Source organism: Pectobacterium sp. F1-1, from assembly GCF_025643735.1.
In the GTDB taxonomy this organism is placed as follows: Bacteria; Pseudomonadota; Gammaproteobacteria; order Enterobacterales; family Enterobacteriaceae; genus Pectobacterium; species Pectobacterium colocasium.
On the sequence record NZ_CP104733.1, the window covers coordinates 1,960,829 to 2,018,499 of the forward strand.

Annotated in this window: 48 protein-coding genes, 1 pseudogene and 1 other annotated feature (2 of these 50 running past the window's edge); of the genes and pseudogenes, 32 read left to right on the forward strand and 17 right to left on the reverse strand. The window is 51.3% G+C overall.

Going from position 1 to position 57,671, the window contains the following annotated elements; translation table 11 throughout:
- From NAL19_RS08635 to NAL19_RS08645, 3 genes are all read left to right on the forward strand, one after another.
- Window positions 1–1,301 carry the 3' portion of a replication-associated recombination protein A gene (locus tag NAL19_RS08635; protein WP_263059684.1) on the forward strand. Its footprint begins 43 nt before the window's first position, so 1,301 of the gene's 1,344 nt are visible here — the last part of the coding sequence; the start codon falls outside the window, past its left edge; its stop codon occupies window positions 1,299–1,301.
- A gap of 103 nt (window positions 1,302–1,404) precedes the next feature.
- Complete coding sequence (gene serS, locus NAL19_RS08640; protein ID WP_263059433.1) at window positions 1,405–2,700, forward strand: serine--tRNA ligase; 1,296 nt, start codon at window positions 1,405–1,407, stop codon at window positions 2,698–2,700.
- 319 nt (window positions 2,701–3,019) lie between these two features.
- Complete coding sequence (locus tag NAL19_RS08645) at window positions 3,020–4,174, forward strand: MFS transporter (protein WP_263059685.1); 1,155 nt, start codon at window positions 3,020–3,022, stop codon at window positions 4,172–4,174.
- Here NAL19_RS08645 and NAL19_RS08650 read toward each other — a convergent pair.
- Window positions 4,160–5,101 carry a LysR family transcriptional regulator gene (locus NAL19_RS08650; RefSeq protein ID WP_263059434.1) on the reverse strand — a complete coding sequence of 314 codons (942 nt, stop codon included), beginning with the start codon at window positions 5,099–5,101 and terminating at the stop codon, window positions 4,160–4,162. The genes NAL19_RS08645 and NAL19_RS08650 overlap by 15 nt on opposite strands.
- A gap of 273 nt (window positions 5,102–5,374) precedes the next feature.
- On the opposite strand from NAL19_RS08650, the gene NAL19_RS08655 reads away from it, so the two are divergent.
- Genes NAL19_RS08655 through NAL19_RS08665 form a run of 3 tightly spaced genes read left to right on the forward strand, consistent with a single transcriptional unit; the run spans window position 5,375 to window position 9,421 of the window.
- Window positions 5,375–6,691 carry a cytosine permease gene (locus tag NAL19_RS08655; protein ID WP_263059435.1) on the forward strand — a complete coding sequence of 439 codons (1,317 nt, stop codon included), beginning with the start codon at window positions 5,375–5,377 and terminating at the stop codon, window positions 6,689–6,691.
- Window positions 6,692–6,732: 41 nt separating this feature from the next.
- Window positions 6,733–7,842, forward strand: coding sequence for a DUF917 domain-containing protein (locus tag NAL19_RS08660; protein WP_263059436.1), 1,110 nt, complete (start codon window positions 6,733–6,735; stop codon window positions 7,840–7,842).
- A gap of 10 nt (window positions 7,843–7,852) precedes the next feature.
- Entirely contained in the window at window positions 7,853–9,421 is a 1,569-nt protein-coding gene (locus tag NAL19_RS08665; protein WP_263059437.1) for a hydantoinase/oxoprolinase family protein, read from the forward strand.
- Window positions 9,422–9,509: 88 nt separating this feature from the next.
- On the opposite strand, the gene pflA is transcribed toward NAL19_RS08665, so the two are convergent.
- From pflA to ycaO, 4 genes are all read right to left on the reverse strand, one after another.
- Complete coding sequence (pflA, locus tag NAL19_RS08670) at window positions 9,510–10,250, reverse strand: pyruvate formate lyase 1-activating protein (protein ID WP_015839981.1); 741 nt, start codon at window positions 10,248–10,250, stop codon at window positions 9,510–9,512.
- A gap of 269 nt (window positions 10,251–10,519) precedes the next feature.
- Window positions 10,520–12,802, reverse strand: coding sequence for a formate C-acetyltransferase (gene pflB / locus NAL19_RS08675; RefSeq protein ID WP_263059438.1), 2,283 nt, complete (start codon window positions 12,800–12,802; stop codon window positions 10,520–10,522).
- 57 nt (window positions 12,803–12,859) lie between these two features.
- Window positions 12,860–13,720 (reverse strand): formate transporter FocA, encoded by an 861-nt coding sequence (focA, locus tag NAL19_RS08680; RefSeq protein ID WP_225087844.1) that lies wholly within the window; start codon window positions 13,718–13,720, stop codon window positions 12,860–12,862.
- Between the two features lie 450 nt (window positions 13,721–14,170).
- Window positions 14,171–15,934 (reverse strand): 30S ribosomal protein S12 methylthiotransferase accessory factor YcaO, encoded by a 1,764-nt coding sequence (gene ycaO, locus NAL19_RS08685; protein WP_263059439.1) that lies wholly within the window; start codon window positions 15,932–15,934, stop codon window positions 14,171–14,173.
- 328 nt (window positions 15,935–16,262) lie between these two features.
- On the opposite strand from ycaO, the gene serC reads away from it, so the two are divergent.
- The 6 genes from serC (at window position 16,263) to NAL19_RS08715 (ending at window position 24,074) form a co-directional block, all read left to right on the forward strand.
- Entirely contained in the window at window positions 16,263–17,348 is a 1,086-nt protein-coding gene (gene serC, locus NAL19_RS08690) for a 3-phosphoserine/phosphohydroxythreonine transaminase (RefSeq protein WP_263059440.1), read from the forward strand.
- A gap of 206 nt (window positions 17,349–17,554) precedes the next feature.
- Complete coding sequence (aroA, locus tag NAL19_RS08695; protein ID WP_263059441.1) at window positions 17,555–18,844, forward strand: 3-phosphoshikimate 1-carboxyvinyltransferase; 1,290 nt, start codon at window positions 17,555–17,557, stop codon at window positions 18,842–18,844.
- Between the two features lie 222 nt (window positions 18,845–19,066).
- Window positions 19,067–19,744: a (d)CMP kinase gene (gene cmk / locus NAL19_RS08700; protein ID WP_225087848.1), complete on the forward strand. Its 678-nt coding sequence runs from the start codon at window positions 19,067–19,069 to the stop codon at window positions 19,742–19,744.
- 115 nt (window positions 19,745–19,859) lie between these two features.
- Window positions 19,860–21,533 carry a 30S ribosomal protein S1 gene (rpsA, locus tag NAL19_RS08705; RefSeq protein WP_180741250.1) on the forward strand — a complete coding sequence of 558 codons (1,674 nt, stop codon included), beginning with the start codon at window positions 19,860–19,862 and terminating at the stop codon, window positions 21,531–21,533.
- A 91-nt stretch (window positions 21,534–21,624) separates the two neighbouring features.
- Window positions 21,625–21,909: an integration host factor subunit beta gene (ihfB, locus tag NAL19_RS08710; RefSeq protein ID WP_005967571.1), complete on the forward strand. Its 285-nt coding sequence runs from the start codon at window positions 21,625–21,627 to the stop codon at window positions 21,907–21,909.
- Window positions 21,910–22,217: 308 nt separating this feature from the next.
- Window positions 22,218–24,074: an amidohydrolase gene (locus NAL19_RS08715; protein WP_263059442.1), complete on the forward strand. Its 1,857-nt coding sequence runs from the start codon at window positions 22,218–22,220 to the stop codon at window positions 24,072–24,074.
- Between the two features lie 66 nt (window positions 24,075–24,140).
- Here NAL19_RS08715 and hisIE read toward each other — a convergent pair whose 3' ends face one another.
- The 9 genes from hisIE to hisL all read right to left on the reverse strand — a co-directional run bounded on the left by hisIE (window position 24,141) and on the right by hisL (window position 31,511).
- Window positions 24,141–24,773, reverse strand: coding sequence for a bifunctional phosphoribosyl-AMP cyclohydrolase/phosphoribosyl-ATP diphosphatase HisIE (hisIE, locus tag NAL19_RS08720; protein ID WP_225087850.1), 633 nt, complete (start codon window positions 24,771–24,773; stop codon window positions 24,141–24,143).
- Window positions 24,767–25,543 (reverse strand): imidazole glycerol phosphate synthase subunit HisF, encoded by a 777-nt coding sequence (hisF, locus tag NAL19_RS08725; protein WP_010277156.1) that lies wholly within the window; start codon window positions 25,541–25,543, stop codon window positions 24,767–24,769. Before hisF ends, hisIE begins: the two co-directional genes overlap by 7 nt.
- The gene (gene hisA, locus NAL19_RS08730) at window positions 25,525–26,262 is read right to left on the reverse strand and encodes a 1-(5-phosphoribosyl)-5-[(5-phosphoribosylamino)methylideneamino]imidazole-4-carboxamide isomerase (RefSeq protein ID WP_263059443.1); all 738 of its coding nucleotides are present in this window, start codon (window positions 26,260–26,262) and stop codon (window positions 25,525–25,527) included. Before hisA ends, hisF begins: the two co-directional genes overlap by 19 nt.
- Before the next feature lie 6 nt (window positions 26,263–26,268).
- Window positions 26,269–26,859 carry an imidazole glycerol phosphate synthase subunit HisH gene (gene hisH / locus NAL19_RS08735; RefSeq protein WP_010301044.1) on the reverse strand — a complete coding sequence of 197 codons (591 nt, stop codon included), beginning with the start codon at window positions 26,857–26,859 and terminating at the stop codon, window positions 26,269–26,271.
- A complete protein-coding gene (hisB, locus tag NAL19_RS08740; protein WP_263059444.1) occupies window positions 26,859–27,926 on the reverse strand; it encodes a bifunctional histidinol-phosphatase/imidazoleglycerol-phosphate dehydratase HisB in 1,068 nt (355 codons plus the stop codon). Before hisB ends, hisH begins: the two co-directional genes overlap by 1 nt.
- Window positions 27,927–27,941: 15 nt before the next feature.
- Entirely contained in the window at window positions 27,942–29,015 is a 1,074-nt protein-coding gene (hisC, locus tag NAL19_RS08745) for a histidinol-phosphate transaminase (protein WP_263059445.1), read from the reverse strand.
- A complete protein-coding gene (hisD, locus tag NAL19_RS08750; protein ID WP_263059446.1) occupies window positions 29,012–30,340 on the reverse strand; it encodes a histidinol dehydrogenase in 1,329 nt (442 codons plus the stop codon). Before hisD ends, hisC begins: the two co-directional genes overlap by 4 nt.
- Window positions 30,341–30,345: 5 nt before the next feature.
- Window positions 30,346–31,245 (reverse strand): ATP phosphoribosyltransferase, encoded by a 900-nt coding sequence (gene hisG / locus NAL19_RS08755; RefSeq protein WP_263059447.1) that lies wholly within the window; start codon window positions 31,243–31,245, stop codon window positions 30,346–30,348.
- A 121-nt stretch (window positions 31,246–31,366) separates the two neighbouring features.
- Window positions 31,367–31,488, reverse strand: a sequence feature (His leader region).
- A complete protein-coding gene (hisL, locus tag NAL19_RS08760) occupies window positions 31,464–31,511 on the reverse strand; it encodes a his operon leader peptide (protein WP_106389040.1) in 48 nt (15 codons plus the stop codon). (Overlaps the previous feature by 25 nt.)
- Window positions 31,512–31,806: 295 nt before the next feature.
- Between hisL and NAL19_RS08765 the strand changes: the two genes are divergently transcribed.
- Window positions 31,807–32,652, forward strand: a complete 846-nt coding sequence (locus tag NAL19_RS08765; protein WP_225087856.1) for an SDR family oxidoreductase — start codon at window positions 31,807–31,809, stop codon at window positions 32,650–32,652.
- A 114-nt stretch (window positions 32,653–32,766) separates the two neighbouring features.
- Here the strand turns inward: NAL19_RS08765 and NAL19_RS08770 are convergent.
- Window positions 32,767–33,648 (reverse strand): annotated as a pseudogene (locus tag NAL19_RS08770) (methyl-accepting chemotaxis protein); the annotation flags it as partial.
- A 297-nt stretch (window positions 33,649–33,945) separates the two neighbouring features.
- On the opposite strand from NAL19_RS08770, the gene NAL19_RS08775 reads away from it, so the two are divergent.
- The 3 genes from NAL19_RS08775 to NAL19_RS08785 all read left to right on the forward strand — a co-directional run bounded on the left by NAL19_RS08775 (window position 33,946) and on the right by NAL19_RS08785 (window position 36,700).
- Window positions 33,946–34,701 carry a flagellar brake protein gene (locus NAL19_RS08775; RefSeq protein WP_263059686.1) on the forward strand — a complete coding sequence of 252 codons (756 nt, stop codon included), beginning with the start codon at window positions 33,946–33,948 and terminating at the stop codon, window positions 34,699–34,701.
- Window positions 34,702–35,133: 432 nt separating this feature from the next.
- Complete coding sequence (locus tag NAL19_RS08780) at window positions 35,134–35,340, forward strand: hypothetical protein (protein WP_263059448.1); 207 nt, start codon at window positions 35,134–35,136, stop codon at window positions 35,338–35,340.
- The gene (locus tag NAL19_RS08785) at window positions 35,330–36,700 is read left to right on the forward strand and encodes an APC family permease (RefSeq protein ID WP_263059449.1); all 1,371 of its coding nucleotides are present in this window, start codon (window positions 35,330–35,332) and stop codon (window positions 36,698–36,700) included. The genes NAL19_RS08780 and NAL19_RS08785 overlap by 11 nt, the downstream gene beginning before the upstream one ends.
- A gap of 247 nt (window positions 36,701–36,947) precedes the next feature.
- On the opposite strand, the gene sbcB is transcribed toward NAL19_RS08785, so the two are convergent.
- The gene (gene sbcB / locus NAL19_RS08790) at window positions 36,948–38,375 is read right to left on the reverse strand and encodes an exodeoxyribonuclease I (protein WP_263059450.1); all 1,428 of its coding nucleotides are present in this window, start codon (window positions 38,373–38,375) and stop codon (window positions 36,948–36,950) included.
- 289 nt (window positions 38,376–38,664) lie between these two features.
- Here sbcB and NAL19_RS08795 point away from each other — a divergent pair, with 289 nt between their 5' ends.
- The 12 genes from NAL19_RS08795 (at window position 38,665) to NAL19_RS08850 (ending at window position 51,981) form a co-directional block, all read left to right on the forward strand.
- Window positions 38,665–39,615 carry a siderophore ABC transporter substrate-binding protein gene (locus tag NAL19_RS08795; RefSeq protein ID WP_180741229.1) on the forward strand — a complete coding sequence of 317 codons (951 nt, stop codon included), beginning with the start codon at window positions 38,665–38,667 and terminating at the stop codon, window positions 39,613–39,615.
- Between the two features lie 21 nt (window positions 39,616–39,636).
- The gene (locus NAL19_RS08800; RefSeq protein ID WP_263059687.1) at window positions 39,637–40,596 is read left to right on the forward strand and encodes an ABC transporter permease; all 960 of its coding nucleotides are present in this window, start codon (window positions 39,637–39,639) and stop codon (window positions 40,594–40,596) included.
- Complete coding sequence (locus NAL19_RS08805; protein WP_411561423.1) at window positions 40,586–41,593, forward strand: iron chelate uptake ABC transporter family permease subunit; 1,008 nt, start codon at window positions 40,586–40,588, stop codon at window positions 41,591–41,593. Before NAL19_RS08800 ends, NAL19_RS08805 begins: the two co-directional genes overlap by 11 nt.
- On the forward strand, window positions 41,590–42,348 hold the full coding sequence (locus tag NAL19_RS08810; protein WP_039300599.1) for an ABC transporter ATP-binding protein: 759 nt from the start codon (window positions 41,590–41,592) through the stop codon (window positions 42,346–42,348). The genes NAL19_RS08805 and NAL19_RS08810 overlap by 4 nt, the downstream gene beginning before the upstream one ends.
- Window positions 42,349–42,481: 133 nt before the next feature.
- Entirely contained in the window at window positions 42,482–42,799 is a 318-nt protein-coding gene (tmaR, locus tag NAL19_RS08815) for a PTS system regulator TmaR (RefSeq protein WP_039276381.1), read from the forward strand.
- Between the two features lie 374 nt (window positions 42,800–43,173).
- Window positions 43,174–45,447, forward strand: coding sequence for a ComEC family protein (locus NAL19_RS08820; RefSeq protein ID WP_263059689.1), 2,274 nt, complete (start codon window positions 43,174–43,176; stop codon window positions 45,445–45,447).
- Between the two features lie 37 nt (window positions 45,448–45,484).
- Window positions 45,485–47,233 carry a lipid A ABC transporter ATP-binding protein/permease MsbA gene (gene msbA / locus NAL19_RS08825; protein WP_263059690.1) on the forward strand — a complete coding sequence of 583 codons (1,749 nt, stop codon included), beginning with the start codon at window positions 45,485–45,487 and terminating at the stop codon, window positions 47,231–47,233.
- Window positions 47,230–48,231 carry a tetraacyldisaccharide 4'-kinase gene (gene lpxK / locus NAL19_RS08830; protein WP_263059451.1) on the forward strand — a complete coding sequence of 334 codons (1,002 nt, stop codon included), beginning with the start codon at window positions 47,230–47,232 and terminating at the stop codon, window positions 48,229–48,231. Before msbA ends, lpxK begins: the two co-directional genes overlap by 4 nt.
- A gap of 108 nt (window positions 48,232–48,339) precedes the next feature.
- On the forward strand, window positions 48,340–48,522 hold the full coding sequence (locus NAL19_RS08835; protein ID WP_005967647.1) for a Trm112 family protein: 183 nt from the start codon (window positions 48,340–48,342) through the stop codon (window positions 48,520–48,522).
- Window positions 48,519–49,271 (forward strand): 3-deoxy-manno-octulosonate cytidylyltransferase, encoded by a 753-nt coding sequence (kdsB, locus tag NAL19_RS08840; protein WP_263059452.1) that lies wholly within the window; start codon window positions 48,519–48,521, stop codon window positions 49,269–49,271. The genes NAL19_RS08835 and kdsB overlap by 4 nt, the downstream gene beginning before the upstream one ends.
- A gap of 302 nt (window positions 49,272–49,573) precedes the next feature.
- On the forward strand, window positions 49,574–50,887 hold the full coding sequence (gene pelN / locus NAL19_RS08845) for a pectate lyase PelN (RefSeq protein WP_263059453.1): 1,314 nt from the start codon (window positions 49,574–49,576) through the stop codon (window positions 50,885–50,887).
- Window positions 50,888–51,087: 200 nt separating this feature from the next.
- A complete protein-coding gene (locus tag NAL19_RS08850; protein WP_263059454.1) occupies window positions 51,088–51,981 on the forward strand; it encodes a YcbJ family phosphotransferase in 894 nt (297 codons plus the stop codon).
- On the opposite strand, the gene elyC is transcribed toward NAL19_RS08850, so the two are convergent.
- Window positions 51,933–52,781, reverse strand: coding sequence for an envelope biogenesis factor ElyC (gene elyC / locus NAL19_RS08855; RefSeq protein WP_225087865.1), 849 nt, complete (start codon window positions 52,779–52,781; stop codon window positions 51,933–51,935). The two genes, NAL19_RS08850 and elyC, sit on opposite strands and share 49 nt — an antisense overlap.
- A 165-nt stretch (window positions 52,782–52,946) precedes the next feature.
- On the opposite strand from elyC, the gene cmoM reads away from it, so the two are divergent.
- The 4 genes in view from cmoM to mukB are tightly spaced (at most 51 nt apart) and all read left to right on the forward strand, a layout consistent with a single transcriptional unit that may run on beyond the window.
- On the forward strand, window positions 52,947–53,732 hold the full coding sequence (gene cmoM, locus NAL19_RS08860; RefSeq protein WP_225087866.1) for a tRNA uridine 5-oxyacetic acid(34) methyltransferase CmoM: 786 nt from the start codon (window positions 52,947–52,949) through the stop codon (window positions 53,730–53,732).
- Window positions 53,729–55,054: a chromosome partition protein MukF gene (gene mukF / locus NAL19_RS08865; protein ID WP_225087867.1), complete on the forward strand. Its 1,326-nt coding sequence runs from the start codon at window positions 53,729–53,731 to the stop codon at window positions 55,052–55,054. Before cmoM ends, mukF begins: the two co-directional genes overlap by 4 nt.
- A complete protein-coding gene (gene mukE, locus NAL19_RS08870) occupies window positions 55,035–55,757 on the forward strand; it encodes a chromosome partition protein MukE (RefSeq protein WP_205542236.1) in 723 nt (240 codons plus the stop codon). The genes mukF and mukE overlap by 20 nt, the downstream gene beginning before the upstream one ends.
- A 51-nt stretch (window positions 55,758–55,808) precedes the next feature.
- Window positions 55,809–57,671, forward strand: the start of a protein-coding gene (mukB, locus tag NAL19_RS08875; protein WP_263059455.1) for a chromosome partition protein MukB. Its footprint extends 2,577 nt past the window's final position; the window shows 1,863 of its 4,440 coding nt (coding positions 1–1,863); it begins with the start codon at window positions 55,809–55,811; its stop codon lies beyond the right edge, outside the window.

Genomic DNA, 57,671 nt, shown 5'->3' on the forward strand with positions numbered 1-57,671 from the left:
CCCTGGCCGCGCGTATGCGGCCAGCAACGTTGGCGCAGTATATTGGTCAACAGCACTTATTAGGCGTTGGTAAGCCTTTGCCACGAGCCATCGAGGCAGGGCAACTGCACTCGATGATTCTTTGGGGGCCGCCAGGTACGGGAAAAACCACGCTGGCAGAATTGATTGGGCATTATGGGCAGGCGGATGTAGAACGCATTTCTGCCGTGACGTCCGGCATCAAAGAAATTCGCGAAGCGATTGAGCGTGCCCGACAAAACCGCAATGCGGGGCGCCGCACTATTTTGTTTGTCGATGAAGTCCATCGTTTCAACAAAAGTCAGCAGGATGCGTTTCTGCCACATATCGAAGATGGAACGATCACCTTCATTGGTGCGACAACCGAAAACCCCTCTTTCGAACTCAATTCCGCGTTGTTATCTCGTGCCCGTGTCTATTTGCTAAAAGCGCTGACGGCGGAAGATATCGAGCAGGTCTTGCAGCAGGCCATGAGCGACAGCGAGCGAGGATACGGCGGACAGAATATTGTTCTGCCTGCCGAAACCGCGCGAATGCTGGCCGAATTGGTCAACGGCGATGCCCGACGTGCGCTGAATAGCCTGGAAATGATGGCGGATATGGCAGAAATCGACGCGCAGGGTATGCGTGTTCTGACACCGGCACTCCTCAACGAAATCGCTGGCGAGCGTAGTGCCCGCTTTGATAACAAGGGCGATCGCTATTACGACCTGATTTCGGCGCTGCATAAATCGGTAAGAGGCTCTGCGCCGGATGCGGCGCTTTATTGGTACGCCAGAATCATCACTGCCGGTGGCGATCCGCTGTATGTTGCCCGACGACTGTTGGCGATTGCATCGGAAGATGTCGGCAATGCGGATCCGCGTGCGATGCAGGTGGCTATCTCCGCCTGGGATTGCTTCACTCGTGTCGGCCCCGCAGAAGGGGAGCGTGCTATTGCTCAGGCGATTGTTTATCTGGCCTGTGCGCCGAAAAGTAACGCCGTGTATAGCGCATTTAAAGCGGCGATGCAGGATGCACGCGAGAAACCAGACTATGACGTTCCCGAGCATTTGCGCAATGCGCCTACCCGGTTGATGAAAGAAATGGGGCTCGGGGCAGAGTATCGGTACGCACACAATGAACCCAATGCCTATGCTGCTGGCGAAAGCTATTTTCCTCCGGAAATGGCCGATACGCACTATTACGCGCCGACCTCACGCGGCCTTGAGGGCAAAATTGGTGAAAAGCTCGCCTGGCTTGCCACTCAGGATCAAAATAGCCCGACAAAACGCTACCGTTGAACTAAGCGTTGCGGTAAGGTTATTGCGGTATTTTCTGAAACCGGCCGCGTAGCGCGCCGTGTAAGCAACCATTTCATTTGATAATCATAAGCACAGGATTAGCATGCTCGATCCCAATTTACTGCGCAATGAGCTAGACGCAGTCGCCGAAAAGTTACTGGCTCGCAGAGGCTTTAAGCTGGATGTTGAGACCCTGCGTAAGCAGGAAGAACGTCGTAAAGTATTGCAGGTAGAAACTGAAAACCTGCAGGCAGAGCGTAACTCCCGATCGAAAGAGATTGGTGCAGCGAAAGCACGCGGTGAAGATATCGAGCCTTTGCGTCGTGAAGTTAACACATTAGGCGAAAAACTGGATGCCGCGAAAGCCGAGCTGGATCAGTTGCAGAATGAAATTCGCGATCTGGCGTTAACGATCCCGAACCTGCCGGACGACTCGGTGCCGCTTGGAAAGGACGACACGCAGAATCAGGAAGTGACTCGCTGGGGTGAACCGCGTAAATATGATTTCCCCGTGCGCGATCATGTTGAACTCGGAGAGATGGCTGCCGGGCTGGATTTTGCCGCGGCGGTGAAATTGACCGGTGCGCGTTTTGTCGTGATGAAAGGGCAAATTGCTCGTCTGCACCGTGCACTTACCCAGTTCATGCTGGATTTGCATACGCAACAGCATGGCTATCAGGAAGCCTATGTGCCTTATCTGGTCAATCATGCCACGTTATACGGTACTGGTCAGTTGCCTAAATTTGGCGAAGATCTGTTCCATACTAGGCCGTTGAGCGAAGAAGCGGAAAGCAGCAACTATGCACTGATTCCGACGGCTGAAGTTCCGTTGACCAATCTGGTGCGTGACGAGATTCTTGATGAAGAATCCTTGCCGTTGAAGATGACTGCCCACACGCCTTGCTTCCGTTCTGAAGCAGGTTCGTATGGTCGAGATACGCGTGGGTTGATTCGTATGCATCAGTTTGACAAGGTCGAACTGGTACAAATCGTCCGCCCTGAAGATTCTATGCAGGCGCTGGAAGAATTAACGACCCACGCCGAAACGGTACTGCAACTGTTGAAATTACCGTATCGTAAGGTCTTGCTGTGCACCGGTGATATGGGCTTTGGCTCCACCAAAACGTATGATCTCGAAGTCTGGCTGCCGGCGCAAGATACGTACCGTGAAATCTCCTCTTGCTCAAACATGTGGGATTTCCAGGCGCGTCGTATGCAGGCTCGCTGCCGTAGCAAGTCCGACAAGAAGACCCGTCTGGTTCACACGTTGAACGGTTCTGGTCTGGCAGTCGGTCGTACACTGGTAGCGGTTCTGGAAAACTACCAGCAGGCTGATGGCCGTATTGAAATTCCTGAAGTGCTGCGTCCATACATGGGCGGGCTGGAATTTATTGGCTAATTTCTGCTATCTGAAAAAAGCGCCCGTTTAAAGGCGCTTTTTTTACGCCTCCTGTTCGGTAATATTTTTTCATCGTAAAAATAGCTTCTCTACCTTAAACAACCTGTGTGACTGAATTTTAAAGCTAAAAATAATTTAAAATCAGGGGAATAGGTTGCTTCTGTTTTCAAGTGTAACGGCATCCCTGTATGTGTTGATGAATTCTTTCAATCCATCATTTGAGAAAGGACTTTTAGCACTTTTTGCCCGGATTGACTTTTATATACGCAGTGGCATGATGCGCTCACTCTTCTCCGGTTGTTTGGTTATCCACTTCGCTATGTCTGCTTATTCCCGCCCAGTGCTGCTATTGCTCTGCGGACTCTTACTGCTAACAGTTTGTATCGCGGTATTAAATACTCTGGTACCACTTTGGCTGAGTTATCAATCTCTTCCCGTCTGGCAGGTTGGCCTCGTTGGCTCATCCTATTTCGGCGGCAATCTGGTTGGAACGCTATTAGCCGGTAAATTAATCAAACTTTATGGGTTTAACCGCAGCTATTATTTGGCCGCTCTGGTATTTGGCATCGCGATTGCTGGTCTCGGTATTTCTGCCGATATTGGCAGTTGGCTATTTTGGCGCTTTCTTGCCGGGGTCGGTTGTGCGTTAATCTGGGTCGTGGTTGAAAGCGCGTTGTTATGCAGTGGAACGCCGACGCAACGTGGGCAACTGCTGGCTGCTTATATGATTGCCTATTACCTCGGTAGCGTGATTGGACAACTCCTGATTGGCGTATTGCCGACAGCATTGTTAAGCGTCCTGCCGTGGATGGTCGCACTGGTTATTTTAGCGATATTCCCCTTGCTGTTTACTCGCCTTCCCACACCGCCAGAACAGCAAGAAAAACCGGTCAGTATGTTGAAAATGCTGACGTATCGCAGTGCACGTTTAGGCGTACACGGCTGTATTATTTCCGGTGCAATTTTAGGCTCGCTGTATGGTTTGATGCCGCTGTATCTCTCTCATCAGGGAATGAATGACGCGCAGGTTGGATACTGGATGGCACTGCTGATCAGCTCAGGGATTATCGGTCAATGGCCGATTGGACGTATGGCAGATCGGTATGGACGCCTGTTGGTTCTCCGCGTATTAGTCTTTGTTGTGATTATTGGCTGTATTGCCATGTTAAGCATTAGTCACTATGCCATGGCGCCGTCATTGTTCCTGTTGGGATGTGCAGGTTTTACGCTGTATCCCGTTGCCATGTCGTGGGCATGTGAAAAAGTACGTCCTGATGAACTGGTGGCGATGAATCAGGCCTTGCTCCTCAGCTATACGCTTGGCAGTCTTTGCGGGCCAAGCGTTGCTGCGGTATTGATGCAGAGCTACTCCGATCGCTTGCTGTTTGTCTTGATCGCGGTTATTGCCATGATTTATCTGACGATGTTGCTCAGAAAAGTCGATCACCATCCAACACCATTAGCTGCTGCTTGAGCTAGCGGTATCGAGGCTGGCCAACGAGCTTTGTCCTGCTTCGACCATGTTATTCCACAGCGCTTCGGCTACCGGGCTAAGGCGCTGTTTTGCGTTTCGCACCAGATAAAATATGCTGGTTATCTTTAAACGATCTGGTGCAATTGCGGTGAGTTTGCCTTTTTCAACCCAAGGTGCGGCATAGTGATCGGGGAGAAAACCAATATGTGTGCCTGCCAGCAATAGCAACAGACTTCCTTCAAGATGCCAGGCGGTCTGGTGATAACCCTGTTTTGATACCGAACCTAGCTGTTTAGATATTTCATTGACGGCATGTCCGCCAATTAATAGCCGGCGAGGATTTAATTCACCATTGAGCCATTCATGTTCGATCATTTCAGCATTTTCTGCTAGAGAATAAAAATAGCTGTGTTCGACAAAGACGGGCTGATAAAAAATGTCCGCAGGAATGTCATCGGGTAGGGCGCTGAGAACAATATCAAGGTGTCCATTTTTTAGCCTCTCCATCAGAGGAAGGTATTCCATAATTTCGATTTCGACATTAACTTCCGGGCTTTGGTCATAAAGATGGGATATCGCTTGTGATACAACGTTGTTGGGGTGTGTTGCGATATTATCCAGACAGCCTAGTTTTACCTTACCTATAAGTTGATGTTTGATACGGGCCAGTCTGTTTGCGAAGTCATCGAGTGTGGAAATGACAGATTTAGCTTCTTGATAGACCACCTCACCTTCGGTTGTTAAGGCAAAGCCGCTACGACCACGTTCGCACAGCACCAGTCCGAGCGTATCCTCAAGACGAGAGAGGTAGTGGCTTAGTACGGGTTGGCTTAAGCCCGTTGCATCTTGTGCGTTAGTAATTCCTTGTTTTTCAACAATTTTACAAAAGAGTTTTAACCAGCGAATCTCCAGTTTGTCTAAGCGCATAGCATTTCCTTCGCATACATTACATATCTGAATGTTAACATCAAAATATATCTGTATTAATCGATATGAAACCCATTTATCTTGTCATCACGCCACATCGTTGATGTGGTTGCCACAAAATGTGTGGTTTTATGCGTCACATCAGGGTCTCTCATAAGCACAATGGTGTTGTTAGCTTGCTGACGACACCATTGTTCTATACGCCGTCAGGCAACCTCTATAAAATATCACAACGATACAATAATTATTTGCTGCTTATTTAATGGAGGGAATATGTCTCAAGGGAAAGCTGTACCTGAAAAAGAACAACAGGAGCGGCAGATCTATGATTACGAATACGAAAAGGTTCCTGTAGAAGCCAGAAAAAGCTGGTATGTCATTGCCTTGATATGGCTGGCTATCGGGATCGATATTTCTGGCCTATTTCTCGGCTCTTTTCTAAGTAGTGGATTACCTTTTTCTCAAGCTGTTATCGCCACGCTTATTGGATCTGCGTTACTGGGTGTCCTTGCTGCATTGTGTGCGAACGTTGGTTATGGCTGCGGGCTGTCAACAACGTTACTCAGTATTTCTGTTTTTGGGCGGCTAGGTGGGAAAGTGATCGGCGTGTTTTCCGCTGTTTCACTTGTTGGATGGTTTGCCTTTCAACTCGATTTCTTTGGTGTGATGCTGCAAAAAGCATTGCTACATTATCAGCTTGAACCTGGACGCTTTTTTATTCTGCTTTTTGGTATGGCTCTCATGGCATCGACGGCCATTTGGGGTGTTCGTGCGTTAGGTAAACTCAGCGTATTAAGTGTCCCGCTAATGCTTATACTCATTATCTCAGGAATCTATCTGGCTGCTAATGGCCATGCTTCACCTGCTGAAGTGGTTATTAAAAAACCGATAAGTTTAGGGAGTGCTATTTCTTACGTGGTTTCTATCTGGATAGTAGCGGCAAGTATCGTGTCACCGGACATTGCTCGTTATTCCAGAACACGTAAAGATGCCATATTAGGCTCAGGCTTGGGATTCTTACTAGGAAATAGCGCAACGATTCTTGTTGCGCTCATATTGACCCATATGGTTGGCAGTGACGATTTGGTTGAAATATTTTTTAGCATCGGACTTGGTGTGTCAGCGATTGTGATTTTGATTTTTGCTCAATGGACAACGAATAGCTCTAATTTAATTTCAGCCTCATTAGGACTCTCGGTTGTTGTCAGAGCAATATCCCGGCCAATACTCGTTGTGTTGATGGCATTTGCTGGTCTTTTTTTGGCCTATAACGGCATGATTAATAACTTCACCCAGTTTTTGTCGTTACTAGGTGTCCTAATTTCCCCTATTGCAGGGGTTTACCTTGCTGAATATTACTTTTTTGACTCTTCGCGTTTAACGCAGGATGCATCACAACCGCCATTACTGAATATTTGTGCCTCTATCGCGTGGTTATCCGGCAGTTTTGTAAGCTTATTAACCGCTACAGATTTCTTTGATTTGTTTACGATCACATCGGTTTCTACGCTGGATGGCATAATAATCAGTTTGGTGATGTATATCGCAATGCGGAAAATGTTCCCTCAGTTGGCAGAGTCTGTCCATTGATTCTCTAAATCCTAGGTTGTTCGGTGGTTATTGGGTAAGTAATGGTCCGATATATTGATTTTGAAATGATAGACGACATCGCGCTAGGTGCTTCAATCCTTGGTACTGGCGGTGGCGGGGATCCTTATTTAGGATCGCTAATTGCGAAAAATGCTTTGCGTCATGGGAAGCCTGTCACATTGTGCAACCTGGATGATGTCAATGACAATGCGCTCTTTATCCCGTGTAGTACGATGGGAGCGCCGACTGTTTCTGTCGAAAAAATCATTTCACCGCGGCAAATTCTATTGGCATTTGAAACCATGGAGAATTACCTCACTGAGTCAGCCTCTGGAACTTTTTCTATCGAAGTCGGCGGTATTAACTCGTTAATACCGCTAGTTGTTGCGGCTGCGAAAGGGTTGCCTGTTATTGATTGTGATGCAATGGGCAGAGCGTTCCCCGAAGCGCAGATGGTGACCTTTTTTCTCGATGATTTAACCTCTGCTCCAAATACATTGGCGGATGAGAAGGGCAACGCTGTCATTCTTAATCCTATCGATGGTATATGGTCGGAGCGGCTAGCACGCTCAATTGTGGAGCAAATGGGCGCCGCATGCGCCATGTGCGATTATCCGTTGCGCGGTAGCGAACTTAAGCGCAGCGCCATTAAGGGGACGCTTACTCTGGCGCAGGATATTGGAAGAATGCTGCGTCAGGCTCATCAGTCGGGCAGTCACCCGGTACAGTCTCTGCTTACGGTACTCAATGGTTATATCGTTGCATCGGGCAAAATTGTTGATGTGGTACGGCGCACAACGGGTGGTTTCGCTCGGGGCAAAGTGGTGTTGGATGGCATGGGGAACGACAAGGGTGAGTCGTTTACGGTGCTTTTCCAGAATGAGCTATTGCTTGCTTATCGCTCCTCACAGGTGACAGATCCTACGCAGGATAATCTGCTGGCTGTTGTGCCTGATTTAATCTCCATCGTAGACAGTGAAACCGGACGTCCGATTATTACGGAACATTTACGTTATGGGCAGCGAGTTGATGTCATTGCCTATCCGTGTAATGAAAAGTGGCGAACGCCAAAAGGGATTGACGTTGCGGGGCCGGAGTATTTCGGTTATCCGGTGCAGTATGTGCCGATAGAACAGCTTGCAAATCGCTGAGGCTTTCCCGATGTTACATAAAAATAATTACCGACTCGGGATTGATGTCGGCGGCACCAACACGGATGCAGCAATTTTAGATGCAGATCTGCGCTGTATTGCGACGGCCAAATTTCCTACCAGCCTGGATATTTATAGCGGCATCGAACGAGTTATTGCAGACGTTCTGACACAGTCAGGTATTGAGCCGCAACATATTCGCTATGCGATGTTGGGCACAACGCAATGTACCAATGCGATTGTTGAGCGGAAAGGGCTGGATCGCGTTGGATTATTACGCCTGAGCCTGCCAAGCAGCGATAGCGTCCCGCCGCTATTTGGTTGGGATGACGAGTGGCAAAGAACGTTAGGTCAGCATTTCTACCAAATTCATGGCGGCTATGAATTTGATGGCCGCGAGATTCATCCCGTAGTGCGAGATGAAGTCTTGGCAGCCTGTGACAGAATGCGCGGTCATGTGGATAGCGTGGCGATCTGCGGCGTATTTTCTCCAGTTAATAATGAGCAGGAGATGCAGGTTACCCAATGGGTAAATGCAGCATTACCTGAAGTCTCCCTGTCGTTATCCCACCGGATCGGCAGCACGGGACTACTGGAAAGGGAAAACGCAACCATCCTGAATGCATCGTTACAAAGTACTGCCAACCGATTTGTTAGCGGCTTTACGCAAGCGTTAGTCCGGCATGGTATTAAGGCTACGCCGTTCTTCGGGCAAAACGACGGTACATTGATGTCCGAAAGTATGGTGAAGCAATACCCCATTCTGACGATGGCCTGCGGGCCAACGAACTCGATTCGTGGAGCGTGTCACCTTTCTGGACTGGATAACGCATTGATTATCGATGTCGGCGGCACAACGACAGATATTGGCGTGTTGGTGAATGGCTTTCCGCGTGAATCTGCCATCGCCGTTGAGGTGGGCGATGTGCGGACGAATTTCAGAATGCCGGATATTATCTCTATCGGCATTGGTGGTGGAACCTGTGTGCGGCAGTCGCAGGATGGAAAACTCACTCTTGGGCCTGACAGCGTCGGCTATCGCCTGCTTGAGCAGGGCGTCAGCTTTGGCGGGCAGACGTTAACGCTCAGCGATATCATGCTGCAACTCCATCGCGAGCGATGGGCATCCGAACTTCCTCGTCCGTTGCCCGAACTGGATAAAGCGCTTTGCCAGCAGGCTTATCGCCAGATGATTGATAAAGTGGAAAGTGCTATCGATCGGATCAAATCGTCGAGCGCAGCTATTCCCGCTGTGCTTGTTGGTGGCGGCAGTATTTTACTGCCTGACGTTTTATCTGGTATCAGTCAGGTTATGCGTCCGCAGAATTTCGATGCGGCAAATGCGGTTGGTGTGGCGTTAGGGAAGGTTGGCGCACAGATTGAACGCGTAGTGAAAATGCCGGATAACGATCGCGAAAAGATAAAAAGCGAACTGCAGCAACAAACTATTTGCCTTGCAGAAGAAACGGGAGCGATGCCGGGCAGCGTTGAAATCATCGATTACCAGGAAATTCCGTTGGCTTATTTGCCGGGGAATGCGGTACAGGTGAAAATCAAGGCAGCAGGAAATCTGGCTTAGCGCTGCGCTTAACGGTTTAAGGGTATCTCTTCGCTACAATGAAAACAGCGCGCCATCAGCGCGCTATTTTCTCAAGAAATGTCAGAGATTAGTACATGACCTTGTGACCGTAGCTTTCAAGAATCGACTTAATGCGATCCATGGTATCGGCCTTCGGTGGTTTAACACCATCCAATTTGTACTCTTCACCCATCGCTATCCACTTGTGTTTGCCAAGCTCATGATAGGGAAGAAGCTCAATCTTCTCGATGTTCGTCATATCTTTGGTGAATTCGCCCAGTTTGTGTGCGGACGCATCGTCATCAGACCAACCGGGGACGACCACGTAACGTATCCAGGTACGCTGGTTGCGTTTTGCCAGATAGCGAGCGAAATCCAGGGTACGGTGGTTCGATACGCCAACTAAATTCTGGTGTATATCGTCGTTCATTTGTTTCAGATCGAGCATCACTAAATCGCTGACGTCCAATAGCTCGTCAATGACGGGATCATAGCGGCGTACAAACCCGTTGGTATCCAGACAGGTGTTGATGCCTTCTGCCTTGCAGGCGCGGAACCAGTCGCGTACAAACTCGGCCTGAAGGATGGCCTCGCCGCCGGATGCGGTTACGCCGCCGCCAGATGCATTCATAAAATGGCGGTAGGTCACGACTTCTTTCATGAGTTCTTCCACCGTCACTTCCTTGCCGCCGTGCGTATCCCAGGTATCACGGTTATGGCAGTACAGGCAGCGCATCAGGCAACCCTGGAAGAAGATGATGAAACGGATGCCTGGGCCATCGACAGTGCCGCAGGATTCAAAGGAGTGGATGCGACCGATTACTGACATTGCGAGGTTTTCTCCAAATTTGACCGAACAATAGCGGTCTTTATGAGCGCAGTCATAAGAAAGCAGGTGTCAATCTGGCAGGGATTGCTGACAGAAAAACACCGTAGGACAGATGCTGCGTCGAATCTGTTTTGCGAGCCATCCACAGGGTGAGGGCAATATAGCGGGCTGGCAAAACAGGCTAACAACCTGGACGACAATCGGGGGTGAGAAAAAGGCCCCACTGACGTGGAGCCTTTATTTTACGCCTTTTCAGACAGTCATGGAAATTACATTGACTGAGTGAAAGTACGGGTGATGACGTCTTGCTGCTGTTCTTTCGTCAGGGAGTTGAAACGCACTGCGTAGCCAGATACGCGGATCGTCAACTGCGGATATTTCTCTGGGTTTTCCATCGCATCAAGCAGCATTTCACGGTTCATGACGTTGACGTTCAGGTGCTGACCGCCTTCGATGCTGGCTTCGTGGTGGAAATAACCATCCATCAGACCGGCAAGGTTAGCTTTACGCACGTTGTCATCTTTACCTAACGCGTTAGGTACGATGGAGAAGGTATAAGAAATACCATCTTTCGCGTAAGCAAACGGCAGTTTAGCAACAGAAGTCAGAGAGGCCACCGCACCTTTCTGGTCACGACCGTGCATTGGGTTTGCACCTGGTCCAAATGGCGCACCTGCGCGGCGACCGTCTGGTGTGTTACCGGTTTTCTTACCATATACCACGTTAGAGGTGATGGTCAGAACAGACTGAGTTGGGGTTGCGCCACGGTAGGTATTCAGTTTCTGAATTTTCTTCATGAAACGTTCAACCAGATCGCAAGCCAGTTCATCTACGCGAGCGTCGTTGTTACCGAATTGCGGATATTCGCCTTCGATGTCAAAGTCGATAGCCAGGCCGTCTTCATCACGAATTGGCTTCACTTTGGCATATTTGATGGCTGACAGGGAGTCAGCAGCAACAGACAGACCCGCGATACCACACGCCATAGTACGGAACACGTCACGGTCATGCAGTGCCATCAGCGACGCTTCGTAGCTGTATTTGTCGTGCATATAGTGAATGATGTTCAGCGCGGTAACGTACTGTTTTGCCAGCCAGTCCATGAAGTGATCCATACGATCCATCACTTCGTCGAAGTTCAGAACGTCGCCTTTGATCGGTTCTGATTTCGGGCCAACCTGCATTTTCAGTTTTTCATCCACGCCGCCGTTGATGGCGTACAGCATGGTTTTTGCCAGGTTTGCACGCGCACCGAAGAACTGCATTTGCTTACCAACGATCATTGGGCTTACGCAGCAAGCAATCGCGTAGTCATCGTTGTTAAAGTCAGGACGCATCAGATCGTCATTCTCGTATTGCAGAGAAGAGGTATCGATGGAGACTTTAGCCGCGTAGTTTTTGAAGTTCTGTGGCAGTTTTTCAGACCACAGGATGGTCATGTTTGGTTCTGGAGACGGCCCCATGGTGTACAGGGTGTTCAGGAAACGGAAGCTGGTTTTACTTACCAGTGTACGACCATCCAGACCCATACCAGCCAGAGATTCGGTTGCCCAGATTGGGTCACCAGAGAACAGCTCATCATACTCAGGAGTACGCAGGAAACGCACCATACGCAGTTTCATGACCAGGTGGTCAATCATTTCCTGAGCCTCTTCTTCGGTGATTTTGCCCGCTTTCAGATCACGCTCAAGGTAGATATCCAGGAAGGTGGATACACGTCCGAAGGACATGGCTGCACCATTCTGTGATTTCACCGCAGCCAGGTAGCCGAAGTAAGTCCACTGCACGGCTTCCTGAGCCGTTGTGGCTGGGCCAGAAATGTCACAGCCATATTTAGCGGCCATTTCTTTAATTTGGCTCAGAGCATGGTGCTGATCGGCAATTTCTTCACGCAGACGGATTGTCGCTTCCAGATCTTCGCCGTTTTCCAGTTTGCTTTGCAGAGAAGTGAACTGAGCAAACTTGTCTTTCATCAGGTAGTCGATACCGTACAGCGCAACGCGACGATAGTCACCGATGATACGGCCACGGCCGTAGGCATCTGGCAGACCAGTCAGAACGCCAGATTTACGACAACGCAGGATGTCTGGAGTATAAACATCGAACACGCCCTGGTTGTGCGTTTTGCGGTATTCAGTGAAGGTTTTTTTCAGTTGAGGATCCAGTTCACGGCCGTAAACTTTGCATGAACCTTCAACCATTTTGATGCCGCCGAACGGAATCAACGCACGTTTCAGCGGAGCGTCAGTCTGCAGACCAACGATTTTTTCCAGACCTTTGTTGATATATCCCGCGTCGTGAGACGTGATCGTTGCGGCAACATTGGTATCAAAATCAACAGGGGCGTGAGTGCGGTTTTCCTGCTTGATGCCTTCCATGACGCTGTCCCACAGGGCAGACGTCGCTTTGGTTGCGCCAGCCAGGAAAGACTCATCACCTTCATACGGCGTGTAGTTTTTCTGGATAAAGTCACGAACATTGACGTTATCCTGCCATTCACCTTTGCTAAAGCCTTGCCATGCATTGGCCAATTTTTCATTCAGCTCGGTCATTTTACACCTACCTTTGATATGGATTTCTTAAAACCCGACGTTGCGGCCGATTGCACCTTAGTGGTGCTTGTCTCCACCGCGCAAATAAATTACCCAATATGTCAAACCGACCAGGACACCACCGCCGATGATGTTCCCAAGCGTGACGGGAATCAGGTTATCGGTAATGAAGTGGCTAACGGTTAAATGTTCAAATTGAGAAGGCACCATTCCAATGGCGTTCCAGAATTCTGGGGTCGCAAAATTTTTGATAACGATGCCCATAGGAATCATGAACATGTTCGCGATACTGTGCTCAAAGCCACTGGCAACGAACATGGCGACAGGCAGGATCATGGCAAACATTTTGTCGGTAAGTGTACGGCCGGAGTAGCTCATCCACACGGCCAGACAAACCATCAGGTTAGCCAGAATACCTAGGCACAATGCTTCAACAAATGTGTGTTCCAGCTTGTGTTCCGCCGTTTGCAGGACGTTGAGGCCCCACGCACCGTTCGCGACCATGTGCTCTCCCGAGAACCAGATAAGCCCAACGAAGAAAAGTGCGCCAATCAGGTTGCCGACATAGACATTTGCCCAGTTATAGGCTAGTTGCTTCCAGGTAATACGTCCACTGGCCTTGGCAATCACGATGAGAACGGTTGAGGTGAATAAGTCCGCACCGCAGACGACAACCAACATGAGACCAAGGGAGAAACAAATACCACCGATCAGTTTCGCGATACCGAAAGGAATCGTTGAGGTTCCTGTGGTGGCGGTAATATAAAAGACAAAGGCGATAGAAATAAATACACCCGCGGTTATCGCCAAATAAAACGTTGTACACGGTTGTTTGGTAGCTTTATAAACTCCGGCGTCTTCAGCAACTTTTGCCATTGCAGCCGGGAGTAATAGAGTAAAGGGGTTGTCAGCTTTCACACTAACTCTCTCTTAAAAATTATCAGCATTGAGATACTAACAAAGCAGTATACGGTAAAATTTGACGTGGATCATATTGCAAGAAATTAACAAGGTGGCAAAGAGGGTGGGATACCGTGTTTTACAGGTTAACTATTTGAATATTATAACAAAAAAATATTTTAAATTTTGCAAAAAGAGTTGAAAGGGAGGCGTTAAACCTACCGATTTAGCGTTAATAAAAATCATGTTTTGTAGAATTTCAGTACCACCTTGTCGACGTAATTTAATTAAAAATTCACCATTCAATAACAATGTTCTGATTATGCATTACGAATAATAAATATTCGTCCTGTAGATAATAAAATAGCCCTTTAAGATAAGGGCTATTTTAGATGACTAGCGGCAGATTGCTATTTGCCATAGCGTGTACTTATCAATATAAGACGCGCGGGCTGCCGCCGTCAGACATTATTTTGCTTGCCAGTAACGGCGTTTAGCTTTCTGCAGTTTTTCATAGGCAGCCAGCAGTGACTGGTGTGCAGGCAACGTGGCAAAGGTGTCATCCACGGCAAACAAGCCGTAGAAGCAAGCTTCGCCAGCCACGGCGGCACTGGCGGCATCAACCGTTTCACTGCCGTACATTTTGGTAAAGGCGTCGTAATATTCTGCCGGGTCGCGTTCAGGCTCCTGTGCCAGTAACAGCAGGGTCTGAAGGCAACGATAATAATTGCTGCGCTGCGCTGTAAAGACGGAGTCGTTGAAGTCCTGAGTCCACTCTGTCCAGCTTAAGGCCTGATCCAGATCGCCGCCGGCCAGTGCCAACATCGCTTTCAATTCGCCAACACGCAGAGTAAACCAGCCATTATCTTTACCGGTAGCAATGCCGAGCAGTTCGCGTACGCGGGTGAAGTCATCCAGCCCTTCGTCATCCAGCTGTTGTAACAGAGCCAGATAGTCTTCTTTCTCCCATTTGCTGTCAGGCAGCGCCAGCAGCGTGTCACGCAGGTGAGCACCCATGCTGTTATTGGCCAATAACAGATCATCAGCAGGGTAGATGTCTGACATTCCCGGCACGATGATGCGGCAGGCATAAACAGAAAGATGCTCATAGTCGGCAATATAAACTTCTTTATCTTCTTGTTTGAAGATCGCCATTAGCGTCGCGAATTCTTCTTCCGTCGACCCTTTAAAGCTCCAGTCGGCAAATTCATAATCCGCGTCTTTCTTGAACATATCCCAGGAGATCAGGCCGCTGGAATCGATAAAGTGGGTTTCCAGATTGGCGTGTTCGGCCACTTCTTCATCATCAAACGTCGGTGGGGTGAAGACGTCCAGATCTTTCAGACCGCGACCTTGCAGCAGTTCGGTGACGGTACGCTCCAGTGCTACACCGAAATCCGGGTGCGCGCCGAAGGAGGCAAAACAGGTGCCGTTAGCCGGGTTAAACAGGACTACGCAGATAACCGGGTATTTTCCGCCCAATGAGGCATCGTAAGAGAAAATCGGGAAGCCTTCTTTCTCCAGCGTCGCAATCGCTTCGACCACGCCAGGGTAGCGATTCAGCACCGCTTGCGGAATTTCCGGCAGGCTGATCGACTCGGCAATGATGCGGTTTTTGATGCTGCGTTCGAACACTTCAGACAGCCCCTGAACGCGGGCTTCGTTGGCGGTGTTCCCGGCGGACATCCCGTTAGAAACGTACAGGTTACCGATGATATTCATCGGAATATACACGGTTTGCTGATCGGACTGGCGGGTAAACGGCAGTGCGCAAATGCCTCTGTCGGCATTGCCAGATTGCAGATCGATAAGATCGCTCGCGCTCAGCTCCTGCTCGGGATCGTAAAACTTGTGCAGGCGGGCGTCTAAAATGCCTTCCGGCAATGTGTCATCTGCCGGGATTGGGAACCATTTTTCATTCGGGTAGTGAACGAAATCACCGTTGGCGATTGTCTTGCCGAGATAGAAATCAGCGAAGAAATAGTTAGTAGACAGACGCTCGAAATACTCGCCTAACGCGGAAGCCAGTGCAGCTTTCTTACTGGCGCCTTTGCCGTTAGTGAAGCAGAGCGGGCAATCGCGGTCTCGAATATGGACAGACCAGACGTTTGGCACCGGGTTCAGCCATGACGCTTCTTCGATGTTAAACCCCAGGTCCTGGAGCTGTTGTTGAAAACGGGCGATGGAGTCTTCCAGGGCGGCGTCTTTGCCTGGGATAAACGTTTGAGTCATGGAGTTCACTCTTATCGAGATTAACGGAAGCGGCATGATACGGATTTTTCTGTCCAGACTCTATTTATTCATAACAGATCGGCAATGGTGAAAAAGAACAGACGGCGTAACGTGCCGTTTTGCATAATGAAAGCGCAATAAGCGTTGCAGCCGCGATTGACGAGTGATAAAACCGATAGCAGGGTAAAAGTAGTGTGGTTATAGCGGTCGTTCCGTTATAACTACTATCTTGTAACAGCGGTATTTTTATAACCGACAGGTTTATAAAAATGGTATTTGTAACAACGGTGATAAAACAGCCGCTATTTTTCAGGTGTGGTGAGGGGAAATGACTCAGATTTTTAATTTTAGCGCCGGTCCAGCAATGCTGCCGGTTGAAGTACTGCGTCGTGCTGAACAGGAATTGTGTAATTGGAATGGCCTGGGTACGTCGGTCATGGAAATCAGCCACCGCAGTAAAGAGTTTATGCAGGTTGCCGCTGAATCCGAACAAGATCTGCGTGATTTGCTGAAAATCCCCTCCAACTACAAAGTGCTTTTTTGCCACGGCGGCGCTCGCGCGCAATTTGCGGCAGTCCCATTAAATCTTCTGGGCGAGCGTACCACGGCGGACTACATCGACGGCGGATATTGGGCGCACAGCGCAATTAATGAAGCAGAAAAGTACTGCACGCCTAACGTAATTGACGTGAAAACGCGTGTAGACGGCCTGCGCGGCATTAAACCGATGCGTGAATGGCAATTATCTGATGACGCGGCATTTGTACATTACTGCCCGAATGAAACCATTGACGGTATTGCGATTGAAGAAGAGCCGGATTTTGGCGACAAAATTGTGGTCGCCGACTATTCTTCCAGCATCCTGTCTCGCCGTATTGACGTCAGCCGCTATGGCGTGATCTACGCCGGTGCGCAGAAAAATATCGGCCCTGCGGGTCTGACACTGGTTATTGTGCGTGACGATTTGCTGGGTAAAGCGCGCCGTGAGCTGCCATCGATTCTGGATTATCAGATCCTGGCGGACAATGACTCCATGTTCAACACGCCGCCGACCTTTGCCTGGTATCTGTCCGGTATGGTCTTCAAATGGCTGAAAGAGCACGGCGGTCTTGCTGAAATGGAAAAACGCAACCAGGAGAAAGCCGACCTGCTGTATAGCGCGATTGACGGTAATGATTTCTATCGTAATGATGTCGCGGTAGCGAACCGTTCTCGTATGAATGTACCGTTCCTGCTGGCGGATGCTGCGCTGGATAAAGTCTTCCTGGAAGAATCCGTTGCCGCGGGCTTGCATGCGCTGAAAGGCCACCGTGTAGTGGGCGGCATGCGTGCGTCGATCTACAACGCCATGCCGTTGGAAGGCGTGAAAGCGCTGACTGAATTTATGGCTGACTTCGCACGTCGCCACGGTTGATTAATACGACCTCGCTATACCCTAAATAATTCGAGTTTCAGGCAGGCGGCAAGAGAAGGCATCCCGATGAGCTTACTCAAGTAAGTGATTCGGGTGACTAAACGTAGCCAACGCACATGCAACTTGAAGTATGACGGGTATATACATTTTGATAAACCCCGGGCTTACCGGGGTTTTTATGTCCACGTTGAAAGAATAGGCTTTACATGCAGGAATCCCTGACCCTACAACCCATCAAGCTGATTAACGGTACCCTTAACCTTCCAGGCTCAAAAAGCGTCTCTAACCGCGCGCTGTTGCTGGCCGCCTTGTCCGAAGGAAAGACCCGGCTGACTAACCTGTTAGACAGTGATGATGTCCGCCATATGCTGACCGCGTTAACGGCGCTGGGCGTGGAATATCATCTGTCCTCCGATCGGACCGTGTGTGAGATTACCGGTCTGGGGGGCGCGTTTACGGCATCGCAACCGCTGGAGCTGTTTTTAGGGAACGCGGGTACAGCAATGCGCCCCCTGGCCGCTGCGCTGTGCCTGACGGATGGCGACATTGTGCTGACGGGTGAGCCCCGTATGAAAGAACGGCCAATCGGGCATCTGGTCGACGCACTGCGTCAGGGCGGGGCGAAAATTGATTATCTGGAGCAGGAAAACTATCCGCCGCTGCGTCTGCACGGCGGTTTTCAGGGCGGCGAAATCAGTGTCGATGGTAGCGTATCCAGCCAGTTCCTGACGGCGCTGTTGATGACCGCGCCTCTGGCCGCGCAGGATACGCAAATCAGCATTCAGGGCGATCTGGTTTCTAAACCGTATATCGATATCACGCTGCACATGATGAAAGCGTTTGGTATTGAAGTACGTAATGAGAACTACCAACACTTTTTTGTTGCGGGGCGCCAGCAGTATCGCTCTCCGGGCGACTATCTGGTGGAAGGCGATGCGTCATCAGCGTCTTATTTCCTGGCGGCCGCGGCGATTAAAGGCGGCGTGGTGCGCGTGACCGGTGTTGGTCGTAATAGCGTGCAGGGCGATATTCGCTTCGCCGATGTTCTGGAAAAGATGGGGGCGATCGTGCACTGGGGCGAGGATTATATCGAATGCGAACGCGGTGAACTGCATGCGATCGACATGGATATGAACCACATTCCCGATGCCGCGATGACTATCGCGACGGCGGCGCTTTTCGCACAGGGCGGTACGACTACGCTGCGTAATATCTATAACTGGCGCGTGAAAGAGACCGATCGTCTGGCCGCCATGGCGATTGAGCTGCGTAAAGTGGGCGCGGAAGTGGAAGAGGGTAACGACTACATTCGCATTACGCCGCCAACCAAGCTGAAAGTGGCAGAAATCGGGACGTACAACGATCATCGTATGGCGATGTGTTTCTCGCTGGTGGCGCTGTCGGATACGCCGGTCACGATTCTTGATCCAAAATGTACCGCTAAAACCTTCCCCGACTACTTCGAACAGCTGGCGCGCCTCAGCGAACTGGCTTAATGCTTCTCTAAGGCACGGTCTCCGTGCCTTTTTTCTGGCTCTGCTTCTCTCAAACGGCGCTCTGTTTTTCTTTCTGAATTGCGCGCTGCATTCAGAGAATGCCTTATTTTTCCCACCATTCCGGCATTTGGGTAACCTTTCTCTGCATTGATGCGTATAATGAGGCTCCGTGATGCCATAAAACGGCATAAGCGGAACTTCCCAGTATTAAAGGAGAGAGAAATGACGGTGATGGCACCGGTAATTACGGTTGACGGACCGAGCGGCGCAGGCAAAGGTACCTTGTGTAAGGCATTGGCTGAAGCTTTACAGTGGAATTTGCTGGACTCGGGAGCTATCTATCGTGTTTTGGCTCTGGCGGCGTTACACCACCATGTCGATATCAGTTCGGAAGACGCACTGGTCCCGCTGGCCTCTCATCTTGATGTGCGCTTTGTGGCAGAAGACGGGCAGTTAAAAGTCATTCTGGAAGGCGAGGACGTTAGCCACGAAATTCGGACAGAAGCGGTGGGTAATACGGCTTCTCAGGCTGCGGCGTTTCCTCGTGTTCGTGAAGCATTATTACGTCGGCAGCGTGCTTTCCGTGAAGCCCCAGGGCTGATTGCCGATGGTCGTGATATGGGTACTGTCGTTTTTCCTGATGCGCCCGTGAAGATTTTCCTGGATGCCAGCGCGGAAGAACGCGCACAACGTCGCATGCTACAGTTGCAGGGGAAAGGCTTTAATGTTAACTTTGAACGTCTTTTGTCTGAGATAAAAGAACGGGATGAGCGCGATCGCAACCGTCCTGTTGCGCCGTTAGTACCGGCTGCTGATGCGTTGGTGCTGGATTCAACGGAAATGACAATCGATGAAGTGATAGCGCGCGCGTTGGCTTATGCCCGCGAAATTTTAGCGTAATCACAGAACACAGAATTTTTACCTCGCTGTAAGGATGCACAGCGGGGCATGTTAAACAACCCCATCGAGCAGGATGCCAGATGGACGTTAAATTGAAACCCTTAAGATTATCAACATGACTGAATCTTTTGCTCAACTCTTTGAAGAATCCCTGAAAGAAATCGAAACCCGTCCTGGTTCCATCGTACGCGGTGTTGTTGTTGCTATTGACAAAGATGTCGTACTGGTTGACGCCGGTCTGAAATCTGAATCTGCCATTCCGGTAGAGCAATTCAAGAATGCATCAGGCGAACTGGAAATTCAGGTTGGTGATGAAGTTGACGTTGCTCTGGACGCTATCGAAGATGGCTTCGGTGAAACGCTGCTTTCTCGCGAAAAAGCTAAACGTCATGAAGCATGGCTGACGCTGGAAAAAGCCTACGAAGAAGCTGCAACGGTTACCGGTATTATCAACGGTAAAGTTAAAGGCGGTTTCACTGTTGAGCTGAACGGCATTCGTGCGTTCCTGCCAGGTTCTCTGGTAGACGTTCGTCCGGTTCGCGATACGCTGCATCTGGAAGGCAAAGAGCTTGAGTTCAAAGTTATCAAGCTGGATCAGAAACGCAACAACGTTGTTGTTTCCCGCCGTGCAGTTATCGAATCTGAAAACAGCGCTGAGCGCGATCAACTGCTGGAAAACCTGCAGGAAGGCATGGAAGTTAAAGGTATCGTTAAGAACCTTACTGACTACGGTGCATTCGTTGATCTGGGCGGCGTTGATGGCCTGCTGCATATCACTGATATGGCTTGGAAACGTGTTAAACATCCAAGCGAAATCGTCAATGTGGGCGACGAAATCACTGTTAAAGTGCTGAAGTTCGACCGCGAGCGTACTCGTGTATCTCTGGGCCTGAAACAACTGGGCGAAGATCCATGGGTTGCTATCGCTAAACGTTACCCAGAAAGCACGCGTCTGACTGGCCGCGTGACTAACCTGACTGACTACGGCTGCTTCGTTGAAATCGAAGAAGGCGTTGAAGGTCTGGTACACGTTTCCGAAATGGATTGGACCAACAAAAACATCCACCCATCCAAAGTTGTTAACGTTGGTGACGTAGTGGAAGTGATGGTTCTGGATATCGACGAAGAACGTCGTCGTATCTCTCTGGGCCTGAAACAGTGCAAATCTAACCCATGGCAGCTGTTCGCAGAAACCCACAACAAGGGCGACCGCGTTGAAGGTAAAATCAAGTCTATCACTGACTTCGGTATCTTCATCGGCCTGGATGGCGGCATCGATGGTCTGGTGCACCTGTCCGACATCTCCTGGAACGTGGCTGGCGAAGAAGCCGTTCGCGAATACAAGAAAGGTGATGAAATCGCCGCTGTTGTTCTGCAGGTTGACGCAGAGCGCGAGCGTATCTCCCTGGGCGTGAAACAACTGGCTGAAGATCCGTTCAATAACTACCTGTCTGTTAACAAGAAAGGTGCTATTGTTACTGGTAAAGTTACAGCAGTTGACGCCAAAGGTGCTACAGTTGAATTAGCAGACGGCGTAGAAGGCTACCTGCGTGCTTCTGAAGCGTCTCGTGACCGCGTTGAAGACGCAACACTGGTACTGAACGTTGGCGACAGCGTTGAAGCAAAATACACCGGTGTTGATCGTAAAAACCGCGTTGTTAGCCTGTCTGTTCGTGCGAAAGACGAAGCTGACGAGAAAGATGCAATCGCAACTGTCAACAACAAGCCTGAAGAAAGCAATTTCTCCAACGCAATGGCAGAAGCGTTCAAAGCAGCTAAAGGCGAGTAATCACAACGGTAGAATGAGCAACGCGAGTTGCTCATTCTTCTAACGGTAGTCAGTTATCCTGGTTATTGATAGCCACGCATTTGGAGGAGCTATGACCAAGTCTGAACTTATTGAAAGGCTTGCTGGACAGCAATCTCATATCCCGGCCAAAGTGGTTGAGGATGCAGTGAAAGAAATGCTTGAACAAATGGCTTCTACGTTAGCCGAAGGCGACCGTATTGAAATCCGTGGGTTTGGCAGCTTCTCACTTCACTACCGTGCACCGCGTGTAGGTCGTAATCCGAAGACGGGTGACAAAGTTGAGCTGGAAGGCAAGTACGTCCCTCACTTTAAGCCGGGCAAGGAACTCCGCGACCGCGCTAACATTTATGGTTAATCGCTAGTCATAAATGCCAGCCTTATAGAAGCACCCTTTATTGGGTGCTTTTTTTATGTTTATCGTTATTCTTCTTGTCTCCAAAATGCTACGCGATAGGTGCCTTAGACTGATGATCAATCAGGGGCTATCCTACGCTGTACGCCTCTTCTTTCCTGCTTATTTGATCAACTCAGTGACCATTCGCACACGAAACATGAATTTTTTTATTTTCAACTGTGTGGGTGTTGATGTTTTGATGGTTGTTGCCTGTTTTTCATTCGGTACATTAACATTTCTAATGCGTTATCTCTAAATAAGCAAAGTGTATGAGTGAAGCGTGTGGTCATTCCAGCAGCATAAACTGTTCCTGTTGTAGTCCTCTGTGGAAATCATTCCTCCCTAAAACGTCAATTGAGATCCCGAAAGAAGAAAATAGTCTGTTTACCGAAACGAAATTATTCCGTTCTGCGCCAAATAAAGACGGTAGCCCCGGAAAAGCGATTCTGACGCTGGAGGACGGGCGGGACGTTGCGGTTGAAGCAATGGGAATTCATGACGGACGGGTGGTTGCAACGGGTTCATACCAGGATGTGAAGGCCAAAATGCCGAAAAACACATCGGAGCACCTATTATCAGGTAAGCAAACACTGTTGCCGGGTCTGATTGAACCGCATGTACATATCATCAATACGGCGATGTTATCTGCTATCGGCAATGATGTTAGCCCGTTTGAAGAACAGATATTGCGCAAAAATTATAATAGAGACTGGGTGACATCCAATCTGGCTAAGAAGGTGGTGGGAAAGTCCGATTCGGACTGGCTTATTGGCTTTGGTGCCGACCCTTCCTTGTTTATTGGTGGAGATAAGGAATTCAATGCCAACATTCTTGATGAGCATGTGACGGATAAAATACCCGTTTTTGTCATCAATGCCTCGATGCACCTTGCCTATATCAACACCTGTGCCATTAAACTTGTCAAAACCAAAGGTGTTGATGCGCCATCAGACGGCATTCTGAAAGAAATCGTGGGTATAAAGCCCGTTGTGGACGTCATGACCAATAGTTACCCTCAAACAGAATTGGCGGCGAAGTTAGTTGCCGCAGTGCACCATTTGTTTGGTGTGGCGAGTCAGCGCGGTGTGACTTATATGCTTGATGCGGGCGTTGAACCCAAAAGTGAGCAGGCTGCTTTTGATCAAGTGAACTTGCTGAATAAATGGGCGCATCTGCCGGGCTGTCCGGTGCGGATTGGTGGCGCGCTGCTCGTGACGAGTGATAGTGATTTTAAGAGTAACGTGGTTGATTCTTACTCCCCAGGATACGGTGATGAACATTTTCACTTACCGTATATCAAGATTATTTCGGATGGCTCTAATCAAGGACTGACGGGATATCAATCTTCGCCATATTGCTGTAACAGCCGCTATGAAAAAACACCGAGCGAAACAAATGTGGGGGCTTTCAACTTCGATCCTCTCACGAGCATCAATACGCTGGTGGGGAGCGTTGTGCAACATAAATGGCCGTTGATGATTCATACGAATGGCGATGAAGCCATTAGGCTAACGTTAGCGTCATTTAAAGAGGTGGGTGTGACATCGGCAACTTATGAACAGCGCCGCGATCGTTTGGAACATGCGTCCCTGCTGACTGATGACCATCTGTCTGAAATGAAGCTACGCGGTATTTCACCTAGCTTCTTAATTGGTCATGTGGGGTATTGGGGCTGGGCATTTCAGCAAACTATATTGGGAGAGGAGCGGGCCGATCACCTCGACCGCTGCCAATCCGCGCTTGATCACGGCATGAAGATTACGCTACACAGCGATAACGGTGTTACGCCACTTGGCCCACTGCGCATGATGGAACAGGCTATTTCACGGGTGATGGAAGGCGCACCTCAACAGGAGACTCCTGCTGTGTTGCGCGATCAAGAGCGGATTTCCCGTTTCGCAGCGCTTAAAGCCGCGACCTATGATGCCGCCTGGCAATGTCATGCAGATCGGTGGGTAGGTTCGCTCGTCGCAGGTAAATGTGCTGACTTTGTGATTCTGGCGGATTCTCCGCTGACCTATGACTCAGCAGATAAGAATAACCCGGTCAACGATATGCGTCATATCTCGGTTCTGGAAACCTGGAAAGGGGGACGTAAAGTGCATTTAGGCGCGGAGCACTCTTAACGTCACGATGTGTCATGCTAAAACCCCGCGTTATCATTGACCGATAACGCGGGGAAAGGCTTACTTTTATTTATTGTGGCGATCTTTCAGACGATTGATGATGGTCGCCAGATCTAAATCCTGATCCTGCAACAGCACCAGCAGATGGTACATTAAATCCGCGGCTTCATTGGTCAGCTCTTCGCGGTCATGCACCGTTGCCGCGAGTGCGGTTTCCAGTCCTTCTTCCCCCACTTTCTGCGCAATGCGCTTGGTGCCGCTGGCGTACAGGCGTGCGGTATACGAGCTATCCGGGTCAGCGTGCTTACGCTCGGCCAGCAGTTGCTCCAACTGATAAAGGAACGTCCAGTCGCTGGCGGCAGGCGAGAAGCAGCTGCTGGTTCCCAGATGACAGGTTGGCCCGATAGGATTAACCAGAATCAGCAACGTATCATTATCGCAGTCTGGCGTAATCGAGACGACATTCAGGAAATGGCCGGAAGATTCGCCTTTGGTCCACAACCGCTGCTTGGTACGTGAGAAAAACGTGACTTTACCGCTTTCTTCCGTAGCCTGTAAGGCGTCCTGATTCATGTAGCCCAGCATCAATACTTCACCGGATACCGCGTGTTGCACGACAACAGGCAGCATACCGTCCGTTTTTTCCCAATCGAGTTGGTTTCGTTGTTCGTCGTTTAGAAAAACCGCTTCGCTTAACACACTCGAATCTCCACACCCTGTTGCTTAAGATATTGTTTCAGTTCGCCAATATTAATAATTTGCTTGTGAAACACCGATGCTGCCAGCGCGCCATCCACGTGGGCGGTCTGGAATGCATCCAGAAAATGTTCCATGGTGCCTGCGCCGCCGGAAGCGATAAGTGGAACATGACAGACATCACGCACCAGATTTAACTGGTGTAAATCATAGCCGTTGCGCACGCCGTCCTGATTCATCATGTTCAGCACAATCTCACCCGCACCGCGCTTTTGCACTTCCTCTACCCAATCCAGCGTTTCCCAGGTCGTAACCTTGGTGCGCGCTTCATCACCCGTGTATTGATTGACGTGATAGCGACCCGTTGCGGCATCATGCCAGGTATCAATCCCAACGACGATGCACTGCACGCCATAGCGGTCAGCCAGCCGGGTAATCAGCTCTGGGTCAGCCAGCGCCGGTGAGTTGATGGAAATCTTATCCGCGCCGAAAGAGAGGATTTGGCCTGCTTCTTCCACGCTCTTAATGCCGCCCGCCACGCAAAAGGGAATATCGATGACTTCCGCAACGCGGGATACCCAGCTTTTATCGACCACACGGCCATCGGAAGAGGCGGTGATATCATAAAAAACCAGCTCATCGGCGCCTTCCTGCGCGTAGCGCTGGGCCAGTGGCACGATGTCACCGATAATTTCGTGATTGCGGAACTGCACGCCTTTGACGACTTGGCCGTTACGCACGTCCAGACAGGGGATTATCCGTTTTGCCAGCATGAAATAGCCTCCGCGACGTTAAATTTACCTTCCAGCAGCGCACGGCCCACGATAACGCCCTGCACACCGCTACCGCGTAAATTGGCGATATCTTCCAGATTGCCGATACCGCCGGATGCCTGAAAGGCGATCTGCGGGTAGCGCTGGCTGATTTCACGATAGAGTTCGACGTTGGAACCGCTCAGCGTACCGTCACGGGAAATATCGGTGCACAGAACATGCTTCAGACCGAACGGCAAATACTGTTCGACGACCTGCTCAAGCGTGGCGTCAGAATTTTCCTGCCAGCCGCTGATGGCGACAAATTTCGTGCCGTTGGCATCGATACGCACGTCCAGCGCCAGCACCAGCGCTTCTGCACCGTAGCGAGTTAACCATTGCTGAACGAGTTCGGGTTGTTTCACGGCGGTGGAACCGATGACCACACGGCTGGCTCCGGCTTTTAATAGCGCTTCCACGTCCTGCTCGGTGCGGATGCCGCCGCCGATCTGAACCGGTACACTCACGCCAGCCAACAGCGTGGTTAATAGCGGAATCTGGCGGGCAGAGGGATCTTTGGCTCCAGTCAAATCCACCAAGTGCAGCACGCCAGCCCCTTGCTGCTGGTAATCCTGCAAGCGGGGAAGCGGATCGCTGCCGTACTGGCGCTGTTGGCCATAATCACCCTGATGCAGACGGACAACCTGTCCATCAATCAGATCTAATGCGGGAATAATCATGACGCTCTACATCTCCAGAAAGTTTTTCAGCAACTGCGCGCCCGCAGCACCAGAACGCTCAGGGTGAAACTGCACGCCAAAGAAGTTATCTTTTTCCAGCGCGGCGGTGAACGCTTCACCATAGTTGGCTTGTGCAATCGTGTTTTCGCAGACCGGCATGGCGTAGCTGTGAACGAAATAGAAATAGGCGCCGTCATCGATATCGCGGAACAAACGGTGTCCGGCCTTCGGAATCACCTGATTCCAGCCCATGTGTGGCAGCGGCAAGCCGTGGTCAACCATTTTTTTCACCGGTGAATCGACGATCCCCAATGTTGGGATTCCGCCATTTTCGTCGCTGTTTGTGCCCAGTAACTGCATACCGAGGCAAATGCCGAGAACGGGCTGGGTGCAGGCCTTGATCAGCGCAATCAGGTCGCGTTCTTCCAGTTGATTCATCGCCGCCTGCGCGGTGCCAACGCCCGGCAGAAACAGCTTGTCTGCCTGTAGGACAATCTCGGCCTCGCGGCTAACAACAGGTGTATATCCTAGCCGCTGCACGGCATAGGTCACCGAAGAGAGATTGGCGCAGCCGGTATCAAGAATGACGACCTTCATCAGAGCACTCCTTTCGAGCTCGGCAGCGTATCACCCTCGACGCGGATGGCCTGCCGCAGCGTACGCCCGAAGACCTTAAACAGGCTTTCCACACGATGATGATCGTTACGCCCCTTGGTTTTCAGGTGCAGCGTACAGGCCATGGAATAAGACAGTGAACGGAAGAAGTGTTCGACCATTTCGGTGCTCAGGTCGCCCACGCGCTGGTAGCTGAATTCCGCTTTGTATTCCAGATGTGGACGCCCGGAAATATCCAGCGCACAGCGTGCCAGGCACTCATCCATTGGCAGGACAAAGCCAAAACGACCGATACCGCGTTTGTCACCCAGTGCTTTATTCAACGCCTCGCCCAGCGCCAGACCGGTATCTTCCACCGTGTGGTGATCGTCAATATACAGGTCGCCTTTCACTTCAATATTCATGCGGAAGCCGCCGTGAGTGGCGATTTGATCCAGCATGTGATCGAAGAAACCGACGCCGGTGTTAATTTTGCTGCCGCCTTCCTGATCCAGCCAGACGTTCACATCAATCGCGGTTTCACGCGTAACGCGGTTAACGTGGGCATGACGGTTACGTTTGGTTAGCTGATTGGTAATGGCTTGCCAGTTCAGCCCGCCGCGCTGGTAGAGCAGGCCAGTAATGCCCATGTTTTGCGCCAGTTGGATATCGGTCTGGCGGTCGCCGATGACATAGCTGTGCGCCACATCCATCATGCCATCATTCAGATAGCGGGTTACCAGCTCAGTTCTGGGCTTGCGGCAAGCGCAGTTATCCGCTGGCAAATGTGGACAGATCAGCACTTGTTCAAACTGGATGCCTTGCGATGTCAGAATCTGCATCATCAGGTTATGCGGTGGATCGAAGGTTTCCTGCGGAAAGCTCTCGGTTCCCAGCCCATCCTGATTCGTGATCATCACCAGCGTATAACCGGCCTTTTGCAGTGCCAGCAGCGAAGGAATGACATCTGGTTCCAGCGCCAGTTTATCCAGACGGTCAACCTGAAAATCCTCAGGCGGTTCAGCAATCAGTGTTCCGTCACGGTCGATAAAGAGGTATTTCTGGCCCACGTGAGCTCCTTAAAATTAAGCGTTGATGCCCGGCAATGATTGTAATGCAGCAACAACGCGTTCACATTCGTAGCGGTTGCCGATAGTAATGCGCAAACAGCCCGCAAGGCTCGGTTGCTTATTTTGGTCACGCAGAATAATGCCCTGATCCCACAGCGTTTTAAATACCGAAGGGGAGGCGGTAAAGCGCACCAGCAGATAGTTACTCTCGCTGGGGAAGACTTCTTCAATGCAGGGAATGTCTTTCAAGGCATCACTCAGCCAGCGGCGAGCGGACGTAATCTCCTCAACATTTGCCTTCATTTTGGCGACGCCTTCACGACTCAGCGCCTGCGCCGCAATATCTGCCACAGGGGTGGACAGCGGATAAGGTGCAATGACTTTCAACAGAAGCTGAATCACTTCAGGGTTTGCCAGCGTAAAGCCACAGCGCAATCCGGCGAGCGAAAAGGCTTTGGACAAGGTACGCAGAATCACCAAATGGGGGAATTCGTCCAGCCAGACCGAGGTGGTCGCCTGCGGGCAGAATTCGATGTAGGCCTCATCGATAACAACCAGCGCTTTCCCCTGTGCCAGCGTGAGCAACTGGCGTAAATCTTCCCGTGCAATCAGATTGCCGGTTGGGTTATTCGGGCTGCAAACGTAAACGACTTTGGTGCCGTCCAACTGTGCTTCAATCGCATCGAGATCCAACTGCCAGTCTGATTTACTGGCTACGGTGCGGCGTTCCACGCCGAACGTTTCGGCGCTGACGGCGTACATACCGTAAGTTGGTGGACAGAACAGGATGGCGTCTTTCCCCGGCTCGCAGAATGCGCGGATCAGTAATTCAATCCCTTCGTCTGCGCCGCGGCTGACCAGAACCTGCTCTGGCTGTACACCGGCATACTCGGCGTAACGGTTGATCACCAGCGCTGGCTGACATTCCGGGTAGCGGTTCAGCGTCTGCAACGTCAGCTGATATTCCGGTGCTTCCGGGTATTCATTGGCGTTCAGCCAAACATCCCCGTTGCCGCCCAGACGACGGGCTGACTGGTAGGGGGTTAACGCACGGACGTTGGCGCGTGCCAGTTCTTCAATGCTGCTCATGCTTGCTCCTTCAGTGCTGCAACACGCAGGGTAACGGCGTTTTTGTGGGCAGTCAGCTGTTCGGCCTGTGCCAATGTTTCGATCGTCGGTGCCAGTTGCAGTAACCCCTGCGGCGTGAGCTGCTGTACAGTCATGCGCTTCTGGAAATCGGCCAGACCCAGGCTTGAATAGGTTGAGGTATAGCCATAGGTCGGCAGAACGTGGTTAGTGCCGGAGGCGTAGTCGCCAGCGGATTCCGGTGACCAGTCGCCCAGAAATACGGAACCTGCGCTGGTGATGCTATCAACCAGTGATTCGGCGTCGCGCGTCTGGATGATCAGGTGCTCCGGGCCATATTGGTTACTAATTTCAACGCACTGCGCCAAATCACGCGCGACGATGACGCGGCTGCTGGCAAGCGCCTGACGCGCGATGTCCGCCCGGGACAGTTGCGTGAGTTGTTCTTCAACGGCATCCGCCACGGCTTTGGCCATCGCCGCGTCTGGCGTGAGCAGGATGACCTGTGAATCCGGGCCGTGTTCTGCCTGCGACAGCAAGTCGGAAGCGACAAATGCTGGCGTCGCACCGCTGTCGGCGATCACCAGAACTTCGGAGGGGCCAGCAGGCATATCAATGGCTGCGCCATCAAGCTGCTGGCTCACCTGACGCTTGGCTTCCGTGACATACGCGTTACCGGGGCCAAAAATTTTGTCCACTTTCGGTACGCTCTCGGTGCCAAATGCCATCGCAGCAATCGCTTGCGCGCCACCGAGCTGAAAGACTTCTTTAATACTGCACAGTTGAGCGGCATACAGAATTTCATCGGCAATCGGCGGCGGCGAACACAGCACAACGCGGCCGCAGCCAGCGATGCGTGAAGGCGTTCCCAGCATCAGCACGGTTGACGGCAACGGCGCTGAACCGCCGGGAATGTACAGACCGACCGTCGCGATAGGGCGAGTGATCTGCTGGCAACGCACGCCCGGCTGCGTTTCGATATCGACAGTCGGCAGCTTTTGCGCGTTGTGGAATGTTTCGATATTACGCACGGCGATCGCCATCGCCTGTTTGACGTCATCACCCAGACGCGCTGCGGCAGCGGCGATCTCGGCATCGGTGACGCGAATGGCATTCACCTGAACTTTATCAAACTGGGCACTGTAGTCGCGCAGCGCGCTATCACCGAGGCTTTTCACGTTTGCCAGAATATCGCTCACGATGGCGGTAATACGGTCTGACGCGGAAATGGCCGGGCGAGTCAGTAACTGGCGCTGCTCTTCTGCTGAACAGCGTTGCCAGTCGACGAGCGTGCTGAAACTGCCGGTGCCGTTGGTGTTATCAGCCATCGTCATCACTCCATCATTTTTTCAATAGGCAGAACCAGAATGGAGCTGGCACCCAACGATTTCAGTTTTTCCATGGTTTCCCAGAACAGCGTTTCGCTGCTGACCATGTGCATGGCCACGCGACTTTGGTCACCAGCCAGCGGCAGAATGGTAGGGCGTTCGGCACCGGGCAGCAGGGAAATGACTTCTTCCAGACGTTCGCTCGGCGCGTGCAGCATGATGTATTTCGATTCACGTGCCTGAATCACGCCTTGCATACGGGTCAGCAGCTTATCGATCAACTGCTGTTTCTCTTCTGGCATCTCGCCGTCGCGCTGAATCAGGCAGGCTTTGGAACGGTAAATCACTTCCACTTCGCGCAGGCCGTTAGCTTCCAGCGTGGCACCGGTCGATACCAAATCGCAGATGGCGTCAGCCAGACCGGCACGTGGCGCAACTTCGACGGAACCGTTAAGCAGACAGGATTTGAAGCTGACAGATTGTCTGTCGAGATACTGTTTGAGCAGGTGAGGATACGAGGTGGCGATACGTTTGTTTTGCAGGCATTCCGGGCCGGTATAGGCTTCGTCCAGCGGCATCGCCAGCGACAGGCGGCAGCCGCCAAAGTCCAGACGGCGCAGCGTGAAGTAACGCGGATCTTCGCCCTGAGCGCGACGGTTTAACAGCTCTTCTTCCAGCACGTTTTCGCCGATGATGCCCAGATCGACTACGCCATCCATCACTAAACCGGGAATATCGTCATCGCGCACGCGCAGGATATCAATCGGCATATTTTCTGCGAACGCAATCAGACGCTGTTGCTGTAAGTTGATTTTGATCCCGCAGCGTGCCAGCAGTTCGCGTGAATCGTCGCTCAGGCGGCCTGACTTCTGCATTGCTATCCGTAAACGTGTTTTATCCAGCATGGAAACCTCATTAACCTGTCAAATTTAAATTTCTAGAAACATTGGGCCATAAAAAAACGTCTGGAACGTTTTTTAACGTTGCATAGCAACGGCCTGCAAGGTGCGCGCACGGATAGCGCGCATAAAAAAACCCTCGGAAGATGATCTTCCGAGGGCTCTCTTTGTGTTCTGCGCCACTGGAAGATCTGAACGTCTTCCAGCACCAACTGCCCGAAAGACTAATCAGGATGATGGTGATGATGGTGGTTAAACAGAACGCGTGTCATAAGTTATCTCTTTGTTGTACAAATGTTGTTGTGTCAGTATTTATTAAATCAGTAACGATTTGTCTGTCGAATAACCTAAACCATGTTCGGGCTGTTGTGCAACATTTTTTTAGCAGATGTGGGAAGTTCGTTTGGGTTGAGGAATGCGCCAGCATAATCGCATGGGATATTGGCGATTTATAGGCAGAAAGACCGGCTAAAACTGGGCGGGTTCCATAGCGATGCGCGTCAAAGCCGTTTACTCTGTAGGGATAGAGTAGGGGTAATTATAGGCTCCTTGCTGGGAGAACGGTTGATGAAAAAAGTAGCGATTGTGGGGTTGGGCTGGCTGGGCATGCCGCTGGCTTTGGCATTGAATGGGCACGGCTACCACGTAACGGGAACGAAAACCACGCGGGACGGCGCCGAGGCCGCGCGTATGAGTGGGATTGAGTGCTATCAGTTGGCGCTGACGCCGGAACTGGAATGCGACGCTGAGGAGCTTAACGCTTTACTACAACAGGCTGACGTATTAGTCGTGACGCTGCCCGCCAGCCGAACGGCGGAAGGGGGCGAAGGATATGCGCAGGCAGTACAGCAGTTGGTGAATATGGCGCGCGTGTTTCATGTCCCGCGCATCATCTTCACCAGTTCAACCTCGGTCTATGGTGATGGCAGCGGCACGGTAAGAGAAAGCTCGCCGCTACAGCCGACCACCGTGGCTGGGAAGACGCTGGCGTCTCTTGAACAGTGGTTACAGCACTTGCCCGATACTTCCGTGGATATCTTGCGCCTCTCTGGGTTAGTCGGTGGCGATCGCCATCCCGGACGTTTCCTTGCTGGTAAAACCAATTTGCCACGCGGCAACCACGGTGTGAACCTGGTGCATCAGGAAGATGTGCTGACGGCTATTCTGTTGCTGCTTAAGCTACCAAATAGTGGGCATATTTATAACTTGTGCGCACCAGAGCATCCGGCCAGACAGGATTTTTACCCCGAACAGGCGCGCAGACTGCACCTGTCTCCTCCGCAGTTTGCCCCCGTAACCGAGAACGGTCAGGGGCGGATTGTTGATGGGCAACGCATCTGTCATGAATTAGGGTTTGACTATCAGTATCCTGATCCTTCAACAATGCCGCTGAATGAAGGTTCGCAGCGCTAACGGCAATGTGTCTTAGGGCTTTTGATATCACGGCTCTTGATACGACGAATTTGACACGATGAATAAGGTACTTGATACGCTCGGATGCACATGAGTTTATCCGAGCGTGAGGAGTTAAAACGAGGTCCAATCACTTTCTGACGAGGCGACTTTTTTGTCCGCTGTTGATACACGTTTTGGCAACGCATGCCGTGGCGTAGCGGATAGTGCACGTGACGCGGCATGGTTGTCCGATTGGGAAACACGGAAATGTTCGAGCAATTTCTCTAACAGCACCGCCTGTTCCTCCAGCGAATTGGCAGAAGTGGAAGACTCCATCACCAGCGAGGCATTCTGTTGTGTCGTGGTGTCCAGCTCGCTGATGGCCTGTGCGATTTGCCCAATTTCCCGGCTCTGTTCTTCGGAGGCGGATGAGATTTCCCCCATGATGTCGTTCACGCGCTATACGGAAGCAACGATTTGCTCCATGGTTTCTCCGGCAACGGCAACCAGATGGCTACCTGCATTGGTACGTTCGACCGACTCTGCGATCAGTGCCTCAATGTCTTTGGCTGCCTGAGAGCTGCGCTGCGACAAACTGCGTACTTCACCAGCCACAACGGCAAAACCACGCCCTTGTTCACTGGCGCGTGCGGCTTCTACCGCCGCGTTCAGCGCCAGGATATTGGTTTGAAAGGCGATGCTGTTGATGGCGGTGGTGATATCGGCGATTTTTTTGGAGCTGGCCGCGATATTGTCCATGGTCGTCACAACCTGTTTCACAACCTCGCCGCCTTTAAGGGCATTTTTGGAAGCATCTGCAGCGATTTGGCTGGCATGCTTGGCGTTATCGGCGTTGTTTTTCACCGTAGACGTCAGTTCTTCCATGCTGGCGGCGGTTTCCACGACGGCGGTAGACTGCTGCTCGGTACGCGAAGAAAGGTCGCTATTACCGGCGGCAATCTTGGCCGCAGAGGCGGACACGCTGTCCACGCTGTCACGCACATCGCTGATCATAGCGTAACGGTACTCATACATCAGAGCAGAAGAAAAGTTTACTGGCAGTGTGGTATAGAAAAACGCCATTATCTGGTCGCTTCTGCTCACTTTTTTTCTATTAATCCGCTAAAGTAGTTTGGCAAACTGCCGATACCGTTTGCACAAATCTATATCGTATGATTTCAGGCACTCCGAACGTTTTCAATATGCAGCCAGTACGGTGGCATCGTGGTGGCACACATGTGACTTGAAAGGTAACGGAGAGGCGTGCATCAATATAAGCCATTGGCACATAATCATGTAAAAATGGTGGGGATGAAAGCGGTGAATGAAAATTTGAAAGAGCAGTTTGTTAAGCGCAACAAACTGGCTATCTGTGCAACGCTACGCGAATTAAAGAAGAATGACACATCTCTGATGGTTCATCATTCTCACGGTCAGTTCATCAGTAAAATTCTTGACGTTGTCCCTGACAACAACCTGTTTGTCTTCGATTTAGGCGGTATTGAGCGTGAAAACAACCTCGCACTGTGTGCAGGTTCGCTGTCTTTCGTCGCAGAGCCTGCTGGTGCAAAAGTCGAATTTAATGCCGAAATCGCGAAAACGGTGACTTACGACGGTCTGCCTGCCTTCAGCGCGCAAATTCCTGAGCTGCTTTATCTTATCCAACGCAGAACCTATTTCCGCATCAATACACCGCTGTGGCCACCGTTGACGTGCCGTGGCGAGCTGCCGGATGAGAGTGTTTTCCTGTTTACGATTAAAGACCTCTCTCTGGGCGGGTTGAGTCTGTATACCGACCGTGACACGACAGGGCTGTTGACCGAAGGCGACATTATCAAGAGCGTGGAGATGGATCTTGCTGACCACGGTTTCTTCTGCGTTGATTTGCAGTTCGTCGGTCAGGCAATGGTGAAAGTTGTCGATAATAAAGGCGAAGTGAAACTCACACAGCGTCTGAGCTTCAAGTTCCCGTCACTGAATGCGGCACAAGAGCGGGATCTTCAGCAGGTGATTTTTGAGCTGGAAAGATTACAAAACGAAAAGAAAAAGCGGTTCCAGGAGTTGTAATTTTTAAGCACAACGTTTTGTGTAGGCTTCACACAGAGCAGCAACGTTTCTCATAATAAGTATTAACGTATTTACCCTAAATATTTCAAGCTGTAGAACAAAACATGACTGTTTTATATGTACAAAACCCATGTGTCGGTTGCTTGATGTATAACGGCGATAAATAAATTGTTTCCAACGTTCTCAGAGCCTTGTCAGAAGAGATCGTCTGGTGCAGAATACGCGCCTTGCAAATAACCGACGTCTAATAGCGTCGGTTATTTTTTTACATTTATGCTCGTCAACCTTCAGGGTTACAGGGGTATTGGTGTGGTTTCTTGCCTTCTCTGTCGCCCAGGTTTGCTGGGTATAGGGTCTTCAACCAAAGAGGCCGGACAACGATCCGGATAGATAATTTTGTGTGTGCCTGTGAGCACAGTGAGGAAAGGAAAGATGGGGCAATCAGTAAGTTTCGCACCGGTGCCCGCCGGTTTGGGCTGCAAAGGTATTGGTTATGGCGCGACGCCGTCGCAAGTTATTTCTGGTGCTGTTACAGCTACCTCTTCTCATCGTGATTCAGGCGAGCCCTGTATCCATTCATTTGTTTCCGGTGCGTATGCGCTTGCCGTGATGAACGGAGGTGTGCGTCATGTCGCTTGATTCTCAACTGCCTAATGCTGGCGCCAAACGTGCTCAACTAAAAAGAACGCTCACGCTGTGGCCTGTCGTAATGATGGGGCTGGCGTACATGCAGCCGATGACCATTTTTGATACCTTCGGTATCGTGTCTGGCCTGACTGATGGCCATGTGGCGACCGCCTATGCGTTTGCGCTGGTCGCCATCCTGTTCACGGCGCTGAGCTACGGCAAATTGGTAAAACGTTTCCCGTCTGCGGGATCGGCTTATACCTATGCGCAGAAAGCGATCAGCCCGCACGTTGGGTTTATGGTCGGCTGGTCATCACTGCTGGACTATCTGTTCATGCCGATGATCAACATTCTGTTGGCGAAAATCTATCTGGAAGCCATCTTCCCCGGCGTGCCGTCATGGATTTTTGTCGCGGCGCTGGTTGGGCTGATGACGTTGTTTAACCTGCGTGGCATTAATCTGGTTGCTAACCTGAACTCCATTATCGTGGTAGTACAGGTCGCTATCATGGCGGTGTTCCTGGGTCTGGTGATCCACGGTGTTTATCTGGGTGAAGGTGCGGGTACGCTGACCAGCACACGTCCATTCTGGTCTGAGAACGCGCATGTGGTGCCGATGATTACCGGAGCCACTATTCTCTGTTTCTCGTTCCTGGGTTTTGACGGCATTAGTTCTCTGTCGGAAGAAACACAGGATGCCGGTCGGGTGATTCCAAAAGCCATCTTCCTGACGGCGCTGATCGGCGGCGTGATTTTTGTTGCCGTGGCGTACTTCCTGCAACTGTACTTCCCGGATATTTCCCGCTTTAAAGAGCCGGATGCCTCTCAGCCAGAAATCATGCTGTATGTTGCGGGTAAATTCTTCCAGTCCGTTATTCTGGTGTTCTCCTGCGTTACCGTGCTGGCATCGGGTATGGCCGCTCACGCGGGTGTTTCTCGTCTGATGTATGTGATGGGGCGCGATGGCGTATTCCCTGAGCGCTTCTTCGGTTATATCCATCCGAAATGGCGCACGCCAGCGCTGAACGTCCTGCTGGTTGGTGTGATTGCACTGTCTGCGGTGTCGTTCGATCTGGTGACGGCAACGGCGCTGATTAACTTCGGTGCACTGGTGGCGTTTACGTTTGTGAACCTATCGGTTATTTCACAGTTCTATATTCGTGAACGTCGTAACCGTACCGTGAAAGACACCATTAACTTCCTCGTGCTGCCCGTACTGGGCGCATTGACTGTCGGGGCGCTGTGGGTGAATCTGGAAGCCAGCTCAATGACGCTGGGTCTGGTATGGGCGACGATCGGGCTGCTCTATCTGGCGTTTGTGACGCGCAGTTTCCGCCAGCCAGTACCGCAATGCAGTGAAGAACCGGTGTAAGCCACCGACAACTTGCATGAAAGAAAAAGCGGAGCCGATGTACTCCGTTTCAGGCTGTTGAGAAGCCTATTTTCTGAACGAGAACGGGAGTAACGGAATAGAATAGTAAAGCGTTTGCGCCAGGGATGGCGCAATCCGAGCGTACAAGGATGTATTTACAGCGTCTTTACGATCTATCCGTTACTCACGCTCAACAGACTTTGTCAGTAATCTCCAGTGGAGCCAATGTGCTCCACTTTTTTATGACTTATCCCACCAGTTCCTGCGCATAGGCGTACAGCGCTTTTAGCTGTGCCATCTTCTCTTTATCGTCTTCATGCAACTGATACAAATTGCTGAGTTCTGACAGATAATCCTGCAAGCGTTCTGGCGTAAATACCATACGCCGATGTTGCAACCACCGTTGCTGTTCGCGGTCGTCCAGCGTGCCGGGAAAATTGCGAGCGCGATAGCGGAAAAATAGCGGTTCCAGGCGATTATCGGCAAACGTGAGATCCAACGCGGGAAGATTCTGCGGGGCGGTCTCCTGAATAATCTTCATCGCCATGCGATCGGCATCGCCAAAGAAGCCATCATAAAGGCGTAAATCGACATCATCAGACGCGACAAAAGCAGGCGCGTCCGCAAACAGTTCCACCACTTTTTCCCTGACGCTCGCGTTGTTGCGCAGCAGCGCCAGATTGTCCAGACAGCGTTGACGATCGATGCCTAATCTTTCCGCATCTTCTGGTCGTAAGGTATTGGCAGGCGCTAAGACCGGACACTTATTGATGTGCACCAGCTTGAGTGGAACCGCACTTTGACCGGCCTCCAGCGCATCCCGACGGGTGTATAACCGTTCACGCAATGTCTCGCTGTCCAGCTCTAGCAGCGGTGTCATATCGCCAGCCAAATCGCACATGATGACCGCGTTACGGTTGTCCGGGTGCCAGGCGAGCGGCACCACCCAACTGGTGTTGCTCCTTGCTGCGCCAAACATGCCAGACACGTGTACGAGCGGCTTCATCTGGGGGATATCGATCAGTGCAGAAATTTTATTTTTGTTGCGCAACGTGAACAAATACTCAAACAGCTTGGGCTGCGCCTGCTTAAACAGTTTTGCCATCGCAATGGTGGCATAAACGTCGGACATCGCATCATGCGCCTGTTCATGCGAGATGCCGTTGGCTTTCGTCAGGTGCTCAAGGCGGAAGCTGGGGAGGCCGTCATCATTTTCGGGCCAGACGATGCCTTCCGGGCGCAGGGCATAGCAAGCACGTAACGCATCCAGCAGATCCCAGCGAGAGTTGCCGTTTTGCCAGCTGTAAGCGTAAGGATCGTAGAAGTTACGGTAGAAAATGTTCCGACTGACTTCATCATCAAAACGTATGTTGTTGTAGCCCATAATACAGGTGCCGGGCACGCTGAATGCGTCGTGGATCTGACGAGCGAATTCTGCCTCATTGACGCCTTTTGTCAGCGCGACCTGTGGCGTGATTCCGGTGATCATCACCGCTTCCGGCTCCGGCAGGTAATCATCGGCCGGACGACAATAAATGACCAGCGGCTCACCGATAATATTGAAATCCATATCGGTACGGACACCCGCAAACTGCGCGGGGCGATCGCGCGCCGGATGTTTACCGAATGTCTCGTAGTCGTGAATGAAAAAAGTGGGTTGTGTTTTCTCGGCCATATATGCAGTTAGCTTTAGCTACGTGTATGCGCTGAGCCTGACGTCAGGCAAACAGACTGGAAAGTGGCAAGGATACCATTGAATCGGCTTTTCTGTGGTGCTTTCCTGATGTGCATCATTTCTCTGACTTACATCACTTCTCTGACTTACATCAAAAGAAGGGTAGACATAATCGCTAGGCATGAGTGTGTCCATTCGGTTACAATTTTCGTTTTAATGCGAATGATAATTAAATTCGATACTTTGCGATGTAATTCGCACTGCTTAATGCCGAAATAAGGAGAAAGGAATGCGGTTTCCCTCAATGATTAAAATGACGCTGCTGGCTTCCGCGTTAGTGGTGGCTGGCTGCGATCAGGCTGATTCACCATCTGCGGCAAGCCAAACTGTGGCGATTGAACATACAAAAGGTGTCACGCAGGTTCCCGTGAATCCGAAAAAAGTCATTGTGTTTGATACCGCCATTCTGGATACGATGACCGCGCTGAACATCGATGTCGCTGGCGTGCCACAAGGCGACGCAAAAATATTTCCAGATGTTCTCGCGCAATACCGGGACAGTAAGTACCTGAATGCTGGCACGTTGTTTGAACCTAATTATGAAGCTATCAGCAGTGCTGCGCCGGATTTGATTATTGGTGGCGGTCGCGCTCGTGATGCTTATGACAAATTAAATGCTATCGCACCAACGATTGCGCTAGATATCGATGATCGTCAATTTATGACCAGTTTTACGCAGCGAGTGGAACAACTGGGTGAGATTTTTAGCAAGCAGGATGAAGCTAAAGCCAAACTGGATGATTTTAAAAATCGTATCGCTCAAACGCGTGAAAAAGCCGATAAAGCAGGGTCGGCGTTATTGGTGATGGTGACGGGGGGGAAAATGTCGGCATATGGCCCGAAATCCCGTTTCGGCTTCGTTTTCGATGAGTTGGGATTTAAACCCGCGACAGAATTTCCTGAGTCCGGTCGCCACGGGAATGTGGTGACATCTGAACTGTTGTTGAGTGTCAATCCGGACTGGTTATTCGTCTTCGATCGTGACAGCGCGATTGGCAATCAGAAGGAAGGGCAATCAGCGAAGCAGGTTTTGGATAACCCATTAGTGAATAAAACCAATGCCTGGCAGAATAATCGCGTGATTTACCTGGACTCTTCTTCGATTTATATCGCGGGTGGGCTGCAAAGTTATCTGCGCCTGATCGACGATGTCAATAAAGCACTTGATGCGAAACCTTAAGACTGCATCGTGACTTCAGTAATGAAAGCGTTTTATTTTTCGGCAGGTACCATCCTCATGTTGGGGATGATTACCTGCAGTCTATTTATTGGTGCGGGACAAGTTACGCTGGATGCAGTATGGACCGACCCGATGATGCGTGACATTTTCTTTATCAGTCGTGTCCCACGTACTCTGGCGCTGTTATTGGCGGGAAGCGCCATGAGCGTTGCTGGGTTAATCATGCAACTGCTGACACAGAACCGCTTTGTTGAACCTTCACTGGCTGGTACAACGCAGTCTGCGGGGTTTGGCTTGCTGGTGGTGATGGTGGTTGCGCCATCTGCGTCCTTGATGGTGAAGATGGTCGTCGCCAGCGTGTTTGCCATGATTGGTACGCTGCTGTTTATGATGCTGTTGCGTCGTATTGTCCTCAAATCGGCGTTGGTTGTGCCGCTGGTCGGGATCATGTTTGGCGCTGTCATCGGTGCGGTAACGACATTCGGTGCCATGCATTATGACTTGTTACAGTCGCTCGGTAGCTGGGAAGCCGGGGATTTTTCCGGAATTTTGCAAGGCCGATATGAGTTGCTCTGGCTGGTAGGAATCCTGACGTTATTAGCGTGTTGGACGGCAGACCGTTTTACTGTTGCTGGAATGGGGCGGGAGTTCTCCGTCAATGTTGGCCTGAATTACCGGCAGGTTATGTTGCTGGGGCTCTCTATCATTGCGGTGATCAGCGGTGTCGTCGTCGTTGTCGTCGGCGCATTACCGTTTTTGGGACTGATTGTGCCAAACCTGATTAGCATGATCATCGGCGATAATGTGCGGAAAACTATCCCCTGGGTGTGTTTGCTTGGCGGTGGGCTTGTGCTGCTATGCGATATCATTGGTCGTGTGGTGCGTTACCCGTTCGAGATTCCAGTGAGCGTCATTCTGGGTGTGATCGGTGCTGTCGTGTTCCTTACCCTGTTGTTGAGTCAGAAACGCCATGTCAGTTAATGAATTTAAGGTTGATACCCGCCCTGCAACAGCGCCAGTCGAGCCCAGCGCCGCGCCTTATCGGCGTTTATGGTGGTTGAGTGCGGGAGCATTAGCGATAATCGTCGTGTTCATGACCATCAATCTGGGGGGGAACCTACGCTATATCCTGATACACCGAGGGCAGATTTTATCTACGATGATATTGGTGGCGTTTGCTGCCAGTGTATCAACGGTATTGTTCCAGACGGTGACCAATAACCGCATTCTGACCCCATCTATCATGGGATTTGAAGCGTTGTTTGTCCTGTTGCAAACGATGGTGTTGTTCTTTTTCGGCGTGCAAGGTATTTCAGCGGTTGGCGTCAGTGGTAAGTTTGTCTTCGAAGCATTGTTGTTGGTTCTGTTCTCCTCGCTACTTTATCGCTGGTTGTTCACCGGTCGCCACAGCAATCTGCATTTGGTTCTGCTGGTCGGGATCATTTGCGGTACGTTGTTTCGCAGTGCGTCAAGCCTGATGCAACGTCTCTTAACGCCCAGTGAATTCGCCGTGTTACAGGGGCGAATGTTCGCCACATTTACTCGAGCAGCCCCAGAATTAATTGCGCTATCAGCGGTCATCATCTTGATTGTGGCGCTGTTCGTGTGGCGGTTGCGTTTCCAATTAGATGTGTTGGCGTTGGGGAAAAATACGGCGATTAATCTGGGAATCGCCTACAAGCGCCATGTCACCATCGTACTGTTATTGGTATCCATACTTGTCGCTATTTCGACGGCATTGGTGGGGCCTCTGACCTTTTTAGGGTTCATGGTTGCGAATTTAGCCTATCTGATCGCGGGATCCAGCCAACATCGTATTCTTCTCCCAACGGCGTTTTTGCTTGGCATTATCGCATTAGTGGGCGGGCAACTGATTTTGGAGCATCTGCTTGGCATGGCTGGTGCGCTCTCTGTCGTCCTCGAATTTATCGGTGGGTCGCTGTTTATTGTGTTGCTACTGAAAAAGGTTTCCGTGTGATTGAGATCGGCAATGTAACCAAAACGTATAATAACGTGACGGTATTAAATAATGTCACGGCGACGGTGCCTCGCGGCGGCGTCACGTCGATAATTGGCCCGAACGGTGCGGGGAAGTCGACATTGTTGTCCATCATTAGCCGTTTACTGGAAGCGGATCGCGGACAGGTAAAAGTTAACGGCATGGATGTGATGACAACGCCAAGCGATAAGCTTGCCACCTGTTTGTCCGTGCTGCGGCAGGAAAACCAGTTTACCAGCCGCTTAACGGTTGCCGAACTGGTAGGTTTTGGCCGTTATCCTTACACCAAAGGGCGGCTGAACGCTGATGACCGTGAGCGCATCAGCGCTGCGTTGGCGTTCCTCAATCTGACTGAATTGAAAGATCGTTTTTTAGATGAGCTTTCCGGCGGCCAACGGCAGCGTGCTTATGTCGCGATGGTGCTGTGTCAGGACACGGAATACGTGCTGCTGGATGAACCACTGAATAATCTGGATATGAAACACGCGGTGGCGATGATGAAGCAGATCCGCCGGGCGGCGGATGAACTAGGCAAAACCATTGTGCTGGTTATCCACGATATCAACTTTGCTTCTGCCTATTCAGACTACATTATTGCGATGCGTAAAGGGCAGATCATCTACACGGGAAAACCGGAGGACATCATGGTGTCCGACGTTCTGGAAGATATTTTCGATACTGAAGTGGCCATTGAAGAGGTTCATAATCAGCGTATCGCGGTATATTACCGTTAATGGTTTGATGACAGATTATCCGCTCGGCGGGGCGTTTGCGCAAAGGGCGTAAGCACCGCTTGAAAGACGCTGGGTATAACCTGTATGGTGAATGCATAAAGAATTTATGTATGACTTAAGGTAAGGGTAAAAGATGGATAAGGACACTAAGCCGTGTTTCCAGGATGTGCTGGAATTCGTGCGCATGTTTCGTCGTAAAAACAAACTTCAGCGTGAAATCGTCGACAACGAAAAGAAAATTCGCGATAACCAGAAGCGCGTTCTGCTGCTGGACAACCTGAGCGAATATCTGAAACCGGGTATGTCCATTGAGGACGTGCAAAATATCATCGCCAACATGCGCAGTGATTACGAAGATCGCGTTGATGACTACATCATCAAGAACGCCGATCTCTCGAAAGAACGCCGTGAGCTGTCTAAAAAGCTGAAAGCGATGGGCGAAGTTAAGTAACCTAACGTCCCGTTTTTACGGGGAAACTGCTTTCTGCTGTAAATGGTTTTTTACTGTAAAAGGATCGCTTCTGCGGTCCTTTTTCTTTTGGCTTTTACGCCACATCCTGCCTTTTTACCTACCCACTTGTTTGAGCGTCGGTGACGGCCGTTAATGATTTTGTCGCTGATGATGCCAAACGCTGTGAGAACTGGAATCCAGCTCGCACGCCGAATGTCATTCTTTGCAATGTTGCCGCTTTCTTGCGAGGCATTTTCCTACCTGAGTTTTTCGTTCTGTTGCATGAGGTTGAGTTATTGCAACATTCCTGAGCGAATAACAGGGAAAGAGGGAAAGGTGTGTAATGGAAAGGGACGATATCAGTAAAAGTGATGATGTCGGTAAATAGTCTGGCGTGGGCCAGCGTGCTGGGTATCCTACCGCTGTTTTTTTTGCCGCAGCTGCCAGCGCCAACGCTGTTGTGGTGGGGCGTTGGGCTATCGACCTGTGTGGCGCTGGGCGGATCTGGTCAAACAAGGGCACGGTTTGTCGCCCTTGTTGCCGTGAGTTTTTGTTGGGCAGCGTTGAATGCTCAAACCTTATTACTACAAATCGATCGCTTCACGCAGGATTCCGTTAATGCTGTCGTGACAGTAAGCAGCATACGGTTCAGTGAACACGCTGATGATGGGCTCACGGTTCGGCTGGAAGAGATCAATCAGCGGCGAATCTTCCCACCGCTATATGCTCAACTGACCCTGTCATCGGCGATGGAAAACTGGTGCGGTGGTCAACGCTGGGCGATAACCGCCAGTTTTCGTCCTATCCATAGCCGGCTAAATGAAGGCGGCTTTGATAGCCAGCGCTGGGCGATAGCCAAACGACAACCGTTATCAGGCCGTGTACTCGCGGCAAAGGTCGCTGATAGCCGCTGTGATTTCCGCCAGCGCACGATCACTCAGGCGGAACAGCAACTACAGGGGTTAGCGTGGCGTTCTATTTTGCTGGCGCTGACGTTTGGCGAGATGAAAACGGTTAGCTCAGAGCTCAAGGCGCTCCTTCAGAATACCGGTACGATGCACCTGATGGCGATCTCCGGTCTGCATATTGTGCTTGCGGGGCTGGTTGGATGGGGAATGGCGCGGGCGTTGCAGTATGGCTTTCCCGTGCAGTGGATTGGCTATCGTTTCCCATTGATCGCGAGTGTCGTAGTTGCCTGGGGATATGTCTGGCTGGCTGGGGGGAACCCTCCGGCGGTGCGATCGGCGCTGGCGCTTAGCGTATGGCTCTGCCTGAAAATCTGGGGCGTTAACTGCTCAGCCTGGCAGGTCTGGCTATGGTGCGTTGCGCTGATTCTGGTCAGCGATCCGTTAAGCGTGCTGTCAGACAGCTTCTGGCTATCCTGTCTCGCGGTGGCATCGCTCATTTTCTGGTTTCAGTGGGCGCCGCTTCCTCATCGATTACAGACGCGGCACCGATGGTTCTGGCTACGTTGGGTTCATCTGCAAACGGGAATCACTCTACTATTGATGCCCTTGCAGCTTCATATTTTCCACGGCTTTAGCATCACCTCTCTGCCAGCCAACTTATGGGCGGTGCCTTTAGTGTCTTTCGTGACAACGCCGCTTATTTTGCTGGCGTTGAGCACGATGGCATCTGCGCCGCTGAGCGGCATGCTCTGGTGGCTGGCGGATGTTTCGCTGCGAGTGGTGTTCGCACCGCTGACGTATCTGCAAACGGGTTGGGTATACCTCGATGCATCGCTGCTGCTAGGGAGCGTCGCGGGATGGGGGGCGGTTGTCATATGGCGTTTTCGCTGGTGGCGAATGTATCCGATGAGTGTCGGCGTGCTGATTCTGGTTTTACTCGCTTTCCGTATAAAGAGCGATGAACCGGATTGGCGTGTGGACATGTTGGATGTCGGCCACGGCCTGGCCATCGTGATTGAGCAACGTGGAAAGGCGGTGCTGTACGATACGGGAAATCGCTGGGAAGGGGGCGATATGGCGACGCGAGAAATTTTGCCTTACCTACGCTGGCGGGGAGTCGACGTAGAAAGCATTATCCTGAGCCATAGTCATATGGATCATATCGGGGGGCTGGAGACGCTACAGACAGCCTACCCTGAAGCAACGATATATAGCGCCACCAACGCGATGAATCATCGTCCTTGTCTACGCGGTGAGCGTTGGCGCTGGCAGGATCTGACGTTTACCGTGCTGTGGCCGCTAGCGCTCGTTGAACGAGCGGAAAACAACGACTCCTGTGTGATCCGCGTTGATGATGGTAAACATCGTGTTTTATTAACGGGCGACCTGGAATCGGATGCGGAAAGGGCATTGATTCAGCTAGAGCGTAGCGCGCTGCGTGCGAATTTGTTACAAATCCCTCATCATGGCAGTAAGACATCCTCCTCCCCTCCCTTCATTCGTGCGGTGAATGCCGAGTTCGTTATCGCCTCGGCGGCACGCTATAACCCGTGGCGGCTGCCTTCAGTAAAGATTGTTGAACGATACCAGCAATATGGTTACTCATGGTTTGATACTGCGTCATTTGGTCAGCTAAGTGCACGTTTTTTCAGCGATTCATGGCACATTCTGCGGTTCAGGGATCACATATCGCCTCGTTGGTATCATCAGTGGTTTGGCGTAGGGCGGTATAATGAGTAAAATGGTCGGCTATTTCTTCCCGTTTCAGGTTTACTACATGCTGAATGATAAAGATCTCTCCACCTGGCAGACCTTTCGCCGCCTATGGCCGATGATCTCTCCTTTTAAGGCAGGGCTTGCTGCTGCTGCAATTGCACTCATCATTAACGCAGCCGGCGATACCTTGATGCTCTCCCTGCTTAAGCCCTTACTGGATGAAGGATTTGGTAAAGCGGAACGTTCTGTATTGCTCTGGATGCCACTGGTCGTCATTGGTTTGATGTTAGTAAGAGGGGCCTCGGGCTTCGTGTCCAGCTACTGCGTCGCCTGGGTTTCAGGCAAGGTGGTGATGAATATGCGTCGCCGTCTCTTCTCCCATATTATGGGGATGCCAGTTGCGTTCTTTGACCAGCAGTCAACCGGAACGCTGCTTTCCCGTATTACCTACGACTCAGAGCAGGTTGCTGCGTCGTCATCTGGTGCATTGATTACCGTCGTCAGGGAAGGTGCCTCGATTATCGGGCTGTTTGTTCTGATGTTCTATTACAGTTGGCAGTTGTCCATCATTCTGATTGTGATTGCGCCGATCGTATCTATCGCCATGCGCATGGTGTCCAAACGCTTCAGAAATATTAGTAAGAACATGCAGGACACGATGGGGCACGTCACCACCAGCACCGAGCAAATGTTGAAAGGCCATAAAGAAGTGCTGATGTTTGGCGGTCAGGAAGTTGAAACCAAGCGTTTTGATCAGGTCAGTAACCGGATGCGCCAGCAGGGCATGAAAATGGTATCCGCTTCATCGATTTCCGATCCTATCATCCAGCTAATCGCTTCGCTGGCGTTAGCATTTGTACTGTATGCCGCCAGCTTCCCTAGCGTGATGGAAACGTTGACTGCCGGGACGATCACGGTGGTGTTCTCTTCCATGATCGCGCTGATGCGCCCGTTAAAATCACTGACCAACGTGAATGCGCAGTTCCAACGTGGGATGGCGGCATGCCAGACGTTGTTTGCGATTCTTGACATGGAACTGGAGCGCGATACGGGTAAACGTGAAATCGAACGAGCGAAAGGGGAACTCGAATTCCGTCAGGTGAATTTCGCTTATCCGGGCAGAGAAAACCTGGCGCTGAACAATATCAATCTGCATATCCCCGTAGGTAAAACGGTGGCGTTGGTGGGGCGTTCCGGTTCGGGTAAATCAACGATTGCCAGTTTGATTACACGTTTTTACGACATTCAATCAGGTGAAATTCTGCTTGATGGCCACGATTTACGCGAGTATCGCCTGTCCTCCTTGCGTAACCAGGTGGCACTGGTTTCTCAAAACGTGCATTTGTTTAACGATACGATAGCGAACAATATCGCCTATGCTCGCAATGAGCACTATAGCCGTGAGGAAATTGAGCGCGCGGCGAAAATGGCGCATGCGATGGATTTCATCAACAAGATGGAACATGGTCTGGATACGGTGATTGGTGAAAATGGTGTAATGCTTTCTGGCGGACAGCGGCAGCGTATTGCGATTGCCCGTGCGCTGTTGCGCGACAGCCCGATCCTGATATTGGATGAGGCCACCTCTGCGTTGGACACGGAATCGGAACGCGCGATTCAGGCGGCATTAGACGAACTGCAAAAAGATCGTACTGCTCTGGTGATTGCACACCGCCTTTCCACGATTGAAAAAGCGGATGAAATTCTGGTGGTTGAAGATGGCAGAATCATTGAGCGTGGTAACCATGTTGCATTACTGGCGGCAAACGGTGCTTATGCGCAGCTACACAGAATGCAGTTTGGCGAATGATTGAACGTATCTGGTCTGGTCGCTCGCGGCTTTACTGGTTGTTGCTGCCGCTTTCGTGGCTATACGGATTCGTCACGTTTCTGATCCGCCAGAGCTATCAGTTCGGGTGGCATAAAAGCTGGCGAGCACCTGTTCCTGTCGTGGTTGTCGGAAATCTGACGGCAGGCGGCAATGGAAAGACTCCTGTGGTCATTTGGCTTGTCGAGCACCTACAGCGCAGAGGTTATCGGGTCGGCGTGGTGTCACGCGGTTACGGTGGCAAAGCTGAACGCTATCCTCTGTTACTGGATGAGTCGGTGGCGACGGCGCAGGCAGGCGATGAGCCAGTGCTGATTTTTCAACGTACTGGCGCGCCTGTTGCGGTTGCCCCTCGTCGTCGGGAGGCTGTGAGTGCATTATTGGCACAGCACACGCTAGATGTCGTGATCACCGACGATGGATTACAGCACTATGCGTTGGAAAGAGATATTGAGCTGGTTGTGATTGATGGTGTGCGTCGCTTTGGCAACGGATGGTGGCTGCCCGCAGGTCCAATGCGGGAAAGAGAAAGCCGTCTGGCCTCAGTGGATGCTGTCATTGTTAACGGCGGTACGCCGCGAACAAACGAGATAGGCATGACATTAACCGCAGGTATGGCGGTTAACTTACTTTCTGGTGAGTTCCGACCGCTGAGTCAGTTACAGGATGTGGTCGCGATGGCGGGTATCGGACATCCCCCGCGTTTTTTTGCTACGCTGCGTGAGGCTGGCGTCAGCATTGCACGTGAAATTGCCTTTGCTGACCATCAATCGTATCAGCCAGAACAGCTCGAATCGCTGACTCAGGATGCGACACAGCCGTTGATAATGACGGAAAAAGACGCCGTGAAATGTAAGGCGTTCGCTCAGGGTAACTGGTGGTATCTGCCAGTCGATGCCGTGCTCGCTGAGCCCCACGGCACGCAGTTGCTCGATAAATTGGAAAACGTGCTTAAGCAGCGTTCTGGTCGCGGAACGTAAGTCGCCGTACCACGTTTTTAGATATCTCTTAAAGATATCGCCCTGGTAGATCGCTGCCATAGCGAGAAAGAACATGCCGATCATCGATCGGCCAAAGATGGAGGAAGCATGGATCACCGTTTACTTGAGATTGTTGCCTGTCCTGTTTGTAATGGTCGGTTGTATTTTAATAAAGAGAAACTGGAGTTGATATGCAAGGTCGATGGTTTGGCCTATCCGGTTCGTGATGGCATCCCTGTGTTGCTGGAAAATGAGGCGCGTAAACTCGGCGCTGATGAGATAACACAATGACCTTTACCGTGATCATTCCTGCGCGTTTTGCGTCAAGCCGCCTGCCTGGTAAGCCGCTGGCAGACATCAACGGCAAACCGATGGTCGTCCATGTGATGGAGCGAGCGTTGGAATCGGGGGCGCAGCGCGTTATTGTCGCCACTGACCATCCGGATGTTGAAACGGCTGTGCAGCAAGCGGGCGGTGAAGTGTGCCTGACCCGCGCCGATCATAATTCCGGTACAGAGCGTCTGGCTGAAGTCATCGAGCGCTATGGTTTTACCGACGATGACATCATCGTTAACGTTCAAGGCGATGAACCACTCATTCCTTCCGTGATCATTCGCCAGGTGGCCGAGGACCTTGCAGCCAGTAAAGCAGGAATGGCAACGCTGGCGGTGCCGATTGAAACCAGCGAAGAAGCATTCAACCCGAATGCAGTGAAAGTGGTTACCGATGCTGAGGGATACGCGCTGTATTTTTCCCGAGCAACGATCCCTTGGGACAGAGAGCGTTTTGCTCAGTCTAAAGAAACTATTGGCGATCATTTCCTGCGTCATATCGGCATTTATGCCTACCGTGCAGGTTTTGTGCGCCGTTATGTCAGTTGGGCACCGAGCCAACTGGAGCAAATCGAATTACTGGAGCAACTGCGAGTGCTGTGGTACGGCGAGAAGATTCACGTTGCGGTTGCGAAAGCGGTGCCGAGCGTCGGCGTTGATACGCCAGAAGATCTGGCTCGCGTGCGTCACGTCATGGCGAATCAGTAAGATCTATCACGCTATGCTGCGATGAATACGTCATGGGGAATCTATTCTTACCGGAATGGATTTTCTCCATGACGTTTTTTCTTTATACGACATATTATATTTTAAATTATTTAGCACTTATTTAGATAAGTATTCTTAAAAATTCTCAAATTGTATCGCTTTCATATTTCACGGGTGATTTATTTCCCTTCCGAATTGATGAATAGCGAGTGGAACTTTTATTTTCATAGTTAAATGCTACTATCAATTCGCCATGTTTTTTGCATGGTGTTTTTGTTATTTCAACTAAGGACGGTAATGATATGAATGCTAAACGTTATATCGCAAAAATTTTTCTCGGCGGTATGCTGATGGGGGCTGCGGCGAGCAGCAGCGCGGCGGTGTATTACATGGCGCCCAACGGCGATGACGCAAATAATGGCAGTAAAAGCTCCCCCTGGAAAACCATCGATCGTGCGCAGAAAACATTAACTCCCGGCGATCGTCTGTGGATCCGTGGCGGTAAATACGAGTTTACCAAGGGGCTAAACGTTTGTGCCACGCGTACGGATGTGGTGAACGCGATTACGCTGAATAAGAGCGGTACTGAAGGGAAGCGCATTGAGTATTGGGCATACAGTGGCGAAGTGCCCGTGTTTGATTTCAGCCAGATGCAGGATGATTGCCGCGTCAAAGGCTTCAACGTTGTGGCAGATTGGATCTCTCTGAAAGGACTGGAAATAACCGGTGTTCCGCAGCGGAATAACCTTAACCATGAATCCTGGGGGGTATGGATACGGGGTAGCAATAATATATTCGAGCAGTTAAATATTCACCATATTATGGGGACGGGTTTGTTTATCCAGCGTGGGGGATACAATCTGGTATTGAATAGCGACTCTCACCATAATTACGATCCGCTGACATCGAATGGTGCAGGCCAAAGTGGAGATGGATTTGGTGCGCATATTCCGGCTAATCAACCAGGTAATATTTTCCGCGGTTGCCGTGCATGGTCAAACTCGGATGATGGCTTCGATTTAATTAATGCTTATTCTCCAGTGCTGATTGAAAACTCCTGGGCCTGGTCACACGGTTATTTGCCAGGGACGACGCAGTCGCTGCCAGCAGGTAATGGTAATGGTTTTAAAATCGGTGGCTACGGTGGCGTTTATGTGGCAAATGCGGTGAAACATACCGTACGTAACTCGGTTGCGTTTTTAAATAAAGCGGCCGGTTTTTATGCCAATCACCATCCGGTAGCGAACGATTTCTTTAATAACACCGGCTATAAAAATAACCCTAACTTTAATATCCGCGGTATTGATGCAAACGGGAAAGCGATTGGGTTGGGTACGCTGCGCAATAACGTGTCTCATGGGGGTAAAGACCTGTCGTTTTCCGATGGCGCGAATATGCGCTATAACTCATGGGATCTGAAAATTGCGGTATCGGATTCAGATTTCGAGAGCGTTGCCGTAACCGGGTGGGATGCGCCGCGTCAGGCAGATGGCAGCTTACCAGTATTGAAAAGCCTGCATCTTGCAGCGGGTAGCGCGCTGATCAACAAGGGTGGAGATGTCAAACTGCCTTACAAAGGTTCAGCGCCCGATCTGGGCGCTTTTGAACGCGAATAATGGCGGTGTGTTAATTCACTAGGCTGTCACTCACGATGTTCTCTGCTCGTCAGCAGAGAACATCGCTGCAACAACTCCGGCAGGGCGCGTTCTCTACCGTCATTGATCCCCTTTTATTTGATCTACGTTGAAGTATTTGTCTTCTGCTCGCCGCATCATGGTGGGTGGAGTCATTTGACTCAACGGAGGTATAGCTGTTTATGGAACAGTTGAAATCGGAGCTCAGTACGGTGTTGGGGGAAAGCCTCAGCCGGCTTGAGTGCATAAGCGAACAGCCCTATGCGGACCTGTATGCCTTATATGATAAAGAAGGTAACGCCATCCCTTTGTTGGCTAAGAGCTATATTTGCCAGGGGGTAGCGCAGCAGGAGGCCTACAAACTCTCGATGCTGGCGCGTGAGGGGGATGTCCGTTTACCCACCGTTTACGGGCTGGTGTTGACGCAACAGCAGCCTTATCGGGAACTGTTGCTAATTGAGCGCTTACGCGGCGTGTCGGTGGAGGCGCCACCAAGAAGCGGTCAGCGCTGGACGTTGTTGATGGAGCAAATTGTTGAGAGCGTATTGGCCTGGCACCGCATTGATAGTCATGGTTGCGTCGGTTCTGTCGATAGCACACAGGACAACGATTGGGTGAGCTGGTATCAACAGCGTGTGGAAGTCCTGTGGTCGACATTGCTGAATGTCAGTGCGCCACAGTTGACGCAACAGGATCGAAGCGTGCTTTATCGCTCTCGTCAATGTCTGGCGATGCTGTTTGAAGATTTCGAGGATGGCTGTGTGCTGGTACACGGTAATCTTTCACTGCGCAGTATGTTGAAGGATGCGCGTAGCGATCAACTGTTGGCGATGATTAATCCGGGCATGATGTTGTGGGCACCGAGAGAGTATGAACTCTTCCGGCTTTGTGAATCTGGCATGCCAGAACAGTTACTGTATCACTATCTGAAACAGGCACCGGTAGCGGAATCCTTTGTCTACCGGCGCTGGTTGTATGCTATCTGGGAAGCCGTGGCCCGCTATATCCACACGGGGCAACTAGACCGTCAGCTCTTTGATGTGGCTTCCCGTGAGCTGTCCCCTTGGCTGGAATGAGCCTGCGGTTGTTCGGCGTTGTGCGGTGGTATTGACGTTCCTTTCAGCGATTGCCATAGGCGACCCAGCGTTTCATACCAGGCGCGTTCGCTGTGCGATAAATAATACGCGGATGGAAAAATCTTCTCCCACGGGTTGAGCGCGGACGTGATCGCCATCTGATTCGCCGGAGCCGGAATGGGCGCAAGCCCCTGAGCCTGGAAGAATCGTATGGCGCGAGGCAGGTGGTTGGCCGAGGTCACCAGCAAGAAAGGGCGATCGCCAACAATCTTCGCGGTTTCCGCCGCTTCTTCTTCCGTATCCCTTGGCGTATCCAGAATAATGATGTCCTGCTGCGGAATCCCCAGACTTTCAGCTACCAGCGCCGCGGTTTTCGCACTGCTGACAGGGTTGCCCTGCGCCGCCCCACCGGTAAAAATCAATTTTGCGCCGGGGTTGGCATGATACAGGCGAACGCCTTCCGTTACGCGCGGGAGGCTATTGCTGATAAGGTTGGAACTGGGCGCCCATTCCGCGTTATAGGTATACCCCCCGCCTAGCACGACGATATAGTCGGCTTTGCTCGCTTGCGGCGTTTGCCGCCAGGTTGGATAGTGTGATTCCAGTGGTAGCAACAGCCTATCGGCGACAGGTTGCAGGCTGAGCAGAATCAGCGCCAGCCAACTGACGAGTATTATCGTTCTTCCCGTACGCTGCCGTTGGGTAAACCAGAGCAGCAGCAGGCCAACACCCATCAGAAGCAAGAGCAATGGCAGAGGCTGCAGAAGGCCGCCGACGAACTTTTTGAGTGCGAAAAGCATAAAATTGCATTCCTTTTGAGTGAAAAAACCGCATCCGGGAAGATATCATGCGGTAAGGCCATTTATTCTAAGCCAGCCTGTGCCAAAATGGCAGGCTGGAAAAATCGCATCGTGCAGACATGTGCTGCACGAAAGCCCCGTTTATATGATGCGGAACAATGACTGATGCAGGATCGCAATTTTAACGATATCGCCGAAAAATTTGCTCAGAATATCTATGGCACAACGAAGGGGAAACTTCGGCTGGCGGTATTGTGGCAGGATCTTAGCGATCTTTTGACCCAGCTTCCAGCACGACCATTACGCATCCTTGATGCGGGAGGCGGTGAAGGTCAAATGGCGTGTCGGCTGGCGGCTTTAGGACATCAGGTATTGTTGTGCGATGTTTCCGATGAGATGATTCAGCGCGCCAAAAGTGCGGCAGCGGCGCAGGGCGTCGACCATAATATGCGTTTTGTGCAGTGTGCCGCACAGGATATCGCGCAATATATGGAAAGCCCTGCCGATCTGATATTGTTCCACGCGGTGCTGGAGTGGGTTGCGCAACCGCAGCAGATGCTGAAAATATTGTATGATTGCCTGTCGCCGGGTGGCGCGCTGTCTTTGATGTTTTATAACCATCATGGGCTGTTGATGCGTAACATGGTGCTGGGCAATTTTGATTATGTTCAGGCCGGAATGCCGAAGAACAAACGGCGCTCGCTATCGCCAGATCACCCGCTGGATCCGCAAGCCGTGTACGGCTGGCTTGATGAAATGGGGCTGACCATTAGCGGAAAAACTGGCGTGCGTGTGTTTCATGACTACCTACAGAATAAGCAGCAGCAAATTGATAAATTTGACGACATTCTGGAGCTCGAGCAGCGGTATTGTCGGCAAGAGCCTTTTGTGAGTTTGGGCCGTTATATCCATGTCATGGCGCATAAACCCCATTTGAAGGATGCATTATGAGTGATTTTTCCCAGACTGTACCCGAACTGGTCGCCTGGGCACGAAAAAACGATTTCTCCATTTCCCTCCCTACTGAACGTCTGGCGTTTTTGATGGCGATCGCCACGCTTAACGGCGAACGCATGGATGGTGAAATGAGTGAAGGGGAGCTGATTGATGCCTTCCGCCATGTGAGTCAGGGATTTGATCAGACGAACGAAACCATTACTATCCGCGCCAATAACGCGATTAACGATCTGGTACGCCAACGGTTGCTGAACCGCTTTACCAGCGAACAGGCGGAAGGTAATGCGATTTATCGTCTGACGCCGCTGGGGATCGGCATTACCGATTATTACATTCGGCAGCGTGAGTTCTCGACGCTACGGCTTTCCATGCAGCTCTCTATTGTTGCGCAGGAGTTGAGTCGAGCGGCCGATGCGGCGGAAGAAGGCGGCGATGAGTTTCACTGGCATCGCAACGTGTTTGCGCCGCTGAAATATTCCGTAGCTGAAATTTTTGACAGTATCGACCTGTCACAGCGCGTAATGGATGAGCAGCAGCAGGGCGTGAAAGACGATATCGCGGCGCTGTTAAATCAGGACTGGCGGGCAGCGATCAGCAGCTGTGAACAACTGCTGACGGAAACGTCGTCTACGCTGCGTGAATTGCAGGACACGCTGGAAGCCGCTGGTGACAAGTTGCAGGCGAGCCTGTTGAGCATTCAGGATGCGATTATGAATAATCAGCATAACCTGGAGTTTGTCGACAAGCTGGTGTTCGACTTGCAAAACAAACTCGATCGCATTGTGAGCTGGGGACAGCAGACGATAGATCTGTGGATTGGTTATGACCGCCACGTACATAAGTTTATCCGTACCGCGATTGATATGGATAAAAACCGCGTCTTTGCTCAACGCCTGCGTCAGTCGGTGCAGAGCTATTTTGATAGCCCCTGGGCGCTGACGTTCGCCAATGCGGATCGTCTGTTGGATATGCGTGACGAAGAACTGACGCTGCGTAGTGAAGAAGTCACCGGTGAACTGCCGCCGGAGCTGGAATATGAAGAGTTTAGTGAAATGCGCGAGCAACTGATCGCGCTGGTTGAGCAGGCGCTGCATAAATATAAAGCGCAACAGATTCCGCTGGATTTGGGGGAAGTGATGCGTGAATACCTCGCGCAGCATCCTCGCTCGCGGCATTTTGATGTTGCCCGAATCGTGGTCGACCAGGCAGTACGCCTGGGCGTAGCCGAAGCTGATTTCACCGGATTACCTGCATTGTGGCGGGCAATCAATGATTACGGAGCCAAGGTGCAGGCCCATGTCATCGACAAATATTGAACAATTTATGCCAGTGAAGCTGGCAACCGCGCTGTCGAATAACCTCTTTCCTGCGCTGGACAGCCAATTGCGCGCCGGGCGTCATATTGGCATTGAAGAGCTGGAGAACCACGTCTTTCTGATGGATTTCCAGGAAGTGCTGGAGGAATTCTACAGCCGCTACAACGTGGAGCTGATTCGCGCGCCGGAAGGTTTTTTCTATCTGCGTCCGCGTTCCACTACGCTGATCTCGCGTTCGGTGCTGTCCGAGCTGGATATGATGGTAGGGAAAATTCTCTGCTATCTCTACCTTAGCCCAGAGCGGTTAGCGCACGAAGGCATTTTCAGCCAGCAGGAACTGTATGAAGAGCTGCTGAGTCTGGCAGATGAAAGCAAGCTGTTGAAGCTGGTTAACCAGCGCTCTACCGGTTCCGATCTGGATCGCCAAAAGCTACAGGAAAAAGTCAGAACCTCGCTGAACCGTTTACGTCGGCTAGGCATGATCTACTTTATGGGCAATGACAGCAGCAAATTCAGAATTACCGAGTCGGTGTTCCGCTTCGGCGCTGATGTACGCAGCGGCGATGATGCCCGCGAAGCGCAGTTGCGCATGATTCGTGATGGTGAAGCGATGCCTGTTGAAGGTAGTTTGTCGCTGAAAGATGACAGCGACGATAACGATCGCACCGATGATACCGCGCCAGAAACGGGCGAGGATGAATAAGAGCGTATCCCATTCCTATTGGGGTAGGTTCTGTGTTGAGGATGAACAGGAATGATTGAACGCGGTAAATTTCGCTCACTAACGCTGGTCAACTGGAACGGCTTTTTCGCCCGCACCTTCGATCTGGATGAACTGGTTACCACGCTATCCGGTGGTAACGGTGCCGGGAAATCCACCACGATGGCCGCCTTTATTACGGCGCTGATCCCTGACCTGACGCTGCTGCACTTCAGAAACACCACCGAAGCCGGTGCCACCAGCGGCTCACGCGATAAAGGTCTGCACGGTAAATTGCGTGCGGGCGTCTGCTACTCGACGCTGGATGTCGTTAACTCGCGCCATCAACGCGTACTGGTTGGGGTTCGCCTCCAGCAGGTTGCGGGGCGTGACCGCAAAGTCGATATCAAACCTTTCACCATTCAGGGATTACCGACGGCGATACAGCCGACACAAATTCTGACGCAGGTAGTCGGCGATCGTCAGGCGCGCGTGCTGTCATTGCAAGAGCTGAAAGATCGCGTCGAGGAGATGGAAGGCGTTCAGTTCAAACAGTTTAACTCCATTACCGACTATCACTCGCTGATGTTCGATTTAGGCGTGGTGCCGCGTCGCCTGCGTTCTGCTTCCGATCGCAGCAAGTTCTATCGCCTGATCGAAGCCTCGTTGTACGGTGGGATCTCCAGCGCGATTACTCGCTCGCTGCGTGACTACCTGCTGCCGGAAAACAGCGGCGTGCGTAAAGCGTTTCAGGATATGGAAGCCGCGCTGCGTGAAAACCGCATGACGCTGGAAGCGATTCGCGTCACCCAGTCCGATCGCGATCTGTTTAAACACCTGATCTCTGAAGCGACGTCCTATGTTGCCGCTGACTACATGCGGCACGCCAATGAGCGTCGTATTCATCTGGATGGCGCGCTGGAATTGCGCCGCGATCTGTTCTCCAGCCGTAAGCAACTGTCGAGCGAACAGTATCGTCATGTGGAAATGGCGCGGGAACTGGCGGAACAGAGCGGTGCGGAAGGCGATCTGGAAACGGATTATCAGGCGGCCAGCGACCACCTGAATCTGGTGCAAACCGCGATGCGCCAACAGGAAAAAATCGAGCGTTATAACGCCGATCTGGAAGAATTGAGCTACCGCCTTGAAGAGCAGAACGAGGTGGTGGAAGAGGCGCGAGAGCAGCAGGCGGAGAACGAAGAGCGTGCCGATGCTGCCGAGCTGGAAGTGGATGAGCTGAAAAGCCAGCTTGCCGATTATCAGCAGGCGCTGGACGTACAGCAAACCCGTGCTATTCAGTACCAGCAGGCACAGCAGGCGTTGGAACGCGCCCGCACGCTGTGCCAGTTGCCGGATTTAACGGCGGATAACGCGGACGAATGGCTGGATAGCTATCAGGCGAAAGAGCAGGAAGCGACAGAAATTCTGCTGATGCTGGAGCAGAAACTGAGTGTGGCGGATGCGGCGCACGGCCAGTTTGAGCAAGCCTATCAGCTGGTTAGCAAGATTGCCGGTGCCGTTAATCGCAACGAGGCGTGGCAGGTCGCGCGCGATTTGCTGCGCGACAGTTCTTCGCAACGTTATCAGGCGGAGCGGGTACAGCCGCTGCGGATGCGACTGTCTGAGCTGGAGCAACGCCTGCGTGAACAACAGGATGCTGAGCGGCTATTGCAGGATTTCAGCAAACGTAACGGTCAGGATTATCAACCGGAAGAGCTGGAATCACTCCAGCAAGAGCTTGATGCCCGCATTGAAACCCTGTCATCACTGGTGGCGGAAGCGGGTGAGCGCCGCATGGCGCTGCGTCAGGAACTGGAGCAAATCCAGCAGCGCATTCAGAAATTGACGGTACGTGCGCCAGTCTGGCTGGCGGCACAGGAAATGCTGACGCAACTGAGCGAGCAAAGCGGCGAAACG

Coding starts and splice junctions, on each gene's coding strand:
- serS (WP_263059433.1), top strand. CDS start 1,405: ATGCTCGATCCCAATTTACTGCGCAATGAGCTAGACGCAGTCGCCGAA.
- NAL19_RS08645 (WP_263059685.1), top strand. CDS start 3,020: ATGTCTGCTTATTCCCGCCCAGTGCTGCTATTGCTCTGCGGACTCTTA.
- NAL19_RS08650 (WP_263059434.1), bottom strand. CDS start 5,101: ATGCGCTTAGACAAACTGGAGATTCGCTGGTTAAAACTCTTTTGTAAA.
- NAL19_RS08655 (WP_263059435.1), top strand. CDS start 5,375: ATGTCTCAAGGGAAAGCTGTACCTGAAAAAGAACAACAGGAGCGGCAG.
- NAL19_RS08660 (WP_263059436.1), top strand. CDS start 6,733: ATGGTCCGATATATTGATTTTGAAATGATAGACGACATCGCGCTAGGT.
- NAL19_RS08665 (WP_263059437.1), top strand. CDS start 7,853: ATGTTACATAAAAATAATTACCGACTCGGGATTGATGTCGGCGGCACC.
- pflA (WP_015839981.1), bottom strand. CDS start 10,250: ATGTCAGTAATCGGTCGCATCCACTCCTTTGAATCCTGCGGCACTGTC.
- pflB (WP_263059438.1), bottom strand. CDS start 12,802: ATGACCGAGCTGAATGAAAAATTGGCCAATGCATGGCAAGGCTTTAGC.
- ycaO (WP_263059439.1), bottom strand. CDS start 15,934: ATGACTCAAACGTTTATCCCAGGCAAAGACGCCGCCCTGGAAGACTCC.
- serC (WP_263059440.1), top strand. CDS start 16,263: ATGACTCAGATTTTTAATTTTAGCGCCGGTCCAGCAATGCTGCCGGTT.
- aroA (WP_263059441.1), top strand. CDS start 17,555: ATGCAGGAATCCCTGACCCTACAACCCATCAAGCTGATTAACGGTACC.
- cmk (WP_225087848.1), top strand. CDS start 19,067: ATGACGGTGATGGCACCGGTAATTACGGTTGACGGACCGAGCGGCGCA.
- rpsA (WP_180741250.1), top strand. CDS start 19,860: ATGACTGAATCTTTTGCTCAACTCTTTGAAGAATCCCTGAAAGAAATC.
- ihfB (WP_005967571.1), top strand. CDS start 21,625: ATGACCAAGTCTGAACTTATTGAAAGGCTTGCTGGACAGCAATCTCAT.
- NAL19_RS08715 (WP_263059442.1), top strand. CDS start 22,218: ATGAGTGAAGCGTGTGGTCATTCCAGCAGCATAAACTGTTCCTGTTGT.
- hisF (WP_010277156.1), bottom strand. CDS start 25,543: ATGCTGGCAAAACGGATAATCCCCTGTCTGGACGTGCGTAACGGCCAA.
- hisA (WP_263059443.1), bottom strand. CDS start 26,262: ATGATTATTCCCGCATTAGATCTGATTGATGGACAGGTTGTCCGTCTG.
- hisH (WP_010301044.1), bottom strand. CDS start 26,859: ATGAAGGTCGTCATTCTTGATACCGGCTGCGCCAATCTCTCTTCGGTG.
- hisC (WP_263059445.1), bottom strand. CDS start 29,015: ATGAGCAGCATTGAAGAACTGGCACGCGCCAACGTCCGTGCGTTAACC.
- hisD (WP_263059446.1), bottom strand. CDS start 30,340: ATGGCTGATAACACCAACGGCACCGGCAGTTTCAGCACGCTCGTCGAC.
- hisG (WP_263059447.1), bottom strand. CDS start 31,245: ATGCTGGATAAAACACGTTTACGGATAGCAATGCAGAAGTCAGGCCGC.
- NAL19_RS08765 (WP_225087856.1), top strand. CDS start 31,807: ATGAAAAAAGTAGCGATTGTGGGGTTGGGCTGGCTGGGCATGCCGCTG.
- NAL19_RS08775 (WP_263059686.1), top strand. CDS start 33,946: ATGAAAGCGGTGAATGAAAATTTGAAAGAGCAGTTTGTTAAGCGCAAC.
- NAL19_RS08780 (WP_263059448.1), top strand. CDS start 35,134: ATGGGGCAATCAGTAAGTTTCGCACCGGTGCCCGCCGGTTTGGGCTGC.
- NAL19_RS08785 (WP_263059449.1), top strand. CDS start 35,330: ATGTCGCTTGATTCTCAACTGCCTAATGCTGGCGCCAAACGTGCTCAA.
- sbcB (WP_263059450.1), bottom strand. CDS start 38,375: ATGGCCGAGAAAACACAACCCACTTTTTTCATTCACGACTACGAGACA.
- NAL19_RS08795 (WP_180741229.1), top strand. CDS start 38,665: ATGCGGTTTCCCTCAATGATTAAAATGACGCTGCTGGCTTCCGCGTTA.
- NAL19_RS08800 (WP_263059687.1), top strand. CDS start 39,637: ATGAAAGCGTTTTATTTTTCGGCAGGTACCATCCTCATGTTGGGGATG.
- NAL19_RS08805 (WP_411561423.1), top strand. CDS start 40,586: ATGTCAGTTAATGAATTTAAGGTTGATACCCGCCCTGCAACAGCGCCA.
- tmaR (WP_039276381.1), top strand. CDS start 42,482: ATGGATAAGGACACTAAGCCGTGTTTCCAGGATGTGCTGGAATTCGTG.
- NAL19_RS08820 (WP_263059689.1), top strand. CDS start 43,174: ATGTCGGTAAATAGTCTGGCGTGGGCCAGCGTGCTGGGTATCCTACCG.
- msbA (WP_263059690.1), top strand. CDS start 45,485: ATGCTGAATGATAAAGATCTCTCCACCTGGCAGACCTTTCGCCGCCTA.
- lpxK (WP_263059451.1), top strand. CDS start 47,230: ATGATTGAACGTATCTGGTCTGGTCGCTCGCGGCTTTACTGGTTGTTG.
- NAL19_RS08835 (WP_005967647.1), top strand. CDS start 48,340: ATGGATCACCGTTTACTTGAGATTGTTGCCTGTCCTGTTTGTAATGGT.
- kdsB (WP_263059452.1), top strand. CDS start 48,519: ATGACCTTTACCGTGATCATTCCTGCGCGTTTTGCGTCAAGCCGCCTG.
- pelN (WP_263059453.1), top strand. CDS start 49,574: ATGAATGCTAAACGTTATATCGCAAAAATTTTTCTCGGCGGTATGCTG.
- NAL19_RS08850 (WP_263059454.1), top strand. CDS start 51,088: ATGGAACAGTTGAAATCGGAGCTCAGTACGGTGTTGGGGGAAAGCCTC.
- elyC (WP_225087865.1), bottom strand. CDS start 52,781: ATGCTTTTCGCACTCAAAAAGTTCGTCGGCGGCCTTCTGCAGCCTCTG.
- cmoM (WP_225087866.1), top strand. CDS start 52,947: ATGCAGGATCGCAATTTTAACGATATCGCCGAAAAATTTGCTCAGAAT.
- mukF (WP_225087867.1), top strand. CDS start 53,729: ATGAGTGATTTTTCCCAGACTGTACCCGAACTGGTCGCCTGGGCACGA.
- mukE (WP_205542236.1), top strand. CDS start 55,035: ATGTCATCGACAAATATTGAACAATTTATGCCAGTGAAGCTGGCAACC.